Origin of the sequence: Enterobacter cloacae complex sp. 370H10, assembly GCF_050031535.1 — a bacterium.
Classification (GTDB): domain Bacteria; phylum Pseudomonadota; class Gammaproteobacteria; order Enterobacterales; family Enterobacteriaceae; genus Enterobacter; species Enterobacter intestinihominis.
Window position 1 is genome coordinate 1,765,540 of sequence record NZ_JBLGWG010000001.1, and the last position, 55,969, is coordinate 1,821,508.

The 55,969-nt window shown below is 55.7% G+C and carries 54 protein-coding genes, 2 tRNA genes and 1 riboswitch (2 of these 57 running past the window's edge); of the genes, 25 read left to right on the forward strand and 31 right to left on the reverse strand.

Features of this window, described 5'->3' with window-relative positions:
* A protein-coding gene (zapC, locus tag ACQG2Q_RS08595) for a cell division protein ZapC (protein ID WP_023299740.1) crosses the window boundary here: on the forward strand, positions 1–233 show its 3' end. It extends 310 nt beyond the left edge of the window; the window shows 233 of its 543 coding nt (coding positions 311–543); the start codon falls outside the window, past its left edge; its stop codon occupies positions 231–233.
* Here zapC and ACQG2Q_RS08600 read toward each other — a convergent pair.
* Entirely contained in the window at positions 230–1,339 is a 1,110-nt protein-coding gene (locus tag ACQG2Q_RS08600; RefSeq protein WP_063849361.1) for a YcbX family protein, read from the reverse strand. The genes zapC and ACQG2Q_RS08600 overlap by 4 nt on opposite strands.
* A gap of 98 nt (positions 1,340–1,437) precedes the next feature.
* Here ACQG2Q_RS08600 and rlmKL point away from each other — a divergent pair, with 98 nt between their 5' ends.
* The 6 genes from rlmKL to rmf all read left to right on the forward strand — a co-directional run bounded on the left by rlmKL (position 1,438) and on the right by rmf (position 9,363).
* Positions 1,438–3,546, forward strand: coding sequence for a bifunctional 23S rRNA (guanine(2069)-N(7))-methyltransferase RlmK/23S rRNA (guanine(2445)-N(2))-methyltransferase RlmL (rlmKL, locus tag ACQG2Q_RS08605; protein WP_032622253.1), 2,109 nt, complete (start codon positions 1,438–1,440; stop codon positions 3,544–3,546).
* Positions 3,547–3,558: 12 nt separating this feature from the next.
* Positions 3,559–5,466, forward strand: a complete 1,908-nt coding sequence (locus ACQG2Q_RS08610) for an ABC transporter ATP-binding protein (protein ID WP_063849360.1) — start codon at positions 3,559–3,561, stop codon at positions 5,464–5,466.
* 13 nt (positions 5,467–5,479) lie between these two features.
* Positions 5,480–6,733, forward strand: coding sequence for a membrane integrity-associated transporter subunit PqiA (gene pqiA, locus ACQG2Q_RS08615; protein ID WP_022647652.1), 1,254 nt, complete (start codon positions 5,480–5,482; stop codon positions 6,731–6,733).
* 4 nt (positions 6,734–6,737) lie between these two features.
* Entirely contained in the window at positions 6,738–8,378 is a 1,641-nt protein-coding gene (gene pqiB / locus ACQG2Q_RS08620) for an intermembrane transport protein PqiB (RefSeq protein WP_022647653.1), read from the forward strand.
* Complete coding sequence (pqiC, locus tag ACQG2Q_RS08625; protein ID WP_022647654.1) at positions 8,375–8,941, forward strand: membrane integrity-associated transporter subunit PqiC; 567 nt, start codon at positions 8,375–8,377, stop codon at positions 8,939–8,941. Before pqiB ends, pqiC begins: the two co-directional genes overlap by 4 nt.
* A 254-nt stretch (positions 8,942–9,195) precedes the next feature.
* Complete coding sequence (gene rmf / locus ACQG2Q_RS08630) at positions 9,196–9,363, forward strand: ribosome modulation factor (protein WP_003858162.1); 168 nt, start codon at positions 9,196–9,198, stop codon at positions 9,361–9,363.
* A gap of 71 nt (positions 9,364–9,434) precedes the next feature.
* On the opposite strand, the gene fabA is transcribed toward rmf, so the two are convergent.
* Positions 9,435–9,953: a bifunctional 3-hydroxydecanoyl-ACP dehydratase/trans-2-decenoyl-ACP isomerase gene (gene fabA / locus ACQG2Q_RS08635; RefSeq protein ID WP_000227926.1), complete on the reverse strand. Its 519-nt coding sequence runs from the start codon at positions 9,951–9,953 to the stop codon at positions 9,435–9,437.
* 68 nt (positions 9,954–10,021) lie between these two features.
* On the reverse strand, positions 10,022–11,782 hold the full coding sequence (locus tag ACQG2Q_RS08640) for an AAA family ATPase (protein WP_096216935.1): 1,761 nt from the start codon (positions 11,780–11,782) through the stop codon (positions 10,022–10,024).
* A gap of 186 nt (positions 11,783–11,968) precedes the next feature.
* Between ACQG2Q_RS08640 and matP the strand changes: the two genes are divergently transcribed.
* Positions 11,969–12,421, forward strand: coding sequence for a macrodomain Ter protein MatP (gene matP / locus ACQG2Q_RS08645; RefSeq protein WP_006809347.1), 453 nt, complete (start codon positions 11,969–11,971; stop codon positions 12,419–12,421).
* A gap of 65 nt (positions 12,422–12,486) precedes the next feature.
* Here the strand turns inward: matP and ompA are convergent, their stop codons facing one another.
* Positions 12,487–13,539 (reverse strand): porin OmpA, encoded by a 1,053-nt coding sequence (ompA, locus tag ACQG2Q_RS08650; protein WP_017694761.1) that lies wholly within the window; start codon positions 13,537–13,539, stop codon positions 12,487–12,489.
* A gap of 356 nt (positions 13,540–13,895) precedes the next feature.
* Positions 13,896–14,405 (reverse strand): SOS-induced cell division inhibitor SulA, encoded by a 510-nt coding sequence (gene sulA / locus ACQG2Q_RS08655; protein WP_032610196.1) that lies wholly within the window; start codon positions 14,403–14,405, stop codon positions 13,896–13,898.
* Between the two features lie 217 nt (positions 14,406–14,622).
* Between sulA and ACQG2Q_RS08660 the strand changes: the two genes are divergently transcribed.
* Positions 14,623–15,249 (forward strand): TfoX/Sxy family DNA transformation protein, encoded by a 627-nt coding sequence (locus ACQG2Q_RS08660; RefSeq protein ID WP_023299743.1) that lies wholly within the window; start codon positions 14,623–14,625, stop codon positions 15,247–15,249.
* Here ACQG2Q_RS08660 and yccS read toward each other — a convergent pair.
* Both yccS and ACQG2Q_RS08670 read right to left on the reverse strand, forming a co-directional pair.
* On the reverse strand, positions 15,206–17,368 hold the full coding sequence (gene yccS / locus ACQG2Q_RS08665; protein WP_096216997.1) for a YccS family putative transporter: 2,163 nt from the start codon (positions 17,366–17,368) through the stop codon (positions 15,206–15,208). The two genes, ACQG2Q_RS08660 and yccS, sit on opposite strands and share 44 nt — an antisense overlap.
* 18 nt (positions 17,369–17,386) lie before the next feature.
* Complete coding sequence (locus tag ACQG2Q_RS08670; RefSeq protein ID WP_032624518.1) at positions 17,387–17,833, reverse strand: YccF domain-containing protein; 447 nt, start codon at positions 17,831–17,833, stop codon at positions 17,387–17,389.
* Between the two features lie 122 nt (positions 17,834–17,955).
* Here ACQG2Q_RS08670 and helD point away from each other — a divergent pair, with 122 nt between their 5' ends.
* On the forward strand, positions 17,956–20,010 hold the full coding sequence (gene helD, locus ACQG2Q_RS08675) for a DNA helicase IV (protein WP_063849358.1): 2,055 nt from the start codon (positions 17,956–17,958) through the stop codon (positions 20,008–20,010).
* A 53-nt stretch (positions 20,011–20,063) separates the two neighbouring features.
* Here the strand turns inward: helD and mgsA are convergent, their stop codons facing one another.
* On the reverse strand, positions 20,064–20,522 hold the full coding sequence (gene mgsA, locus ACQG2Q_RS08680) for a methylglyoxal synthase (protein WP_003858146.1): 459 nt from the start codon (positions 20,520–20,522) through the stop codon (positions 20,064–20,066).
* Between the two features lie 80 nt (positions 20,523–20,602).
* The gene (gene csgI / locus ACQG2Q_RS08685; protein ID WP_023305822.1) at positions 20,603–21,265 is read right to left on the reverse strand and encodes a curli synthesis inhibitor; all 663 of its coding nucleotides are present in this window, start codon (positions 21,263–21,265) and stop codon (positions 20,603–20,605) included.
* A 171-nt stretch (positions 21,266–21,436) separates the two neighbouring features.
* Between csgI and ACQG2Q_RS08690 the strand changes: the two genes are divergently transcribed.
* Positions 21,437–21,850, forward strand: coding sequence for a CoA-binding protein (locus tag ACQG2Q_RS08690; RefSeq protein WP_006809337.1), 414 nt, complete (start codon positions 21,437–21,439; stop codon positions 21,848–21,850).
* A 32-nt stretch (positions 21,851–21,882) separates the two neighbouring features.
* Here ACQG2Q_RS08690 and hspQ read toward each other — a convergent pair whose 3' ends face one another.
* Together hspQ and rlmI are read right to left on the reverse strand one after the other, a co-directional pair.
* Positions 21,883–22,200, reverse strand: a complete 318-nt coding sequence (gene hspQ, locus ACQG2Q_RS08695; protein WP_003858136.1) for a heat shock protein HspQ — start codon at positions 22,198–22,200, stop codon at positions 21,883–21,885.
* A 60-nt stretch (positions 22,201–22,260) separates the two neighbouring features.
* The gene (gene rlmI / locus ACQG2Q_RS08700) at positions 22,261–23,451 is read right to left on the reverse strand and encodes a 23S rRNA (cytosine(1962)-C(5))-methyltransferase RlmI (RefSeq protein ID WP_023299749.1); all 1,191 of its coding nucleotides are present in this window, start codon (positions 23,449–23,451) and stop codon (positions 22,261–22,263) included.
* Between the two features lie 93 nt (positions 23,452–23,544).
* Here rlmI and yccX point away from each other — a divergent pair, with 93 nt between their 5' ends.
* Positions 23,545–23,826 (forward strand): acylphosphatase, encoded by a 282-nt coding sequence (gene yccX / locus ACQG2Q_RS08705; RefSeq protein WP_003858131.1) that lies wholly within the window; start codon positions 23,545–23,547, stop codon positions 23,824–23,826.
* On the opposite strand, the gene tusE is transcribed toward yccX, so the two are convergent.
* Positions 23,823–24,152 (reverse strand): sulfurtransferase TusE, encoded by a 330-nt coding sequence (gene tusE, locus ACQG2Q_RS08710; protein ID WP_003858129.1) that lies wholly within the window; start codon positions 24,150–24,152, stop codon positions 23,823–23,825. The genes yccX and tusE overlap by 4 nt on opposite strands.
* Positions 24,153–24,240: 88 nt before the next feature.
* Positions 24,241–24,900, reverse strand: coding sequence for an FtsH protease modulator YccA (yccA, locus tag ACQG2Q_RS08715; RefSeq protein WP_003858127.1), 660 nt, complete (start codon positions 24,898–24,900; stop codon positions 24,241–24,243).
* A gap of 270 nt (positions 24,901–25,170) precedes the next feature.
* Here yccA and ACQG2Q_RS08720 point away from each other — a divergent pair, with 270 nt between their 5' ends.
* Both ACQG2Q_RS08720 and ACQG2Q_RS08725 read left to right on the forward strand, forming a co-directional pair.
* Positions 25,171–26,799 (forward strand): ABC transporter substrate-binding protein, encoded by a 1,629-nt coding sequence (locus ACQG2Q_RS08720; protein WP_063152038.1) that lies wholly within the window; start codon positions 25,171–25,173, stop codon positions 26,797–26,799.
* 144 nt (positions 26,800–26,943) lie between these two features.
* Positions 26,944–27,031: transfer RNA gene (locus tag ACQG2Q_RS08725), tRNA-Ser, on the forward strand.
* On the opposite strand, the gene ACQG2Q_RS08730 is transcribed toward ACQG2Q_RS08725, so the two are convergent.
* Genes ACQG2Q_RS08730 through ACQG2Q_RS08740 form a run of 3 tightly spaced genes read right to left on the reverse strand, consistent with a single transcriptional unit; the run spans position 27,018 to position 29,886 of the window.
* Entirely contained in the window at positions 27,018–27,854 is an 837-nt protein-coding gene (locus tag ACQG2Q_RS08730) for an ABC transporter ATP-binding protein (RefSeq protein WP_227022515.1), read from the reverse strand. The two genes, ACQG2Q_RS08725 and ACQG2Q_RS08730, sit on opposite strands and share 14 nt — an antisense overlap.
* On the reverse strand, positions 27,851–28,882 hold the full coding sequence (locus tag ACQG2Q_RS08735) for a FecCD family ABC transporter permease (protein WP_063849357.1): 1,032 nt from the start codon (positions 28,880–28,882) through the stop codon (positions 27,851–27,853). Before ACQG2Q_RS08735 ends, ACQG2Q_RS08730 begins: the two co-directional genes overlap by 4 nt.
* Positions 28,879–29,886, reverse strand: a complete 1,008-nt coding sequence (locus ACQG2Q_RS08740) for an ABC transporter substrate-binding protein (protein ID WP_063849356.1) — start codon at positions 29,884–29,886, stop codon at positions 28,879–28,881. The genes ACQG2Q_RS08735 and ACQG2Q_RS08740 overlap by 4 nt, the downstream gene beginning before the upstream one ends.
* A 173-nt stretch (positions 29,887–30,059) precedes the next feature.
* Here ACQG2Q_RS08740 and ACQG2Q_RS08745 point away from each other — a divergent pair, with 173 nt between their 5' ends.
* Complete coding sequence (locus ACQG2Q_RS08745) at positions 30,060–31,673, forward strand: mechanosensitive ion channel family protein (protein WP_063849355.1); 1,614 nt, start codon at positions 30,060–30,062, stop codon at positions 31,671–31,673.
* A 31-nt stretch (positions 31,674–31,704) separates the two neighbouring features.
* Here ACQG2Q_RS08745 and ACQG2Q_RS08750 read toward each other — a convergent pair whose 3' ends face one another.
* Positions 31,705–32,232: a helix-turn-helix domain-containing protein gene (locus tag ACQG2Q_RS08750; RefSeq protein ID WP_023305829.1), complete on the reverse strand. Its 528-nt coding sequence runs from the start codon at positions 32,230–32,232 to the stop codon at positions 31,705–31,707.
* 17 nt (positions 32,233–32,249) lie between these two features.
* Entirely contained in the window at positions 32,250–33,101 is an 852-nt protein-coding gene (locus tag ACQG2Q_RS08755) for a hypothetical protein (protein WP_080470149.1), read from the reverse strand.
* 277 nt (positions 33,102–33,378) lie between these two features.
* Between ACQG2Q_RS08755 and ACQG2Q_RS08760 the strand changes: the two genes are divergently transcribed.
* Positions 33,379–33,466, forward strand: a tRNA-Ser gene (locus ACQG2Q_RS08760).
* A 42-nt stretch (positions 33,467–33,508) separates the two neighbouring features.
* Here the strand turns inward: ACQG2Q_RS08760 and ACQG2Q_RS08765 are convergent.
* Positions 33,509–34,510, reverse strand: coding sequence for a magnesium transporter (locus ACQG2Q_RS08765; protein WP_003858115.1), 1,002 nt, complete (start codon positions 34,508–34,510; stop codon positions 33,509–33,511).
* A gap of 60 nt (positions 34,511–34,570) precedes the next feature.
* Positions 34,571–34,740, reverse strand: a riboswitch (M-box (ykoK) riboswitch).
* Positions 34,741–34,898: 158 nt separating this feature from the next.
* On the opposite strand from ACQG2Q_RS08765, the gene ACQG2Q_RS08770 reads away from it, so the two are divergent.
* Positions 34,899–35,399 carry a DedA family protein gene (locus ACQG2Q_RS08770; protein ID WP_023299758.1) on the forward strand — a complete coding sequence of 167 codons (501 nt, stop codon included), beginning with the start codon at positions 34,899–34,901 and terminating at the stop codon, positions 35,397–35,399.
* Positions 35,400–35,503: 104 nt separating this feature from the next.
* A complete protein-coding gene (gene agp, locus ACQG2Q_RS08775) occupies positions 35,504–36,745 on the forward strand; it encodes a bifunctional glucose-1-phosphatase/inositol phosphatase (protein WP_063849354.1) in 1,242 nt (413 codons plus the stop codon).
* A 32-nt stretch (positions 36,746–36,777) separates the two neighbouring features.
* On the opposite strand, the gene ACQG2Q_RS08780 is transcribed toward agp, so the two are convergent.
* Together ACQG2Q_RS08780 and wrbA are read right to left on the reverse strand one after the other, a co-directional pair.
* Positions 36,778–37,005 (reverse strand): YccJ family protein, encoded by a 228-nt coding sequence (locus ACQG2Q_RS08780; protein WP_022647674.1) that lies wholly within the window; start codon positions 37,003–37,005, stop codon positions 36,778–36,780.
* Between the two features lie 18 nt (positions 37,006–37,023).
* Positions 37,024–37,620, reverse strand: a complete 597-nt coding sequence (wrbA, locus tag ACQG2Q_RS08785; RefSeq protein ID WP_063849353.1) for an NAD(P)H:quinone oxidoreductase — start codon at positions 37,618–37,620, stop codon at positions 37,024–37,026.
* A gap of 391 nt (positions 37,621–38,011) precedes the next feature.
* Here wrbA and ACQG2Q_RS08790 point away from each other — a divergent pair, with 391 nt between their 5' ends.
* Positions 38,012–38,182 (forward strand): general stress protein, encoded by a 171-nt coding sequence (locus tag ACQG2Q_RS08790; RefSeq protein ID WP_001273664.1) that lies wholly within the window; start codon positions 38,012–38,014, stop codon positions 38,180–38,182.
* 116 nt (positions 38,183–38,298) lie between these two features.
* Positions 38,299–39,219: a DMT family transporter gene (locus ACQG2Q_RS08795; RefSeq protein ID WP_045622222.1), complete on the forward strand. Its 921-nt coding sequence runs from the start codon at positions 38,299–38,301 to the stop codon at positions 39,217–39,219.
* Between the two features lie 102 nt (positions 39,220–39,321).
* On the opposite strand, the gene rutG is transcribed toward ACQG2Q_RS08795, so the two are convergent.
* Genes rutG through rutA form a run of 7 tightly spaced genes read right to left on the reverse strand, consistent with a single transcriptional unit; the run spans position 39,322 to position 44,750 of the window.
* Positions 39,322–40,638, reverse strand: coding sequence for a pyrimidine utilization transport protein G (gene rutG, locus ACQG2Q_RS08800; RefSeq protein WP_063849352.1), 1,317 nt, complete (start codon positions 40,636–40,638; stop codon positions 39,322–39,324).
* A gap of 21 nt (positions 40,639–40,659) precedes the next feature.
* Positions 40,660–41,154 carry an NADH-dependent FMN reductase RutF gene (gene rutF / locus ACQG2Q_RS08805; RefSeq protein WP_045308877.1) on the reverse strand — a complete coding sequence of 165 codons (495 nt, stop codon included), beginning with the start codon at positions 41,152–41,154 and terminating at the stop codon, positions 40,660–40,662.
* 9 nt (positions 41,155–41,163) lie between these two features.
* Positions 41,164–41,754 carry a malonic semialdehyde reductase gene (locus ACQG2Q_RS08810; protein ID WP_022647679.1) on the reverse strand — a complete coding sequence of 197 codons (591 nt, stop codon included), beginning with the start codon at positions 41,752–41,754 and terminating at the stop codon, positions 41,164–41,166.
* A 9-nt stretch (positions 41,755–41,763) separates the two neighbouring features.
* A complete protein-coding gene (gene rutD / locus ACQG2Q_RS08815; protein ID WP_022647680.1) occupies positions 41,764–42,564 on the reverse strand; it encodes a pyrimidine utilization protein D in 801 nt (266 codons plus the stop codon).
* 7 nt (positions 42,565–42,571) lie between these two features.
* Positions 42,572–42,958 (reverse strand): pyrimidine utilization protein C, encoded by a 387-nt coding sequence (rutC, locus tag ACQG2Q_RS08820; RefSeq protein WP_015570870.1) that lies wholly within the window; start codon positions 42,956–42,958, stop codon positions 42,572–42,574.
* An 11-nt stretch (positions 42,959–42,969) separates the two neighbouring features.
* Positions 42,970–43,659 (reverse strand): pyrimidine utilization protein B, encoded by a 690-nt coding sequence (gene rutB, locus ACQG2Q_RS08825; RefSeq protein ID WP_063849351.1) that lies wholly within the window; start codon positions 43,657–43,659, stop codon positions 42,970–42,972.
* Positions 43,659–44,750, reverse strand: coding sequence for a pyrimidine utilization protein A (gene rutA, locus ACQG2Q_RS08830; protein ID WP_063849350.1), 1,092 nt, complete (start codon positions 44,748–44,750; stop codon positions 43,659–43,661). Before rutA ends, rutB begins: the two co-directional genes overlap by 1 nt.
* 245 nt (positions 44,751–44,995) lie before the next feature.
* On the opposite strand from rutA, the gene rutR reads away from it, so the two are divergent.
* Positions 44,996–45,634 carry an HTH-type transcriptional regulator RutR gene (gene rutR, locus ACQG2Q_RS08835; RefSeq protein WP_046618398.1) on the forward strand — a complete coding sequence of 213 codons (639 nt, stop codon included), beginning with the start codon at positions 44,996–44,998 and terminating at the stop codon, positions 45,632–45,634.
* Between the two features lie 53 nt (positions 45,635–45,687).
* Here rutR and ACQG2Q_RS08840 read toward each other — a convergent pair whose 3' ends face one another.
* Entirely contained in the window at positions 45,688–46,080 is a 393-nt protein-coding gene (locus ACQG2Q_RS08840; protein ID WP_038415806.1) for a lysozyme inhibitor LprI family protein, read from the reverse strand.
* A gap of 101 nt (positions 46,081–46,181) precedes the next feature.
* A complete protein-coding gene (putA, locus tag ACQG2Q_RS08845; RefSeq protein WP_063849349.1) occupies positions 46,182–50,144 on the reverse strand; it encodes a trifunctional transcriptional regulator/proline dehydrogenase/L-glutamate gamma-semialdehyde dehydrogenase in 3,963 nt (1,320 codons plus the stop codon).
* A gap of 422 nt (positions 50,145–50,566) precedes the next feature.
* Between putA and putP the strand changes: the two genes are divergently transcribed.
* Both putP and ACQG2Q_RS08855 read left to right on the forward strand, forming a co-directional pair.
* Entirely contained in the window at positions 50,567–52,075 is a 1,509-nt protein-coding gene (putP, locus tag ACQG2Q_RS08850; protein ID WP_022647686.1) for a sodium/proline symporter PutP, read from the forward strand.
* 75 nt (positions 52,076–52,150) lie between these two features.
* Positions 52,151–52,570 (forward strand): DUF3574 domain-containing protein, encoded by a 420-nt coding sequence (locus tag ACQG2Q_RS08855; RefSeq protein WP_063849348.1) that lies wholly within the window; start codon positions 52,151–52,153, stop codon positions 52,568–52,570.
* A gap of 70 nt (positions 52,571–52,640) precedes the next feature.
* Here the strand turns inward: ACQG2Q_RS08855 and ACQG2Q_RS08860 are convergent, their stop codons facing one another.
* Positions 52,641–53,825: a NupC/NupG family nucleoside CNT transporter gene (locus tag ACQG2Q_RS08860; RefSeq protein WP_063163652.1), complete on the reverse strand. Its 1,185-nt coding sequence runs from the start codon at positions 53,823–53,825 to the stop codon at positions 52,641–52,643.
* A 251-nt stretch (positions 53,826–54,076) separates the two neighbouring features.
* Here ACQG2Q_RS08860 and efeU point away from each other — a divergent pair, with 251 nt between their 5' ends.
* Both efeU and efeO read left to right on the forward strand, forming a co-directional pair.
* Positions 54,077–54,910 (forward strand): iron uptake transporter permease EfeU, encoded by an 834-nt coding sequence (efeU, locus tag ACQG2Q_RS08865; RefSeq protein ID WP_063849347.1) that lies wholly within the window; start codon positions 54,077–54,079, stop codon positions 54,908–54,910.
* 41 nt (positions 54,911–54,951) lie between these two features.
* Positions 54,952–55,969 carry the 5' portion of an iron uptake system protein EfeO gene (efeO, locus tag ACQG2Q_RS08870; protein WP_063849346.1) on the forward strand. The gene runs 110 nt beyond the window's last position, so the window shows 1,018 of its 1,128 coding nt (coding positions 1–1,018); it begins with the start codon at positions 54,952–54,954; its stop codon lies beyond the right edge, outside the window.

Here is a 55,969-nt window from a genome sequence, read left to right on the forward strand (position 1 = left end):
GCTGGACCCCGGCTATCGGCGATGCGGCCAGCGTCAATCTGAGCGATACCGAAGAAGAGGTGAATTTGCTGGTGGTTGAACCCGGTGAAAACGCTGCGCTCTGTTTGCTGGCCCAACCCGGCGTGACCATTGCCGGGCGAGTCATGCAGTTAGGTGATGCCATCAAAGTGATGAATGACAGGCTGAAGCCTCAGCTGCGCGTCGATTCCTTCAGCCTCGAACAGGCGGTTTAAGCTTCCAGCTGTACGGATGTTTTCGGTACACAGCTACAGCACAGGATCGTGCCGTCACTGCCAATCGCAGATTTCTTCAGGGCACTCACTTCACCATCGACCAGTTTAATGCGACAGCATCCGCAAATCCCCGCGCGACAGGAATAAGGTACGCGGATACCCGCCTGCTCCAGCTGTTCCAGTAGCACCTGCTGATTGTTACCACGAATAACTTTGCCTTCCCAGTGAATATCCACTGCGGAAGCGACGTTGGTGACAACGTCAACCATTTCTTCTTCCTGGCCTGCGCCGTACACTCTTGCAGGGCCGCGGGTAAGAATTTCGACCTCGTCGCCCACGCGGATTACGCCGCTGGAGCGGGGGATCAGGTTCTGGCCGAAGTCGACATCACCGTTATCCTGCGCGGTACGAAATGATTGCAAGGTTTTCAGCGGTTCGCCGGAAGGGTGTTTTTGGCCTTTCTCCGGGCTGACGGTGGTAAAAATACAGCGGCTGCACGGCTTCACGACATCAAAGATAACGCTGCCGATGCGGATCATTTTCCAGGTATCTTCATCCCAGGCATCCGCTCCGGTCACCACCAGATTCGGGCGAAACTGCTCCATCTGCACGCTGGCTTTGCAACGGGTTTGTAAATCACGCAGCGAGGCCTCGCTGGTCAGCAGGAAGGGAAAACCATCCGCAAAGGAGAGGGGAACCGCGTCGTGGCGTTTCACGCGACGAGTCAGCGCAGGCCCAACCCAGCGCAGCTGAACGTCACGTGAGAAAAAGCCGCTCAGCCACTGGTTAATGTTATCCGGCGCGATACGCGCGGTAAAATGATTGCCCCACACTTCCGTTGGCGCTTCAACCGGCGCAAAATCAGCAAAGCGGATCAAGACGCTTGAACCGTCTGGCGCGGTCAAATGCAATCCGTCATGAAGCGGGGAAGGCGTAAAGCGAACCATCTGCGGGAACTGACGTGCGGTGATGAACGTACCGTCAGGCTCGGTGATCATAAAAATACGATCGAAGGCGAATCCGCTCATATCGGCCAGCGCGTGCGTCACGCCGATACCACGCATGGATTTCACCGGATGAATAAAAAGCCTGGATAACGTCGCCACTGCACACTCCCGCTAAATAAAATAAGCCTTCAACTTTATGACATACACGCCATATTAGCTATAATGCGCGACAATTTTCTATGAGTAAAAGTGACGATATGAATTCTCTGTTTGCCAGTACGGCCCGTGGGCTGGAAGAGCTGTTAAAAACTGAACTGGAAACCCTGGGCGCGAAAGAGTGCCAGGTGGTTCAGGGTGGTGTCCATTTTGAGGGCGACACGCGGCTTATTTACCAGAGCCTGATGTGGAGCCGTCTGGCGTCGCGCATCATGCTGCCGATGAAAGAGTGCAAGGTCTACAGCGATCTTGATCTCTACACCGGTGTACAGATGATCGACTGGACAGAGATCTTCACCCCGGACGCTACCTTTGCGGTGCATTTCAACGGAGTCAACGATGAGATCCGCAACAGCCAGTACGGTGCCCTGCGCGTCAAAGACGCCATTGTGGACTGCTTCACGCGTCGTAATAGAGAACGTCCGAACGTTGATCGTGAAAACCCGGATCTGCGTATCAACGTCTGGCTGAACGGCGACACTGCCAGTATTTCCCTGGATCTGAGCGGCGCAGGCCTGCATCTGCGCGGCTATCGCGATCGCACCGGCATGGCCCCAATCAAAGAGACACTGGCCGCCGCTATCGTGATGCGCTCCGGCTGGCAGCCGGGTACGCCGCTGCTCGATCCAATGTGCGGTTCCGGTACGCTGCTGATTGAAGCCGCGATGCTGGCCACCGACCGCGCGCCAGGGCTGCATCGTGGACAGTGGGGCTTCAAAGGCTGGGCGCAGCACGATGAAGCCCTCTGGAAAGAGGTCAAAGACGACGCGCAGACCCGTGCCCGTAAAGGGCTGGCGGAGTACACCTCTCACTTTTACGGTTCGGACAACGACCCACGGGTGATTGAACGCGCGCGCAGCAACGCCCGTCGTGCCGGTATCGGTGAGCTGGTGACCTTCGACGTCAAAGATGTGGCGAACCTGACCAATCCGCTGCCAAAAGGCCCGTACGGTACGGTGATCAGCAACCCGCCGTATGGTGAGCGTCTTGGCAGCGAGCCAGCGCTGATTGCGCTACACAGCCTGCTGGGCCGCAACATGAAAGCGCATTTCGGCGGCTGGAACCTCTCCCTGTTTAGCGCCTCGCCGGAGCTGCTGAGCTGCCTGCAATTACGTGCCGATCGCCAGTTCAAGGCGAAAAACGGCCCGCTGGACTGCGTGCAGAAAAACTACCATCTGGCAGAGATAGCAGCGGACAGCAAACCGTCTGGCGTGGCGGAAGATTATGCCAACCGCCTGCGCAAAAACCTGAAGAAATTTGAGAAGTGGGCGAAGCAGGAAGGCATCGAATGTTATCGCCTTTACGACGCTGATCTGCCGGAATACAACGTGGCGGTTGACCGCTATGCAGACTGGGTGGTGGTTCAGGAATACGCCCCGCCGAAAACCATTGATGCGCAAAAAGCGCGTCAGCGTATGCTGGATGTGATTGCGGCCACCATCGCCGTACTCGGCATTTCGCCAAACAAGCTGGTGCTGAAAACCCGTGAGCGTCAGAAAGGCAAAAACCAGTATCAGAAGATGGGCGAGAAGGGCGACTTCATCGAAGTGGGCGAATATAACGCGCGCCTGTGGGTTAACCTGACCGATTACCTTGATACCGGTTTGTTCCTCGATCACCGCATCGCCCGCCGCATGCTGGGACAGATGAGTAAGGGCAAAGACTTCCTGAACCTGTTCTCCTATACCGGCAGCGCCAGCGTTCATGCAGGGCTTGGCGGGGCGCGTAGCACCACCACGGTCGATATGTCCCGTACTTATCTGGAGTGGGCAGAGCGCAACCTGCGTCTTAACGGCTTAACCGGTCGTCAGCATCGCCTGTTACAGGCCGACGTGCTGGGCTGGCTGCGCGATACCGACGAGCAGTTTGATCTGATCTTTATCGATCCGCCGACCTTCTCTAACTCCAAGCGTATGGAGGATAGCTTTGACGTTCAACGCGATCACCTGCGCCTGATGACCGACCTGAAGCGTCTGCTGCGTAAAGGCGGCACCATTATGTTCTCGAATAACAAGCGCGGATTCCGCATGGATCACGACGGCCTGGCCGAACTGGGACTTAAAGCACAAGAAATCAGCCAAAAAACGCTGTCTCAGGACTTTGCCCGTAACCGTCAAATCCACAACTGCTGGCTGATCTCCGCGGTCTGAAAGGAAAAATAAATGTCTTTAATTAGTATGCACGGCGCGTGGCTCTCTTTCAGCGACTCACCGCTTCTCGATAATGCAGAGCTGCATATCGAAGATAACGAGCGCGTCTGTCTGGTCGGCCGTAACGGCGCAGGTAAATCGACGCTGATGAAAATCCTCAACCGTGAGCAGGGGCTGGACGACGGCCGTATTGTTTACGAGCAGGATCTGGTCGTCTCTCGTCTGCAACAGGATCCGCCGCGTAACGTTACCGGCAGCGTGTACGATTTTGTGGCCGAAGGGATTTCAGAGCAGGCGGAATACCTCAAGCGCTACCACGAGATTTCGCATCTGGTCATGACCGACCCGAGCGACAAAAATCTCAACGAACTGGCAAAAGTGCAGGAGATGCTCGATCACCACGGCCTGTGGCAGCTGGAAAACCGCATTAACGAAGTGCTGGCTCAGCTTGGCCTGGAAGCGGATATGGAGCTGTCGGCGCTCTCCGGCGGCTGGCTGCGTAAAGCCGCGCTGGGCCGTGCCCTGGTGAGCGGGCCCAGGGTACTGCTGCTGGACGAACCAACGAACCACCTGGATATCGAAGCGATTGACTGGCTGGAAGGGTTCCTGAAAACTTTCAATGGCACCATTATCTTCATCTCCCACGACCGTTCGTTCATCCGCAACATGGCCACGCGCATTGTCGACCTCGACCGCGGCAAGCTGGTGACCTATCCGGGCGATTACGATACCTATCTGCTGGAGAAAGAAGAGAACCTGCGCGTGGAAGAGCTGCAAAACGCCGAGTTCGACCGCAAGCTGGCGCAGGAAGAGGTATGGATCCGTCAGGGCATCAAGGCGCGTCGTACCCGTAATGAAGGCCGCGTTCGCGCCCTGAAGGCGATGCGCCGCGAACGTAGCGAACGCCGTGAAGTCATGGGTAGCGCCAAAATGCAGGTGGAAGAGGCGTCCCGCTCGGGCAAGATTGTCTTCGAAATGGAGAACGTGAATTATTCGGTTGACGGCAAAGTGCTGGTGAACGATTTCTCCGCACAGGTTCAGCGCGGCGACAAAATTGCGCTTATTGGTCCAAACGGCTGCGGCAAAACCACGCTGTTGAAACTGATGCTGGGCCAGTTGCAGGCCGACAGCGGTCGTATTCACTGTGGTACCAAGCTGGAAGTAGCGTACTTTGACCAGCATCGCGCAGAGCTGGATCCGGACCGTACGGTGATGGACAACCTCGCTGAGGGCAAACAGGAGGTAATGGTTAACGGCAAGCCGCGTCACGTGCTGGGCTACCTTCAGGACTTCCTGTTCCACCCAAAACGCGCCCTGACGCCTGTGCGCGCGCTGTCCGGCGGTGAGCGTAACCGTCTTTTACTGGCGCGCCTGTTCCTGAAACCCAGTAACTTACTGATTCTCGATGAACCGACGAACGATCTGGATGTCGAAACGCTGGAACTGCTGGAAGAGTTGATTGATGGCTATCAGGGAACCGTGATGCTGGTCAGCCACGATCGTCAATTTGTCGATAACACCGTGACCGAGTGCTGGATCTTCGAAGGCGAAGGACGCATCGGTCAATATGTGGGCGGCTATCATGACGCGCGTGGACAGCAATCGCAGTCGCTGGCGCAAAAACAGGCGAAAACCAAAAATGTCGCTGAACCTGTTGTTGCGAAAGCAGAAACTGTCAAAAAGTCTCCTGCTAAAATGAGCTATAACTTGCAGCGCGAGCTGGAAGGACTGCCGCAGCGTCTGGAAGAGCTGGAAGCGGCACTGGAAGCACTGCAAATTCAGGTCGCTGATGCGTCATTCTTTACGCAGCCTCACGACTATACTCAGAAAGTATTGGCTGAACTCTCCCAGGCCGAGCAGGCGCTGGAAGAGGCATTTGAGCGCTGGGAGTACCTTGAGTCTCTGAAAAACGGCGCATAAACAGGGATAATCTATGTGTGACCAGCACCATGCCGATCGGCATATTTTATGCTCGCAATGCGATATGCTCGTGGCGTTGCCAGAGCTTGGTCACGGACATAAGGCTGCCTGCCCGCGCTGCGGAGCTACGCTGACGACCGAGTGGGACGCGCCAAGGCAGCGTCCTACGGCTTACGCGCTGGCAGCCCTGTTCATGTTACTGCTCTCCAATCTCTTCCCTTTCATCTCTATGAAAGTGGGTGGGATGGTAAGCCAGGTGGAGTTACTTGAAATTCCAGGCGTGATGTTCTCGGAAGATTACGCCAGCCTTGGCACCTTCTTTCTTCTGTTCGTGCAGATAGTCCCGGCTTTTTGCCTGGTCGTCATTCTGCTATTGGTCAATCGCGTCAGGATGCCCACCGCCCTTAAAATCAAACTCGCGCGGATCCTGTTCCAGCTGAAAAGCTGGGGGATGGCGGAAATTTTTCTGGCGGGTATCCTGGTCAGCTTCGTGAAGCTGATGGCCTACGGCGATGTGGGGATTGGCAGCAGCTTTATTCCGTGGTGTCTGTATTGCGTGCTGCAACTGCGCGCTTTCCAGTGCGTGGACCGACGCTGGACCTGGGACGATATTGCCCCGGCACCGACGCTCTCGCAGACGGTAAAGGTGGGCGTACCGGGTATCCGTCAGGGGCTGCGCTCCTGCTCCTGCTGCACCGCCGTGCTGCCCGCGGATGTCGAGGTGTGTCCCCGCTGTGAAACTAAAGGTCACGTCCGACGCAAAAATAGCCTGCAATGGACCATGGCGCTGCTGGTGACCTCTGTCATGCTCTATCTGCCCGCCAATATTTTGCCGATCATGATCACCGATCTGCTCGGCGACAGAATGCCCTCGACCATCCTTGCCGGGGTGATTTTGCTGTGGAGCGAAGGGTCATACCCTGTTGCAGGCGTCATATTTCTCGCCAGCATTATGGTTCCGACCTTAAAGATGATTGCCATTGCCTGGCTTTGCTGGGATGCAAAAGGGCACGGTAAGCGTGACAGTGAGCGCATGCATCTGATTTATGAGGTCGTGGAATTTGTTGGCCGCTGGTCGATGATTGACGTGTTCGTGATTGCGGTTCTCTCAGCGCTGGTGCGTATGGGTGGGCTGATGAGTATTTATCCCGCTATGGGAGCGCTGATGTTTGCTTTGGTCGTCATTATGACCATGTTTGCGGCCATGACCTTCGACCCTCGTTTATCGTGGGATCGTGAGCCCGATTCAAGCCATGAGGAAGAGTAAGAGCATGGAAAATAAGAGTGGAGAGGCTAAAGTGCAGAAGGTCAGAAACTGGTCGCCGGTGTGGATTTTCCCCATCGTGACCGCGCTGATCGGTGCATGGATCCTGTTTTATCATTACAGCCATCAGGGACCGGAAGTCACGCTAATTACCACCAATGCAGAGGGAATTGAGGGCGGAAAAACCACCATCAAGAGCCGCAGCGTGGATGTGGGTGTCGTGGAAAGCGCGACCCTGACGGATGATTTAACCCATGTTGAAATTAAGGCCCGCCTGAATGCTGGCATGGAAAAACTGCTCCATGAAGATTCCGTTTTTTGGGTGGTGAAACCGCAGGTCGGAAGAGAAGGGATCAGCGGCTTAGGGACGCTATTGTCAGGGGCTTACATTGAACTCCAGCCCGGCAATAAAGGCGCCCAGCCAGCAAACTATCAGTTGCTGGATTCACCGCCGCTTGCGCCACCGGATGCAAAAGGGATCCGCGTCATTCTGGACAGCAAAAAAGCGGGCCAGCTCTCGCCGGGCGATCCGGTGCTGTTCCGTGGGTATCGTGTCGGTTCGGTTGAAACGAGCACCTTCGATCCGCAAAAACGGACCATCAGCTATCAGCTATTTATCAATGCGCCTAATGACCGACTGGTGACCAGTAACGTTCGTTTCTGGAAAGACAGTGGGATCGCTGTGGATCTCACCTCTGCGGGGATGCGCGTTGAGATGGGTTCACTCACCACGCTGTTTGGTGGGGGCGTCAGTTTTGACGTGCCGGAAGGTATAGATCTGGGACAACCGGTGGCGGAAAAAACCGCCTTCAGACTGTTTGACGATCAAAAAAGCATTCAGGATGCGCTCTATACCGATCACATCGATTATCTGATGTTCTTTAAGGACTCTGTACGCGGCTTGCAGCCAGGAGCGCCAGTTGAGTTCCGCGGTATCCGTCTGGGTACAGTGGGGCAAGTGCCTTACTTTGTTCCGGGACTCAAGCAAATGCTTGATGATGATTATCGTATTCCGGTGCTGATACGCATTGAGCCTGAGCGTTTAATTAACCAGATAGGTGAAGATCAGGATATTGGGGAGCATATCAGCGACCTGATGAATCGCGGTCTGCGTGGCTCGCTGAAAACCGGCAACCTGGTGACAGGGGCGTTGTATGTCGATATGGACTTCTATCCAAAAGCGCCACCTATGACGGGAGTCCGTGAATTTGGCGGCTACAAAATCATTCCTACCGTCAGCAGTGGCCTGGCGCAGATCCAACAGCGTCTGATGGAAACGCTGGATAAGATCAACAATCTGCCGCTGAATCCAATGCTTGAGGCTGCGACGGGATCACTGCATCAGAGCCAGGCGACGATGCAACGTCTTCAAACCACCCTGGATAATATCAACAAGATCACGGCCAACCAGTCCATGCAGCAACTGCCGCAGGATATGCAGAAAACGTTGCGTGAACTGAATCGCAGTATGCAGGGCTTCCAGCCGGGCTCAGCGGCCTACAACAAGATGGTGGCGGATATGCAACGTCTTGATCAGGTTTTACGCGAGCTACAGCCCGTTCTGAAAACGCTCAATGAAAAGAGCAACGCGCTGGTGTTTGAAGCGAAAGATAAAAAGGATCCTGAGCCTAAGAGGGCGAAACAATGAAAAAATGGCTAATCATCGCAGGCGCACTGGTATTAACGGCCTGTAGCTCTGGAAGCGATAACAAAAGCTACTACCAGCTGCCGTTAAGCGCGCAGTCGGGGGCGCAGAGCAGCGCCTCGCAGGGCAGCCGTCTGCTGTGGGTTGAGCAGGTTGCCGTGCCAGATTACCTGGCGGGCAACGGGGTGGTCTACCAGACCAGCGATGTGCAGTACGTAATCGCCAACAACAACCTGTGGGCCAGCCCGCTGGATCAGCAGCTACGCAATACGCTGGTGGCGAATCTGAGCAGCCAGCTCCCCGGTTGGGTCGTTGCCTCGCAGCCTCTGGGAAGCGATCAGGACACTCTGAATGTTAACGTGACGGGATTCCATGGCCGCTATGATGGTGCCGTTGTTATCAGCGGGGAGTGGCTGCTGAATCACCAGGGTCAGCTGATTAAGCGTCCTTTCCATCTTGAACTCAAGCAGCAGAAAGATGGCTATGACGAAATGGTGAAAGTACTTGCGCAGGGATGGGCACAGGAGTCGGCTACTATAGCAAGAGAGATTTCCCGCCTGCCATAAGTAAAATTCATCGACGAAAGCCGCACTCAGCTTCTTGCTGATTGCGGCTTTTTTTTCGTTTTACGTTCAGGTTGTTACTTGTCCCGCATCACACTTTTTGTACAAACGATCTTCCATGTAGCTCACAAATATGACACCCGTATGAATTTTGAACGTTGACGCTGACGCAGATTCGGGGTATTCGTTAACTGTGCTTGCACATATTGCAACCACTGTTTTCTTTCCACCAGACAAAAGAATGAGGGAAACGAGGCATGAAGAGACAGAAACGAGATCGCCTGGAAAGGGCTCATCAACGTGGTTATCAGGCTGGCATCGCCGGACGTTCTAAAGAAATGTGTCCCTATCAGGCCCTGAATCAAAGGTCCCAATGGCTAGGGGGCTGGCGAGAAGCCATCGGAGACAGGGCAGTACTTGCTTGATACCGTCTCTTTAAAAAGAAACCTCCGCAATGCGGAGGTTTCGCCTTTCTGGAAGGGGCTAAAAGCTGTTATCAGAAAGCGGAGGTATCCTGGAACAGACCCACTTTCAGGTCGTTCGCGGTATAGATCAGACGACCATCAACCAACACTTCACCGTCCGCCAGGCCCATAATCAGACGGCGGTTAACGATGCGTTTGAAATGGATACGGTAGGTGACTTTCTTCGCGGTAGGCAGAACCTGACCGGTGAATTTCACTTCGCCTACGCCCAGCGCACGGCCTTTGCCTTCACCGCCAAGCCAGCCCAGATAGAAGCCAACGAGCTGCCACATGGCATCGAGGCCCAGGCAGCCAGGCATTACCGGATCGCCAATAAAGTGGCAACCGAAGAACCACAGGTCCGGGTTGATATCGAGTTCTGCTTCTACGTAACCCTTATCAAAGTTGCCGCCGGTTTCGGTCATTTTCACGACACGGTCCATCATCAGCATATTTGGGGCTGGTAACTGCGGGCCTTTCGCGCCAAACAGTTCACCGCGACCAGAGGCAAGAAGGTCTTCTTTAGTATAGGATTCGCGTTTATCTACCATGTTCTCAGTAAGCCTTATTTTAGTGAAGGACGCAGGATAGCTAACACGTGTACGCTGAACAAGTCCGATCAGTTCGCACTAAACCAACTTAACCAGCGTAACGGCCACGGATAACGATGACGAGCATCCTGCTGTGTCGCCTGAGCTATACGTTCCTGAATGGTCTGCATCAGGGTTGTCTGGCCTTCGCCGTCCCAGACCAGGTTTGTCAGTAAGGGTAGTGCATCCTCAACCCCTTCGATGGCCCAGACAGTGAATTGTTCCTGCTCTACCGCATCCAGAATCGCCTGGCTCAGGCTCAAATGGCGAGCGTTAGGTGCCGGAATTATCACGCCCTGTTTGCCGTTTAAACCGCGCTGCTGGCAGATTGCGAAGAAGCCTTCGATTTTCTCATTCAGTCCGCCCACCGGTTGGGCACGGCCAAACTGATCCACGGACCCGGTAATCGCAATATTCTGGTTAATCGGCACGTCTGCAAGCGCGCTGATCACGGCGCACAGCTCTGCCATTGAGGCGCTGTCACCGTCGACTTCACTGTAGGACTGCTCAAAGGTCAACGAGGCAGAGAAGGGGATCTGCTGCTCGAGCTGAAGTTCAGACATCAGGAATGCCTGCATGATCATCATGCCTTTGGCATGAATGTTTCCGCCCAGTTCGGCCTTGCGTTCGATATCGGTAAATTCGCCGTCACCAATGTGTACGACACAGCTGATACGGGAAGGCTCACCAAAGGCGCGTGGGTGCCCGGGGAACTCGATGACGGACAAGGCATTGATTTGCCCGATACGTTCGCCTTCGGTCTCCACCAGAATCTGTTCAAGCAGAATTTCATCCTGCATACGGTCAGCCAGATAGCCTTCGCGCCATTCACGCTGGGCCAGCATCTGGCTCAGTTGCTCACCGTTGAACGTACCGTTGCCGCTGATAACGCCCACTTCACGCAGCTGTTTGCCGATCCAGAGCGGACAGAGCGGCAGGGTTTCCTGATCGCCGGTGTAGCGTACGGCCTCTCGGATTAAGCCCGGCCACGCATCCTCGGCAGGTGAGGGCAGCGCGAAACGTTCCGCCACGGCCATAACCCACTGACACCACTGCGCCATGTCATCGGCATCTGCAATCTGAATATTGTCTTCAAATTCGCTGTAAACCGCCTGCTCCGCGAGTTCTAGCTCCATTTCCTGGAAGTCAGCCAGGGATTCACGGTCACCCGTCAGCACGACGGTCAGCGACAGTGGCATAGACGGAATGGAAACAGGCAGAGGACGTGACTCGTCGAAGCCTACCCAGTCAAAACGTTGCTGCGTCACCACCGTTTTCAGGCGCATCCACAGCAGCGGCTGCGCAAGCAGTGTGCGAAGGGAGATGAGCAATACGCCGCCATTCGCGCGGTGTACCAGCCCGGGTTGCAGTGAAACATCGCCATTGAACTGACGAAGGCAGCCGAACAACTGTTCTGCTTCCACCCAGTTGGCGGTGATCACCTCGCCTTTTGCAGCGAACAATCCATCTGCCTGCGTGGCAGGTTCGAATGTCACGTCGCGACCGGCAATATGATACTGACCACCAAAAACGGCATTCGTTTGTGGCTGCAACTGGCGCATGGCATCACCGAGAAGCGTCAGATACTCGGCTTCTTCCGGGGCTTTGAGCAGCATGAAAGGAGATGTAGCCCATGGGGATGACATCTGCTCCAGCGCGTAATGCAAACGCGGTTGTGTCTCGCTAAGTATGAATTTGTGTTCTTTTGTGAGGTCTGGCTGTGCAAACAGCTCCTGATAGCTCTCGGTATCCGGAACCAGGTCACGCCATGCAAGTTTCGTAATGGTCAAAGTTGATGTTTTTTAGTCAGAAGTAAAACCGTGGAGTATACCGTAAGCGGCGCACTCTGCCCAATCAGGATTCGGGTTTTCGTCATGCGGATCGCCTGCGACGTTTCACAGGATATGATTTCTTTTCAGCAGATTGCCAAAAAACTGATATTCTGAACAGAGTTACACGGTAACACTGAGATCGCAATGAAATATCAACAACTGGAAAACCTCGAAAGCGGCTGGAAATGGAAGTACCTGGTCAAAAAGCACCGTGAAGGGGAGCTGATCACCTGCTACATCGAAGCCAGCGCGGCACAAGAAGCTGTGGATATGTTGCTGACCCTCGAAAACGAACCGGTACAGGTCAACGGCTGGATTGAGAAACACATTAATCCGGCCTTGTTAAACCGGATGAAGCAAACTATCCGTGCTCGTCGTAAACGGCATTTCAATGCCGAGCATCAGCACACCCGTAAGAAATCCATCGACCTGGAATTCATGGTCTGGCAGCGTCTGGCCGGGCTTGCGCAACGGCGCGGGAAAACACTGTCGGAAACGGTGGTGCAGCTGATTGAAGATGCCGAGCACAAAGAGAAGTATGCCAGCCAGATGTCGACGTTGAAAAACGATCTACAGGCACTGTTAGGTAAAAAATAAGCTTTTTACTTTTCTTCAGATAATAAAAAACCCCGCATGGCGGGGTTTTTTTATAAGACGATAACTTATGCCGCAGGCTGAGTTACAACGTCTTTGATACCTTTAACTTCGATCTCTACGCGACGATCTGGTGCCAGGCAGTCGATCAGTGCAGCGCGTGGTTTCACGTTGTCACAGGTAGAACCGGTAACTGGGTTAGATTCGCCCATACCACGTGGGGAGATCTTGTTAGCTGGGATACCTTTAGATACCAGGTAATCAACTACAGACTGAGCACGTTTCTCAGACAGACCCTGGTTGTAAGCGTCAGAACCGATACGGTCGGTGAAGCCCAGAACCACTACAGAACCGTCTTTAGGATCCAGGTTGCTCAGCTGGGTGTACAGCTGATCCAGTGCCTGCTGACCTTCTGGTTTCAGGGTAGCTTTGTTGAAGTTGAACAGAACGTCAGACTTCAGAGTGAAGTGCTTGGTCTGTACTTCTGGCGCTGGAGCCGGAGCTGGAGCTACGACTGGCGCATCTTCCTGCTGACCGAAACGGTAAGAAACACCAACGCTCAGCATGCCGTTGTCTGGACGAACGCCAACGGTAGCACCGTCACCGATGTTGTTAACCCACTGGTATTCCAGACGGGTAGCGATGTCACGGGTCATTGCCCACTCAACGCCACCAGCGAATACTGGGGAAACACCAGTGTCGTGGTCGTCACCAGCGATGCTGTTGCTGGAGTCTGCACGCCATACCATGCCGCCCAGACGGGTGTACACGTCCAGATCGTCAGTTACTGGGTAACCCAGTTTAGCGGTCAGCTGTACGCCTTGAGCTTTGAAAGCGCCATTTACGTTGTCGCCTTTGTAAGGCATACGACCTAACCAGTCGTAACCCATTTCAAAGCCAACATACGGGTTAACCTGATAGCCACCGAACGCACCTGCACCCAGCTGGCTCTCGTGAGTAGGGCCATCGTTGTTCAGGCTGCTGTTGTACCAACCGGTGTCATGGAACTGAGACCAGCCCAGTTTACCACCTGCATACCAGGTATTATCTTTCGGAGCGGCCTGCGCTACGGTAGCGAAGCCAGCCAGTGCCACTGCAATCGCGATAGCTGTCTTTTTCATTTTTTGCGCCTCGTTATCATCCAAAATTTGCCATGAATATCTCCATCGGAGGAATCACGGTTAAATCCTTCACCGGGGGGCGTGGTCAAATATAAACCTACCGATATCTTCGGCTTAGGCCGAGCACCCCTGGCGATGTAAAGTCTACAACGTAGCTGAAAACTTACAAGTGTGAAGTCCGTCAGGCATATGAAAAAAAAAGTTCCGTATACCTAATATTTAACAATTTTTGAACGAATTTTGTGCAGTAAAATTAACGAGAACCGCGTCAGACAAGCCTTGCCGCAGTTTTGGCGCGTTGAACTTTTTTTGCATACTGCGGTCGAAAAAAATTCCAGGAAAACTCTTAAAATGACTCAATGGTACACATTTGAGTGAATTTTTAGCCCGGGATGTTGTCCTCTGCGATAGGAATCTCCACGAACTGGCCGCATGATGAAACCCATCGCGTTACCTTCTTCAGCCGCTTCAGTCAGACGCAAATGTTCCTCTTGCGACAGATCCTCAGGCAACCACCCAATCACGACGCTATAGTTCCCGGTACGTAATGCCCGGACCATCGACTCGACCGTATCGCAAGGGGAGAGTTGATTAATCTGCATCACCTTCGCTAACGGCAGCCCAGCCGACTGAACCCATTCGCGACTTAATTTTTGCTGTGGCGTCAGCCAGAGCTGCCAGCGAGACTGTTGCCCGAGCTGCTGCAAAAGCGGCAGGAGTAAGAGTTGTGTCAACAGCGGCTGGTCTTCACGGTAAACCACTTCACTGATAAGCCCTGTCGATTCACGCCCGATAGAATTCTGCGCAGCATTGCCTGCGGCAGAAGTAGAAGGTGTTAAGTGATTTGCATAGCCTGAAGTGTACATATTCATTCCAGCCCTGTAGTTACTGTATGGATATACAGTAACCCCTGTATGCATAAAGATCAACCTCATTTTCGGAAAGCGACTCGCAAATTTCATCCATTCCTGGTGAACCTGAAAAAATCATCTTGCCCAACGGCAATAAGTTGCCTATTTTCCTGCTAACGGATCCGTTAGTAAGAAATATCGTGGTTACTGTATGATTTTTAATGGAATTATCATGAAAAAGATATCTTATGATCGGATTTATCAATCTCAAGAATACCTCTCTCCGCTGGGCGAAATTCATCATCGCGCCCTGTTTGGCGGTTATACCCTGGCCGTGGATGAAGCGGTGTTCGCGATGGTGTCTGACGGTGAGCTTTACCTTCGCGCCTGTGAGCAAAGTGCAAAATACTGTGTAAAAAACGCGTCCTCTTTTCTGACCCTGATGAAACGAGGACGTCCTGTGCTGCTTAATTACTACCGTGTGGATGAAGGTCTGTGGCAAAACAGGGAAAAACTGCTTCAGCTCTCCTCGTTTGCGCTCGATGCCGCCAGGAAAGAGCGCTACCAGCGCCATCAGCGTAACCGGCTTAAAGATCTGCCGAACCTGACCTTTCAGATTGAGGTCCTGCTTATGGAGGCGGGCATTACTAATGAAGAGACGCTACGACAGTTGGGGGCGAAGACGAGCTGGCTGAAAATGCGCTCTAAGAATAAAGCGCTGAGTATCCGGGTATTGTTCGCGCTTGAAGGCGCGATTGAAGGGTTACATGAAGCGGCACTCCCGGCGGATATTCGCCGGGAGCTTACGGAGTGGTTTAATGCGCTGCCTGAGTCGCAGGGCCATCATTCCGCCAGGTAGCGATCTGCTGTCGCAGCCGACAAATTTCCGGCAGCAAAGCGATAAGCAGGCCAATTTGCTGAAGGACCAGCGGAGCTTTGTTGTCGGTGCCTGGATCAAGGTGTGCGATACGTTGCACCAGTTCATCCAGTGCCTGGTGAACCCGTGGCTCATCCGCAGGTTGATGATGAAGCGCATCATCAACGTAGCAAACGGCATCGTCCAGCAGTGCCAGGATGCCCGGATTCGTCAGTTTCTCTCGGTGGGCGCCAAGGGTAGAGATATAGCTGGTGAACGTGTGGTTCAGACACAGCAGGCGGAAGGCTGTCTCCCTGATTTCTGCCGTGGCGCGCGGCTCAGTTGACATATTCGAGACAACGGAAGCCAGCTCTGCGTCAGTGTTATGCGCATCGCGACGGGCAATCCGATAGGCCAGACGGTTATCGCGACCTTGATGGTACTGCTCAAGAATAGCGTCCAGATAGCGGCAGTTGGCGTTCATTGCTCTGTCGGACACGCGCGGTATATTTCGGAAACGCCAGTCCGGCCAGATAAAGCTCACCGCCGCCCAGGCGATGGCGCAGCCGATAAGCGTGTCGATCACGCGGGGGAGGGCCACTTCAAAGCCTTCACCCAGCAGATTGAAGCAGAGCAGAACCAGCAGCGTGATGAACATTGTGGCGTGAGCGTACTGCACATTGCGGAAGGCGAAGAACAGTACCCCGGTAATCACAATCAGGATCAGTTGCCCTTCTACTGAGGGCACAAAATAGAGCACCGGCAGCCCGATGGCGACCCCGACTAATGTCCCGACAATACGCAGCGCGAGTCGATGGCGGGTAGCGTTATAGTTCGGCTGGCAGACGAACAGGCTGGTCAGCAGGATCCAGTAGCCGTGGTGCAATCCTGTTATCTGGATAAACGCGTAGCCGACGCACAGTACCAACGACATCCTTACCGCATGGCGAAAGAGGGCGGATTCCGGCGTAAAATGACGGCTCAGGCGCAGCCATATATCGCTGAAACCGTTGAGACTGTCGTCGGCAAGCTGGTTGTCAGCGTCATTGCCCGGCATCGCCATCGCCTGTTCAGACTCAATGGTGGCGAGCTGAGCATCGATGGCTCTCAGGTTGTTGAGCAGGAATCCCAGGGCTTTGAACTGTTCCGGCGAAGTTCCACTGGCCTGAACGCGATCGAGCGCCGCATCCAGGTGGCTGAATGCGCGTTCAAAGCGAGGATCGTGCTGATAGGGCGTGCGCAGCAGTATTGAGCGCGCAAGTTGCTGGCAGGCCTGAGACTGCATCGACAGCAGACGCTGGAAACGGAACATCACGTCGCTGTAGCGGAATTTCTCGCGCAGGTCAGCGTACTGTACATGCGAGGAGCTGGCGCGCTCGTGAATATCCTGGGCAACAAAGTAGTAGTGCAGGGTGCGCCGGGTACCGCGCTGACCGCGATCGCCGCGCAGACGGGTGAGCAGAGACGCTTTGGTCTGATTCAGCGTGGCGACCAGTTGGCCATTTGCCAGCGCCAGATCGTACAGGGGCGCCTGGCTGTCCTCTTCGATATCCGGATCGAACAGCCGGGATTTCAGCTCAAGATAGTGGGCCAGCCGTTCGTAACTGCGGGCAATGTTGTCCTGTAAGGCACGAACCGGAAAAATAAGATGCCCGGTTAAGGTCAGCAGGTTATACCAGATAGCGCCCAATAGCAGCAGGACCGGTTGCTGATACCACTGATCGTAAAGAGAGACGCCCAGCATGGTGTAAATGGCAATCAGCAGGGCGCCAAACGCGATAGTGGCGTAGCGTTGCCCGAGGCCGCCGAGCAAAATGAAGCCGCTGGTGGACACCGTCAGCCCTAAGGCAAACAGCCAGGGCCACGGGAAAAGCAGCTCAACGGAGGCGGAAGCAATAAAGAAGCAGACCAGCGTGATGACCAGATTACGCAAACGACCGGCCAGGCGGTCGTCGAGATCTGCCAGCGCGCCGGCCACCACCCCAAGCGTGAGGGGGATGGTGAGCTTCACATCATTCAGCCACCACGGCAGAGCGACGGTGCCGCAGAGGGCGATAAATATCCTGACGTTATACAGCCAGTTACTGTTCCATGTATAGCGACGAAGCAGGGGGCTTAGCATGAGAGCGGCCAGTCCTTATTACTGAAAACGACGACGGGCATTAGCTTCACGCGCGGCTTGCGCCACTTCGACCGGAACCACTCGGCGTCCTACCGGCCACAGGGCGATGGTGGCAATTTTGAAATTTGCGAGGCCAACCGGAATGCCAATAATCGTAATGCACTGGGCGATACCGGCGAAGATATGCATCAGACACAGCCACCAGCCAAAGAAGATTAGCCATAAAATATTCAGCAGCGTGCCGCCGGTATTCATCAGGGCATTTTTTCTTTCCGGCTCCAGTTCATCCACGTGCACGGCTTCATTTCCATAAGGAACGAGGGACAGTTTGGTGATTTCCCAGCAGGAGCGCGTCAGCGGAAGGGTGAAGATAAGCACGATGCTCACCAGGGTGGCAAAAAGCCAGGAAAAGGTGGTGGCAAAACCGCCAAGGACAAAATTCAACACATTCAGAACGGTACGCATAAACCCTCATTTCCTTCGATATGATTAACGCCCGGTAATTGTAACGTTTTTTTGGGCTGGAGCACCTTAAAACTGGCAGTTAAACTGTCTGACAAATTATGACCTCGTGGATCCGGCAGGATATGGAACTGAAAGCAACTTCAATGGGCAAACGCCTGGCGCAGCACCCTTACGACAAGGTTGTGCTTCTTAATGCGGGAGTGAAAGTCTCCGGTGAACGCCACGAATACCTTATTCCGTTTAATCAGCTACTGGCCATTCACTGTAAACGAGGGCTGGTATGGGGGGAGCTGGAGTTCGTTCTGCCGGCAGAGAAAGTGGTGCGACTCCACGGGACCGAGTGGGCGGAAACCCAACGCTTCCACCATCATCTGAACATGCGCTGGCACCAGTGGAGCCAGGAGATGAGCGTGATTGCCGCACAGGTGCTGCATCAGGTGCTGGACGATATCGCGCTAAGCAATACGCAGCAGAAGTGGCTGACGCGCCAGCAAACCGCCGGGCTTCAGCAAAAAATCACCCAGGCGCTGACGGCATTGCCTTTACCGGTGGCGCGGCTTGAGGAATTTGATAACTGTCGCGATGCGTGGCGGAAGTGTCAGGCCTGGCTTAGCGATATCGAGAAAAGCCGTCTGGCGCATAACCAGGCCTGGACTGAGGCGATGCTTACGCAATATGCCGATTTCTTCAGTACGGTGGAATCATCGCCTCTCAATCCTGCCCAGGCGCGCGCAGTAGTGAATGGCGAGCACTCTTTACTGGTGCTGGCAGGCGCAGGGAGCGGCAAAACGTCGGTGCTGGTGGCGCGCGCGGGCTGGCTTCTGACAACGGGCGAGGCAGTTGCCGACCAGATTTTGCTGCTGGCTTTTGGTCGCAAGGCGGCGCAGGAGATGGATGAGCGCATTCAGGCGCGTTTGCATACCCAGGATATCTCGGCGCGCACGTTCCACTCCCTCGCTTTACACATCATTCAACAGGGCAGCAAAAAAGTCCCTGTTGTCAGCAAGCTGGAGAATGATGCTCAGGCTCGCCAGGCGCTGTTTATCAAGGCATGGCGTCAGCAGTGCAGTGAAAAAAAGGCGCAGGCGAAAGGTTGGCGTCAGTGGCTTGAAGAGGAACTCAACTGGGAGGTGCCGGAGGGCAGCTTCTGGCAGGATGAAAAGCTGGCGCGCCGGCTGGGCTCTCGTCTCGACCGGTGGGTAAGCCTGATGCGCATGCACGGCGGCTCTCAGGCGGAGATGATAGAAAGCGCACCGGAAGCGATCCGCGCCGTGTTTTCTAAGCGGGTTAAACTGATGGCGCCGATGCTGAAAGCGTGGAAAACCGCGCTGAAAGACGAAAACGCGGTCGATTTTTCCGGGCTAATCCATCAGGCCATTATCATTCTGGAGAAAGGGCGCTTCGTCAGCCCGTGGAAACACATTCTGGTGGATGAGTTTCAGGATATTTCGCCGCAGCGCGCTGCGCTGCTTTCGGCGCTGCGGGCGCAGAATAAACACACGTCGCTGTTTGCCGTGGGCGATGACTGGCAGGCTATCTACCGCTTCAGCGGGGCGCAACTTTCCCTCACGACGGCCTTCCATCACTATTTTGGGGAAGGCGATCGCAGCGATCTGGACACCACCTACCGCTTCAACTCGCGGATTGGTGAAATTGCCAACCGTTTTATTCAGCAGAACCCACATCAGCTGTCGAAGCCGCTTAACAGCCTGACGTCGGGGGATAAAAAGGCCGTCACGCTGCTGGCAGACGATCAGCTGGAACCGCTGGTGGATAAACTGAGCGGCTATGCGAAACCGGATGAACGGATTCTGGTCCTGGCGCGTTATCACCACCTCAAGCCGACGGCGCTGGAAAAAGCGGCAACGCGCTGGCCAAAACTACAGCTCGATTTTATGACCATTCACGCCAGTAAAGGGCAGCAGGCCGACTACGTAATTGTGGTGGGGCTGAAAGAGGGGAGCGACGGTTTCCCGGCACCGGCGCGGGAATCCGTGATGGAAGAGGCGTTATTGCCTGTTCCGGAAGATTTCCCGGATGCAGAGGAGCGGCGCTTACTGTACGTGGCGATAACCCGCGCGCGCCATCGCGTGTGGCTCTTGTTCAACAAAGAGGAGCCGTCGGTGTTTGTCGATATTTTGAAAAGTATTGACGTGCCGGTGGCGAGAAAGCCGTAACGCGCCGGGCAAATTCTGTAGGCCCGGTAAGCGCAGCGCCACCGGGCAAAAAACTACTTCAGTCTCTCCGCAAGATAACGCTGATAATCCGGGATCAAAATCTCCACCGGATCGTTAAACTGCGGCGATTCAATGATGAAATCTGCCGTTGAAAGATTGGTGGCTACCGGAATGTTCCATACCGTCGCCAGACGCAGCAGCGCTTTAACGTCCGGATCATGCGGAACCGCGTTCAGCGGATCCCAGAAGAATATCAGAACGTCAATTTTACCTTCCGAAATCTGAGCGCCGACCTGCTGGTCACCCCCCATCGGGCCGCTCAGCATGGCATTCACTTCCAGACCGGTTTCGCGGTGGATCAGGTTGCCGGTTGTTCCCGTGGCAGAAAGGGCATGATGCTGTAAAAGAGGCTGATGGCGACGAACCCAGTTAAGCAGCATTTGTTTACAGTGATCGTGCGCAACCAGAGCAATGTGCTTGCGCGCCGGAAGTGTGCGTGTTGTCAGTTCCATAATCTTATCCGTGAGGTTACCTCGCTACACGATGACGGGAACTGACTGATGCTGCAAGAGAAAGGACGAAAAAATGTGGCTTACGACGAAGGTTGTCGTTTCGCCCATTGCAGAAAACGGGCGCGCGTGTCCGGATCGGCATTCTGGAACCAGAATTTGAGGCGTTGCTCAGTAAGGGTCTGCGACTGAGGAGGGAGTACATCCAGCTCCGATACGCCCGAAAGCAGGGTACTGTCATCCGCCATCATGGTGGCGAACTGGGGCAGGGAGGCGCGCCTGCTGGCTCTGTTATAGATCTCCGTGTCCGCTTCGTAATCTGTTCCTTTTGGCCTTTTTGTCAGCGCCAGGATATCCAGCTTTACCGGGATGGGCATAGAATCCCCGTCCACCAGCTCAATGCGCGGTGAGGCATCAAATGCCAGTGACTCTTTTTCTGTCTCAAGGTGCGGGAGACGAAAATTGACCTGGCTGATGCGTTGGGTATTAAAGCTGACCACCAGCGGAGGCGAAATGTACACCTGCTGTTCGTTGTCGGCGAGGCGAATCGTCTTTTCAACCCGAAAAACCACCTGATGCGGGCCATTATCAAGCTCGATGCTGTCTGCGCCCCGCAGCAGGGAGCTGGAGACTTTTTTTCCGTCCAGCACCAGCAGGTCAATGTCGGTTGAGAGTCTGAGGGTGGTTGCGAAAACACAAACCGGCATGATTAATGCAACCACAGCCCAGGCAATGCCGGTTTTCATAGCAGACTCCTGTAGACAAACTACCTGGTAAGAATGTATCAAAATTTTTCGATAAACACGTTTACTAACATATAGACATATTTTGCCGTTTTGCCCTCATACTTCTGTATGGGATGCGTGGTTGAGATGTCCGCTTTGACGTACACTTTGAGAAAAACCAGGAGGAACAGCATGAAAGAGAACGACATTGTCGAGATTCTGACGTCCACGCGCACTATCGCGCTGGTCGGCGCCAGCGATAAACCGGATCGCCCAAGCTATCGGGTCATGAAATACCTTCTGGACCAGGGATATCACGTGATCCCGGTCTCGCCGAAGGTGGCGGGGAAAACGCTGCTGGGTCAGCAGGGCTATGCGACGCTCGCGGACGTGCCGGAAAAGGTGGATATGGTGGACGTTTTCCGTAATTCAGAGGCGGCCTGGGGCGTGGCGCAGGAAGCGATCGCCATTGGCGCGAAAACGCTGTGGATGCAGCTGGGCGTGATTAATGAGCAGGCGGCCGTGCTGGCACGCGATGCCGGGCTGAAGGTGGTGATGGATCGCTGTCCGGCAATCGACATCCCCCGTCTGGGGCTGGCAAAATAAAAAAAGCCCGCTTGACGGGCTTTTTTACACCTTTAGTTACGCAGTCTTGGCGCCTGTAACTGTTTGCGGATGGTCTGAGCAAGCTCGTCCATAGTGGGTTGTTCCGGATGCTCATCCTGTAGTTCACCACTCAGCTGCGCTTCGGCAAGATAGGTATGGACAGGCTGACCATCGTCGCCCTCCATAACCACATGATACCAGGGCGCGGCGCGAAGCTCTGCGTCAACGGCCAGATCGTCTGCTGACGGTTCATCAAGGGAATACTCCGGGTCGATATCCACGACCACACCCAAATATCCAAGCAAGGTGTGGCGGACCTGCTGGCCGATACCGAATTTGCTGGCAATCATAGTCACCTCCCGGGAAACATTACATACACACTATGTGCGGGCAATATTTCTCTTTTCAAGTTACATGACGCGACAGGCAAACCCTTTCAGATACAGCCCTTCCGGGTAGGTAGCGATCACCGGGTGATCGGCGGCCTGACGGAACTGCTCTATAAATTGTACATCACGACCCGCATCTATTGCGGCATCGGCGATGATTTTTTGGAATAAATCTGTCGTCATCAGGCCAGAGCAGGAGAACGTCAGCAGCACGCCACCCGGGTTCAGCAGCTGGATCGCCAGCATGTTGATGTCTTTATAGCCACGGCAGGCGCCCATCAGCTGGCTTTTATTTTCTACGAACTTCGGCGGGTCCATCACGATAACGTCAAATTTCTCGCCCTGGTCGCGGTATTTACGCAGCAGTTTGAACACGTCGTCGCGCACAAACTCCGCTTTGCTCAGATCCAGCTTGTTCAGCTCAACGTTCTGTTTCGCCACATCCAGCGCTTCCTGTGAGGTGTCGACGCTCACAACCTGGGCACAGCCGCCCATCAGGGCAGAGACCGCAAAGCCGCCGGTATAGGAGAAGCAGTTCAGCACGCGCTTATCGGCAACGTACTGGCGCGTTGCCAGACGGCTGTCACGCTGGTCGAGATAATAACCGGTCTTATGGCCGCCCTGGATGTCCACCAGCAGCTTCATGCCGTGCTCCTCGATAGGCAGCAGGGCAGGCGGCAGTTCGCCGGTGACCGGGCCCTGCGTCAGCTCCATGCCCTCTTTTTTACGTACCGCCACGTCGCTGCGGTCGTAAATGGCACATTCCGGGAACAGGGTTTGCAGGGCGCTAATTAGCGCGGCACGCTGGTATTCCGCCCCGGCGCTCAGCAGCTGCAACACCAGGAAATTGCCGAAGCGGTCAATGGTCACGCCCGGCAGCCCGTCGGATTCACCGGCAATCAGACGATAGCTGTCCAGCCCGTCACGCTTTGCCAGCCACTCGCGCCACTGCTGCGCCTGTTGCAGACGACGGACAAAGAAGTCGATATCGATGGCTTCTTCTTTATCGAACGTCCAGACGCGCGCGCGGATCTGAGATGCAGGCGAGTATGCGCCGCGTGCTAACCATTTCCCCTGATGGTCAACAATATCGATGGTTTCACCGAGGCTGGCTTTACCTTCCATGCGGGCAACCGCGCCGGAAAAGACCCAGGGATGGCGGCGCAGTAATGACTTCTCGCGCCCTTTGGCTAACACTAAACGTACACTCATAATTTGCTATTCTGTCGATTCCAATGAAATGACCGCCATTTTCCCGACTTCAGCGAGGAAATGCAACGCGCCAGTCGGATAAGGAGAAGGATGATGTCAAATGTATGCACCATTGCCTGGGTCCATGGCCTTGTACAGGGCGTCGGATTCCGCTACAGCACCCAGCGCGAAGCCCTTCAGCTCGGACTGACGGGGTATGCGCGTAACATGGATGATGGCAGCGTGGAGGTTGTGGCCTGCGGTGAGGCGGATCGGGTAGAGAAGCTGGTGGCGTGGCTGAAAGCGGGCGGACCGCGCAGCGCGCGGGTTGATAAGGTGCTAACGGAACCGCATCAACCCGGCCGGGAATACGCTGACTTCAGTATTCGCTATTAAATGCATTTTACCGGCTTTGGCAGGCCGGCAATTTTTGTCGCCTGTTTAGCCGGGCCTTTCGGAAACAGGCGATACAGATAACGGCTGTTGCCTTTCTCTTCGCCAAATTTATTCGCCATGGCTTTGACCAGCATGCGGATAGCCGGAGAGGTGTTGAATTCGAGGTAGAATTCGCGCACAAAGCGCACCACTTCCCAGTGTTCCGGGGAGAGGGTAATTCCTTCGTTTTCCGCAATTTTCTCCGCCAGCGCTTCGCTCCACTGGCTGCTCTCTTTCAGATAACCATCGTTATCGGTTTCGATCTCTTTGCCTTCAAAACTCAACATATTCATTCACGCGTTAGTCAAAAACCGCCTCAGTCTACCAAAAAAACAAAGCCCCGCATAAGCGGGGCTTTGTTCACAGCACGGTGAGTTAATCGCGGCTGGCGAAGCCCAGGATACTCAGCAGGCTGACAAAAATATTGTACAGCGACACATACAGGCTCACGGTGGCGCGGATATAGTTCGTCTCACCGCCGTGAATGATGTTGCTGGTTTCATACAGGATTGCGCCGGATGAAATCAGGATAAACACCGCGCTGATTGCCAGATGCAGAGCAGGCAGTTGCAGGAAGATGTTCGCCAGCATACCGACCAGCACAATCACGATACCCGCCATCAGCATACCGCCGAGGAAGGACATGTCCTTACGGGTGGTCAGCACGTAGGCCGAGCAGCAGAAGAACACCAGCGCGGTACCGCCCAGCGCCATACCAATCACGTCGCCCATTCCGGCAGACAGATAGGCGTTCAGGATTGGCCCCAGGATGTAGCCCAGGAAGCCGGTGAAGGCGAAAGCGGAGAGAATACCCACCGGTTTATCCGCGGTTTTATAGGTCAGGAACATCAGACCATACATACCCACCAGCGTCAGGATCAGGCCCGGAGAAGGCAGCATCAGTACGGTGCTGGCCGTCGCGGTGATCGCCGAAAACGCCAGCGTCAGGCTGAGCATGAAATAGGTATTGCGCAGCACCTTATGGGTGCTGAGTAGCGATGTGCGGTCGCGTGAAGAAGTAATTATACGATCCATGAGTCACTCTCTTATGACAGATGTAATTAGCGCAAAGAATAGGAAACGGCGCGGCAGACGCAAAGTGGTTTTACCCATCTTTACTCAGCCCCTTAGGGATTATGCTGGTTTTTTATTCTGGTAAAGCCTTTGTACTCAGAATGAAGTGCGGTATGCAAGGCGTATTCAGATCAACCTCTTATAGGTCACTGAAAAATATTGCGTTATTTCCCTAAGGCCGCTAAGAGTTATTTCCGGATCGTCATAAAAACAGACAATAAGGCGAAGGAAATGAAACCACAAACACGCATGCACTTTACGCTCTCTTTGTTAACCGCAGGGGTCCTGTGCGCCAGCACGGCAACCTGGGCGGCTAACGTGCCAGCAGGAACCCAGCTGGCAGATAAGCAGGAACTGGTCAGGAACAACGGCAGTGAACCCGCCTCGCTCGACCCGCATAAAGTCGAAAGCGATGTCGAATTCAATATTATCAGCGATTTATTCGACGGGCTGGTCAGCGTCTCTCCGGCAGGTGAAATTCAGCCGCGCCTGGCGGAGAAATGGGAAAATAAAGATAACACCGTCTGGACTTTCCATCTGCGCCCGGGCATAACCTGGAGCGATGGCACCCCCATCACCGCGGAAGATGTCGTCTGGAGCTGGCAGCGACTGGTCGACCCGAAAACCGTCTCTCCGTATGCCAGCTATCCCGGCAGTATGCGTATCGTCAACGGCACTGATATCGCAGAAGGCAAAAAAGCACCCGAGTCGCTGGGCGTGAAAGCCATCAATGACACCACGCTGGAAGTTACGCTCACCCAGCCAAATGCTGCTTTCCTGGCGATGCTGGCTCACCCGTCTCTGGTGCCGATAGATAAAGTCCTGGTAGGTCGTTTCGGTGATAAATGGACCAAACCGGAGCACTTCGTCAGCAGCGGGGCCTATAAACTGTCACAGTGGGTGGTGAACGAACGCATTGTGGCGGTGCGAAACCCGAAATACTGGGATAACGCACATACTGTCATCAACAAGGTGACCTATCTGCCCATTTCCTCTGAAGCCGCTGATGTCAACCGTTACAAAGCGGGCGAAATCGACATCGCCTACACGGTGCCGATCAACCAGTTTGCTCAGCTGAAGAAAACGCTGGGGAGCGAGCTGGATGTATCGCCGCAGCTTGCCACCTATTATTACGAATTCAACACCACCCGGCCGCCGTTCAGCGACGCCCGCGTGCGTAAGGCGCTGAATCTGGCGCTGGATAAAGATATTATCGCCGGGAAAGTTTTAGGGCAGGGGCAACGCCCGGCATGGCTCATCAGCCAGCCGGATATTGGCGGCGTCAAGTTACAGAACCCTGATTACGCCAGCTGGCCGATGGATAAACGCATTGCCGAGGCGAAAAAACTGCTGGCCGAAGCCGGATTTAACGACAGCCATCCGCTCAGCTTTAATCTCCTTTATAACACCTCGGAATCGCACCAGCGTATTGCGATTGCCGCCAGCTCGATGTGGAAGAAGAACCTCGGCGTAGAGGCGAAGCTGCAAAACCAGGAGTGGAAAACCATGCTTGATACCATGCACACCCATAACTTTGACGCGGTGCGCTACGCCTGGATTGCTGATTACGATGACGCCGCAACCTTCCTGAATAACTTCCGTACCGGTGACAGCCAAAACACCACTCAGTACAGCAATCCGGAATACGATCTGGCTCTGGTGAATGCGGCGAAGGCGAAAACGGCGGAGGAGCGCGGAAAGTTCTACCAGCAGGCAGAAGATCTGCTGGGGCGCGATGTGCCGGCGATCCCTGTCTATCACTACGTGCGCACGCACCTGGTGAAACCGTGGGTAGGGGGCTTCACGCCGGATAAGCTTGGCTACTACTACACCAAAGATATGTACATCAAAAAGCACTAACGATCCGCGGTGGATATTATGCTGGTAAAACGGCCAATCTGTTGTCTATTCAACCGATTAAACGCATTTTGGCTATTTTTAAAGCGAACGAATGCGCGCACCCTTTACAGCGCGCGGTGAGGTGTTTATAGTTCGCCTCACTTAGGAAGCGTGGCCGAGCGGTTGAAGGCACCGGTCTTGAAAACCGGCGACCCGAAAGGGTTCTAGAGTTCGAATCTCTACGCTTCCGCCAAATTCAAAACCCCTGCGATAGCAATATCGCAGGGGTTTTTGCTTTTGTTCTGGCTCTCCGCCATGTTACCCATGTTATAGCTTATCGTGATCCCGGCGTCGGCCTTACAGACCTGAGCTTTTACGCACCAGGTATCCGCGATGTTCGAGGGCGTCAGCACCGCTTCGGGCGCACCCGTGGCTGCGATCTGCCCGGCTTTCAGGAGGATCAGACGCTGGCAATAATTGGCCGCAAGATTGAGATCGTGCAGTGCAACCACCACCGTAAGCGGCAGCTGTGAAACGAGCCGCATCAGCTCCAGCTGGTGCTGAATGTCCAGGTGGTTTGTCGGTTCATCGAGCAACAGCACCTGCGGCTGCTGGGCCAGCGCGCGGGCTATCTGGCTTCGCTGGCGCTCTCCGCCAGACAAAGAGTGCCATCGCCGCTGGCGTAAGCTGCATAACTGCATCAGGCCAATCGCCTGTTCAACCGCAGCCTCATCGTCGCGCGTGGTTCTCTGGAATGTTTTCCGGTAGGGCGTACGCCCCAGCCTGACAATATCCTCAACGGTCAGTTCCCCGTCGACCTCAGCATGTTGCGGGACAAACGCCATGTGCTGCGCCCGTATTTTCAGCGGCATCAAGCCAAGCGTTGTGCCATTAAGCGCAACACGTTCGCTGTGTCGTGGAAACAGCCCGGCGAGGCAGCGCAGCAGCGTCGACTTGCCTGAGCCGTTTGGCCCTAACAGGCCGACAATCTGCCCGGATGGCAGGTCGAGATCGATATCCTTAAGCACCGTCTGCGCCTGTCGGGTTACGGTTAACCCGGCCACTGTAATATTCATGGATGCTCCTTTCGATTTTGATAAAGCAACGCCACAAAGACGGGGGCGCCCACCAGCGCAGTCACCACCCCGATGGGCAGAACCTGGTGCACGATCAGCGTGCGTGAGACGATATCGGCAAGGATCATAAAGTGGGCGCCGATGAGAAACGTCAGCGGGATCGAGCGGCGATGGCCCGGCCCGCATAGCATGCGCGTCACATGGGGAATGACCAGCCCGACAAAACCCACTGCGCCTGTGGTGCTCACCAACGTGGCGGTGACAACGGCACAGGTCAGCAATAAGACAATACGCACGGCGGTAACCGGGATCCCCAGCGTGGTGGAGACCTCATCCCCGAAGGTGAAGGTGTCCAGCGCCCGGGAAAAGAGCAATACCACCAGTAAACCCGCAAGCGTAACGGCCAGCGCCAGCAGCGCGTCAGGCCAGCGCACGCCGCTCAGACTCCCCATCAGCCAGAACATGACGCTACGGGACTGCTCGGCATTGGCGGACGTGCTGACGACGTACGCGGTCATGGCGTTGAAGAGCTGGGTGCCCGCAATACCGGCCAGCAAAATGCGCGACGGGCTTTCACTCATCCCGTTTGTAATCACCATGATGAGCGCAAAGGCGGCGCAGGAGCCGACAAACGCACCGCTGCTCACGCCAATCACGCTTCCCCCCATGCCGAGAAGCATCACGCAGACGGCCCCCAGCGAGGCGCCCGCGGAAATCCCCAACAGATAAGGCTCAGCCAGAGGGTTACGCAGGATCGACTGTAACACCAGCCCGCACAGCGCCAGGCCACCGCCGCTGCACGCGGCCATCACTGCCCGGCTCATGCGATATTGCCAGACGATACCCTCCTCCGTTTGTGGCAACGCATAAGAGGTCAAACCCAGTCCGTTGAGGATCGCTTTCCCGGTACTGGCATACGACACCGGCATATCACCGATACTGGCGGCAAAAACCAGCATTAGCGGCAGCGCCATGACGCCTGCTGCCAGTAAACCTTGCTGGCGGCGGTCAAAAGCGAAATGACTCATTGTTCATCCCGGAAAGAAGCCAGCCGCTCGCTGATAAGCTCAACCGCATCGACGTTACGTAATGAAGGGTTTAACGACATCGCCGGCACCACAATAATGTGGTTGTTCCTGACCGCAGGCATGTTCTTCGTCACCGGGTCATTACGCAAGAATGCTTTTTTTACCTCAACGTCATCGGCAGGGTAAAGCCTGCGGGACATCCCGGCGATAACAATCACGTCCGGCTGCGACTGGGCAATATGTTCCCAGGTTACAGCCGGCCATTCGTCATGAGAGTCAATAATGTTCTTCAACCCCAGAGTGCGGCTGATCCAGCCAGGCGCGCCGTAATTCCCCGCCACCCAGGGATCGCCATTCAGACGGCTACTTGAGAACCAGAATACGACGCGAAGCGGTTTCGCTGAGACGCGCGCCTGGGCCTTTTTGATACGTTCCGTCAGCGTATGATTAAGCTGCTCACCTCGCGCGGAAACATCAAATATCGTCGCCAGCTCTGTCACTTCCCGTGTGATTTCGGCCAGCGAAAACGGCGCGCTGCGTGCTCCGTCTGCGTTTGACTTTTCCGTCACCGCTTTATCCGTGCAGTCGGCAGGAGAGATCCACGTATTAATCCCCAGCGAGGCAAACTGCTCACGGTTTCCCACTTCTCCCTGCGGACCAATGTGCCAGTGATACTGCGCGAGAACGAGCTCAGGTTTCTGTCCCACCACGGCTTCAAAGGAGGGGGAATTATCTGCAAGCCGGGGGATATTTTTCCCGGCATCTGCCAGCGGATCCGGGAGCTTGCCGAACCAGACCGACGTTGCGGCGATCTTTTTCTCCAGCCCCAGTGCGAGCAGTAATTCTGTTTCATGCTGTCCCACGGTCACGACGCGCTGAGGAGCCTGCGCAAAGGTCTGCTTTACGCCGCAATTTTCAATCGTGAGGGGCCAGGAGGTTGCTGAGAAAGCGGCAGGCGCCGTGGAGAGCAATAAAGCCAGAAATAACCCTTTTTTAAGTAACATAGAACATAATCCCAAATTGTTATGTTATAACATAATACATATATTGTGATTGAGAGCAACACGCTCACCGTCGCTTGTTGCAGAAACGAAAGGCTGGACTATTCTCAACATACCCACCTGGCATTCGCGGGTTGCCTGAAAAACAACAAGATTTCTGATCTGGGGTAGTGAGGATGAAAAAGATCCTGCTCGCGTTTGCGTTCTGTTTTGCCTCCCTGAGCGCCTTCTCATCGTATGCCGCTGAGCCCCGCCAGGCGCCTTCTGAGCAGGAGCGCGCCCGGACGGTCTATATCTTTCATCAGCCGATCGTCATGCTTCAGGCGAAATTTGGCCTGACCACGCCGGAGGAGCGCGTTTTACGCATCCGCAACACCCTGCGCAATTTTACCGAGGCGGACGTGCGTGAGCCGCTCACTATCGTCCCCGTGACCCGCTATAACCAGCAGGGGCGGCTGATCGTGATGAACGGTAAGCCCGTGATGCTGCTGACGGAAGGGGATTTGGACGAAGGGGACGATCTCACCCTCGATCAGGCCGCGCAGCACGTGCTGGCGCGCATGGAAGCGCAGAGAATGGCGCTGCGCGATCAATACGATACCGGCTGGCTGGCGCTGTCGACGGTAAAAGCTGCCGCTGGCCTGCTGGCGCTTTTGCTGCTCTGCTATGGCGCCTGGCGATCCTGGCGCTGGTTTCGACGCGTCTACCGTCTGCGTATTGTGGAGAATCGCAGCCGGGTGCCGCAAAGCTGGCGGCGGTACATTGGCGCCATTGAGATTCGGCTTTACGCCTTGCTGATGTTCCTGCTGGGTTTGATTGGCTTTTACGTCTGGCTGAGCTGGGCATTTAGTCTGTTTCCGTGGACGCGGGTGTGGGGCACGTCGCTGGGAGACTGGTCGCTTCGCGTGGTGCAGCAAATTGCCCTGGCGATTGTCTCGGCTTTGCCGGGGCTGACGATTGTTCTGATCATTTTCCTCATTACCGCTTTTATTCTGAAGCTGCTGAGGATGGTGCTGAATCAGGTGGAGGCTGGTCGTCTGCAACTTCCCGGCGTACATCCGGAAACCGTGGGGGCAACCCGTAAGCTCATTTCCGTCGCCGTCTGGCTATTTGCTCTCTCCGCTGCCTGGCCGTTTCTCCCCGGCGCAAACTCACTGGCGTTTAAAGGTATTAGCGTCTTCTTCGGCCTGATGTTAACGCTGGGTTCGGCAGGGGTGATGAACCATGCCATGAGCGGTCTGGTCCTGATTTACTCCCGCGCACTGCGTAAAGGCGATGTCATTCGGGTGGCGGATAACGAAGGTAAGGTCAGTGAAATAGGCATGCTGGCGACCAAAATTATTACCCGGGAAAATTATGTCGTTACCGTGCCCAATGCGGTGGTGGTGAGCGGTAAGATCACCAACCTTAGCGCGCTACAGCCTGATGGCAGCCTCAATCTGACGGTCAGCGTCACTATCGGTTATGACACCCCATGGCGTCAGGTGCATGCCATGCTGGAGCTGGCCGCGAAACGGGCAAAAGGGATTGATCTTTCCGAGCCGCCGCTGGTGCGCCAGTTAGGGTTGATGGACTGGTATATCGCCTACGAGTTGCAGGTTCGTCTGCTGCCCGACCAGTCCCTCGCGGTTGCCCGCAATGAGCTGCATAGCCAGATACAGGATGTATTTAACGAATTTAACGTGCAGATCATGTCTCCGAATTTTGTTATGCAGCCAGAGGGCAGCGTAATGGTTGCCAAAGAGAACTGGTATACCGCGCCCGCCAAACCCCCTCAGGGCGAAACCTGAGGCCCCGGTTTTCCCAAGGTAAGCCAAAAGATCACAGTTTCTGATCGACAATCGCCGATTTTATACGGGTCATCGCCAGAATGTTTTTTGAACGCATATTCAATTTCTCGAGGATCCTCACGCGGTAGGTGCTGGTCGTTTTTTGTGACAGTTGCAGCTTTTTCGCGATTTCATGATTTTCCATATGGAAAAGCTTTAGCACGTCATATTCGCGTCGGGTAAAGGAGTGTGTCCTGAGCGCCCGATAAAAACGCATCAGCTGCTGAAAAGGGTGAGCAGTAAAATGCATCGACGAATAGATAATATTATCAATTCTCACCGCGCTGTTGGCTTCTATCTCATGCATCAGGACTATGTAATCACGCTTGACTTTTTTGACCTGCTGAATGGTTTTATTGCGTAACTTATCCTGTTCAATCGCAATGATAAAATCCAGCTCGGGATCGACCTCATAAAGATGGTGAATATCCTCCTCATCGCGAATCAAATGGGTAGATGTCAGTGAGCTTGAGACACCGTGGCAAAGGTAATAGTTATCGCTGATAAAAATAAAATTCATAATTAATAGGCAGGGTTTTAGATAAAATTCATTAAAAATCTAAGAGGCTTAATCTGTAGTATTTTCTGCCATACAGCGGCGAGGTCGACGACCCCGGCCATCGACAGCAGAACCAGAATAATCAGCAGCGTAGATAGCGTTATCGCAAACATAAAACGCGTAATTTTTTTCTGCATTTTTTGCTGATGCGTTACCCGCTGGTCCTCTTTTTCATACTCGACCATGGTGGTAATAGCCTGGCCCTGCACGTAGTACACCTTACCCTCTTCGCTGAGATCGCCCGTGATCACGAGCGACTCAAGTAAGAGCGCGATTTTTCTGCTAAACGACTCATTTTTGATATGTTTATACCAAAGTGTGCCGTAAAGCATGGCGATCACTTCCCGCTGGGTGAAACCAGACGAAACGCGCGAAGGGCGCTGGTTGACGTAGTCGGTCACCAGCAGCCTGAGCAAGTTGTAACGGTCCCGGCTGATGGTTTCTGAATCAGATTTCAGGCCAGAAATACAGCGCCCTTTCAGACGAGCAAGGGCCGTTTTTAAGGTGATGATTTTCGTATAATGGTCAAAGGCAAACGGGATAATGCCTTTGTAAGCCTGAAACCCATTGCGCTTATAGTGAATGATTTCAGCCTGCATTTCGCTGATATCTTCCACGCTCATACTGACATCTTCGCTTTTATGCATCGGGCAGAGCACAACGTTGCTGCTTTCGTGCTTCTTCAGAATATAACGCGTATTGTCGACATCTTTTAAGTACACCAGAAAATAGTCATGCGGGTTGTTTTTTTGCGCACCGTTCTGGATCATCCACGGCAGAAATTTACGCCAGAGAATAAGTCTGTAGTTATCGGTATCGAATAATTTCATGGAAAATCTCTTATCGCAGTGACCTGCGTGAATAGGGTCTTACAAGGGCATATTGAGGTGGCAATGTTGCACGGATAAGCTGCGGTGTATGAAAAAGAGTCTAGATCACAAACTTTCATTCTAATAAGTTTATGTGATGTAAAAATAAATGTTTACATTTTAGCCAGCCGATGACGAAGAAGTGATCGGAGCGGAAGGGAATGAGGCAAGAAGCTCAACGTAATGCAATTTCCTGCTTTACATCATGCTCAGAGATGTTTATAGTGCGCCTCACTTTGGAAGCGTGGCCGAGCGGTTGAAGGCACCGGTCTTGAAAACCGGCGACCCGAAAGGGTTCTAGAGTTCGAATCTCTACGCTTCCGCCAAATTCGAAAACCCTGCGATAGCAATATCGCAGGGTTTTTTCGTTATTCCAGCCCAAGCGTATACTGTGCGATTTTGAAGTAGATAATGAGCCCGGTACCGTCGATCAGCGTGGCGATAAACGGCGCGGAAACGACCGCCGGGTCGATTTTGCAGCGTTTCAATACCATCGGGATCACCGATGAGACAATGGCGCTCCACAGCGTAATGCAGACAAGCGTCAGGCTGACGATAAGCGTGATTTCCATCCCAATGCCCATCATCCAGGCACGAACGCAGCCCGCCAGGCCCAGCGTGGCGGCAATCATTAACGAGGTGCTCATCTCTTTGCGCAGCACGCGACCCACGTCGCGAAGGTGGACTTCACCCAGCGCCATGGCGCGCACCAGCGTCGAGGTAATCTGCGTCCCGCTGTTTCCGCCGGTGCCAATCAGCAGCGGAATAAAGAACGCCAGCGCAATGGCGGATTCCAGCGCCTCTTCAAAATGCTGGATCACCGAGCTGGTATACGCTTCCGCGACAAACAGCAGCAGCAGCCAGACGGAGCGTTTCTTCCACAGGCTAAAGGCGCTGGTTTCCAGATAGGGCTTCTCCAGCGGCAGCGTTGCCCCCTGAAGCTGGGCATCTTCAGTAACGTCATCTTCCAGCAGATGGGCGATTTCACGCTCGGTAAGGCAGCCCACCAGCTTGCCGTGGGTCACCACCGGTACGACATCCGCACCTGCGTGCGCCAGCAACCCGGCGACATCAGCCCGCTCATCTTCCGGTTTAAGCTGGATAAAATCCGATATCATCAGACCTTTAACGGGCTGTACGGTATCCGTGGCCTGCAATAATTTACGTACGGCAATCAAACCCGCGAGGCGACCGTTGTCTTCGATAAAAATATGTGACGGAATATCATCATCTTTTAATTTTTCAAAGAACTGCTCGCGTGCCAGAGCCACGCATAATGAAATATCAATAACGATAAAATCGGTATTCATATATTGCGCGATGGCGCTGTCGTTAAAAGCCAGATTTTGGTTGTGAATAGCGTAAGACATTGTAACTTCCCTTTGAATAATAAAATCTCTCAGGGGCGAGCAAGACAGGGCATGTCGGAAAGGAGATCCCCACGTCCTGGGTTCAGCACTGTACACCGTATCCCGTAAGGGAAGTTATACTGGCAAAGCCTTGATTCGACAGTGCCTGTTTTACCCTGTGCCGGTTCTCTCGAACCCACCAGAGCGATAACGTGTATTTGTACAGGAGCCTCGCCATAACGAGATCGTTGTAAAACGTGAGGGATAATACGCTTATTTAAAATGGCTGCTGAGGAATTTAAATAATGTTTAAGTATGGTTTAAATGAATATTATTGAATGAATGTTGACGTTTTATTTAACTATTTTCACTTCTAATGGGGAATTCTGATGTTACCGGGGAGAGTAAAATGGCATGGCTGGACACGCTGCTGGATCATTTTGCGCATTATCCAACGCATCTCTTCGCGTTGCTCGTTGTTATGGCACTGAGTAAATCAACGGTACTGATCTCTTCCGTGCTCCCGCCCGCATCGGTCATGCTGCTGGCGGGGATTGCCGTCAGCCAGTCGAGTATGCATCCGGCGCTGACGTGGCTGGCGGTGGTGATGGGCGCTACGGCAGGATCGGTGCTGAATTACCATATCGGCCAGCTGATGGGGCATACCCGGCGAGTGTCACGCTTCACGGCAAAACATGCCGGGAAGTTTTTGCGGGTACAGCACCAGCTGCATAAAAATGGCCTGCTGGTGTTGTTCACCTCGCGTTTCCTGGCGGTACTGCGCTATATCGTGCCGCTGGCGGCGGGCATGCTCAGGCTGAGCGCGATAAAGGTTTACGCCATCAGCCTGCTTTCAGCCTGCGCATGGGCGGCGCTGTATGTCGGCATCGTCACCAGCATCAGCCTCTGAATCAGCGAGTCACGTATTCATCAGTTTGAGAAATGCTTCCCGAAAAACCTGTCACGAATCTGTCACACTCAATGCGACATTAAAAAACGTGTGAGGAATTAGGGATGAGAAAAGCACTACTTGCAGTTGCCGTGGCAGGTACCCTTGCCGTGACCTTTGGCGCACAGGCGCAGGACAAACCGGACGGCTATCAGCTGGAACAGGTACTCATCATGAGCCGCCACAACCTGCGTGCGCCGCTCGCCAATAACGGCAGCGTGCTGGAGCAGTCCACGCCGAAGCAGTGGCCGGAGTGGGACGTCCCGGGTGGACAGCTCACCACCAAAGGGGGCGTACTGGAAGTGTATATGGGTCACTATATACGCGAGTGGCTGGCAGAGCAGGGGATGGTGAAGACGGGTGAATGCCCGCAAGCGGATACCGTCTATGCCTACGCCAACAGCCTCCAGCGCACCGTGGCGACCGCGCAGTTCTTTATCACCGGCGCGTTCCCGGGGTGCGATGTGCCTGTGCATCATCAGGAAAAAATGGGCACCATGGACCCCACCTTCAATCCGGTCATTACCGATAATTCCCCTGAGTTTCGTGAGAAAGCGCTGAAAGCGATGGAGACAGAACGGCAGAAAATGCAGCTGGATGAAAGCTACAAACTGCTGGAGCAGCTGACAAACTATAGCGACTCGCCGTCCTGCAAGGAGAAAAAAGTCTGTTCCCTGACGGAGGCGAAAGATACGTTCAGCGCCGATTATGAAAAAGAGCCGGGCGTCTCCGGGCCGCTGAAAGTGGGTAACTCGCTGGTGGATGCGTTCACCCTACAGTATTACGAAGGATTCCCGGCAGACCAAGTGGCATGGGGGGAAATCAAAACCGATCAGCAGTGGCGCGTGCTGTCGAAGCTGAAAAACGGCTACCAGGACTCGCTGTTTACCTCGACGGACGTGGCGCAGAACGTGGCTAAACCGTTGGTGAAGTACATTGATAAAGCGCTGGTGACCGAACAGGCCAAAGCGCCAAAAATTACCCTGCTGGTGGGGCACGACTCCAACATTGCCTCGCTGCTGACCGCGCTGGATTTCAGGCCGTATCAGCTGCACGACCAGCAGGAACGAACCCCGATTGGCGGTAAAATTGTCTTCCAGCGCTGGCATGACAAAAACACTAACCAGGAGCTGATGAAAATTGAGTATGTCTACCAGAGTTCTGAGCAGTTGCGTAATGCCAGCGTGCTGTCGCTGCAATCTCCTGCGCAGCGCGTGACGCTGGAGCTGAAGGGCTGTCCGGTAGATGGCAACGGCTTCTGTCCGATCGATAAATTCAATGCGGTGATGAACAACGCGGCGAAATAGAAGAAACCCCCCCGCGCGGGCGGGGGGAACATTCAGACGTTTTTACGTTCGATGGTTTGCTCGCCCCAGAACAGCGAGTCTTTGTCGGTTTTTTCGAAAGCGCGAACCAGCACTTCATCGTTGCCTTCTTCCCAAATCTGCTCAGCCAGCTTTTCGTCATACCTGGCGACTTCAAAGATGGCTTCTGCAATCTCCGGAGAGGTATTGCGTAAACTTGCCCATTCGCCCACGTGGTGAGCTTTGGATTCTTGAGTTGGCATACTTGTCCTCCTGTTGGGTTAGCCGTTCAGTTTTTTGGCAAGACCCGCGACGTATTCACCCTGATAGCGGGCGATCGAAAGTTCTTCATTGCTTGGCTGACGTGAACCATCCCCACCGGCAATGGTTGTCGCGCCATACGGTGTCCCGCCACGAACCTGGGAAACATCAAACAGTTCCTGCGCGCCGTAGCCAATCGGCACAATCACCATCCCATGATGTGCAAGGGTAGTCCAGGTTGAGGTGATCGTCTGCTCCTGGCCGCCGCCTGTGCCGGTAGAGCTGAACACGCTGGCCAGCTTGCCGTATAACGCGCCGGAGGCCCAGAGCCCGCCCGTCTGGTCGAGGAAGGTGCGCATCTGGCCGGACATATTGCCGAAGCGGGTCGGGGTGCCGAAGATAATGGCATCATAGTCCGCGAGCTCCTGCGGGGTGGCGACCTGGGCGTTTTGTGTTTTTCCCCCGGCTTTGGCGAAGGCTTCCGCCTGCATGGTTTCCGGTACGCGTTTAACCACAACCTCAACGCCGTCTACTCTGTCTGCGCCTTCTGCAACTGCGTGAGCCATGGTTTCAATGTGTCCATACATGGAATAATAGAGCACCAGAACTTTTGCCATTTTGCATCACTCCTCGTTGGTTTTTCTTACAGCGGATCGCTGCGTTACTTTAAAGATATGACATCACGGCCAGACTGCAAAAATGAACGGCATTTATTTGATATATAACAATATCTTTTCGTTACGTGCTTTGTAGCAAAATGAAACAACTTTAGCGGCGCTGATTTTTCAAAATATAAGAATGGCTTATGGATAACCTCCTCAATATTTCATACGAAAGGCTGAGATCATGTTGCAGAATATTACCTCTCGCTTGCCGGATAGCCGCATTACACTAAGCTTAGTTTCACGCGGCATAGATAAAGGCACTGTCCTTGAGCCGCGAGGTGAAAGAATCCTCTTTTACTGAATGCAATATGATGTCTAATGTTTCACACTCTGGAGGTTAGAGATGGCAAACCATCGTGGTGGTTCAGGTAATTTCGCTGAAGACCGTGAAAGAGCATCAGAAGCAGGTCGTAAAGGTGGCCAGTCTAGCGGGGGCAATTTTAAAAACGACCCTCAGCGCGCATCAGAGGCTGGCAAAAAAGGGGGTAAAAATAGCCACGGCAGCAACAAGTAGTACGCCGGGTTAACTCTCTGCCGCCGGGTTTCCCGGCGGTTTTTTTATGTCTGCTACATTGAACTGTAATCAAAGGCATCGCACACTACAGGATTGATTCTTCGTGCTGGTGTCCCATGTCCGTTTCCCGTTTTACTTTCTCCATTAAGCCTCAGGAAGCCATCCTGATTTTGATCACCATGTTCTGGGGCGGAACCTTTCTTGCCGTTCAGTACGCGGTCACGATGAGCGATCCGTTTTTCTTTGTAGGGCTGCGTTTTGCAACCGCGGCGGTTGCCGTGGCGCTTATTTCGCTGAAAACCCTGCGCGGGTTGACCCTGAGAGAGCTTAAAGCGGGTGTCGCTATTGGCGTGGCGATTGCCATGGGCTATAGCCTGCAAACGTGGGGGCTCCAGTCTATCTCCAGCAGTAAATCCGCCTTCATCACCGCCATGTACGTACCGCTGGTGCCGCTGTTGCAGTGGCTGTGCCTGGGCAGAATACCGGGCCTGATGTCGTGCATTGGTATCGTGCTGGCGTTCATCGGCCTCATTTTATTAGCCGGGCCGGGAAATAATCTGCTGGCGCTGGGGCCGGGAGAGATCATCACGCTGGTGGGGGCCGTTGCCATTGCGGCAGAAATTATTTTGATTAGCGCCTGGGCAGGAAAAGTGGACGTCAAGCGGGTGACGGTCGTGCAGCTTGCCACCGCGTCGCTGGTGGCGTTCGCGACGATGGTGCCGGCAGGGGAGTCCGTCCCGCCGATGTCTACCGGGCTTATCGTCGTGGCGCTGGGGCTGGGCGTTTTTAGCGCCATTATTCAGGTCACCATGAACTGGGCGCAGCGCAGCGTATCTCCGACACGGGCGACGGTCATCTATACCGGTGAACCGGTGTGGGCGGGTATTTTCGGGCGACTCGCCGGTGAGCGTCTGCCGCTGCTGGCGCTGGTGGGCGCGGCGTTTATTGTCGCCGGGGTGCTGGTGAGCGAGTTAAAGTTAAAAAAACGACGTAAGGCGACTGCCGGGTTGGGCACTGAACAAGGGGCAGATAGCTAACAACGCGCACGCTGTCCGTTTTGCCCGGCGGCGCTTCGCTTGCACGGGCCTACAATTGGCATGTAGGCCGGGTAAGCGTAGCGTCACCCGGCTATTTCAGGTTCAGGGGGTGATGGGTTCCGCTTGCGCTTCATCCCCTTTGCGGCGGCTAAGCAGGGCGTTGAGCAGGATCGCGCCGAAGGTCGCCGTGCCAATCCCGCCCACCGTAAACCCGCCCAGCGTCAGGGCGAAGTCGCCTGCGCCCAGCACCAGCGTGACCGCCACCATGATCAGGTTACCGTTCTGGCTCAGATCAATATGATTCTGCACCCAGATGCGTGCCCCCGCGACGGCAATCAGACCAAATACAACAATCGAGGCGCCGCCAATCACGGGTGCCGGGATGGTGTGGATCAATGCGCCGAATTTTGGGGAAAAGCCGAGCAGTATCGCCATCACCGCCGCCGCCACGAAGACCAGCGTCGAGTAGACTTTGGTCACTGCCATCACGCCGATGTTTTCCGCGTAGGTCGTCACGCCGCTGCCGCCGACCGAGCCGGAGAGCATGGTCGCCAGACCGTCTCCCACAAACGCCCGCCCCATATACGGGTCCATATTGCGCCCGGTCATTCCCGCTACGGCTTTCAGGTGGCCCAGGTTTTCAGCCACCAGAATCACCGCGACAGGCGCGATGAGCATCATCGCCTGAGCGTTAAAGGTGGGTGAGGTCACCTGCGGCATGCCGAACCAGGCGGCCTGGTGAATCAGTGTGAAATCAACTGGCTTGCCAAGACCAAACACGTTCGCCAGCAGCGCGTAGATCAGACAGGCCGCAATCAGCCCGACCAGGATCAGCAGTCGCTGGATCATCCCGCGCGTAAAGACCGCCACCACGCCGATGCACAGCACCGTAATCACCGCCATCCAGCTTTCAAACGGCGAGCCGGATACGCTCTTCACCGCAATCGGCGCGAGGTTCAGGCCTATCGCCATCACCACCGCCCCGGTGACGACGGGGGGCATCATCCGCTCGATCCAGCGCGTGCCGACTTTCATCACCACCAGACCGGTAAGGGTGTAGACCAGCCCACAGGCGATAATGCCGCCGAGGGCCACGCTCAGGTTGGGGTTAATGCCCTGACCGTTAAACCCGGTCGCTGCAATAACGACTCCCACAAAGGCGGCGCTGGAGCCCAGATAGCTGGGCACGCGCCCGCCGGTGACAAAAAAGAACAGCAGGGTACCCATACCCGACATCAAAATGGCGAGGTTAGGATCCAGCCCCATCAGCATGGGCATTAGCACCGTCGCACCAAACATCGCGACCGCATGCTGCACGCCCATCACCATTGTCTGCCCGAGCGGGAGCCTTTCATCCGGCGCGACCACGCCTGCTTCTGTGGAGGTCGATTTCAACTGCCAGTGAGGAAGTCCGAACATGTTCTGTCTCCTGAATGCGGATTAACAGGCGGGTCGCATAAGTGCGTGATAGCCGCGGTCGAACCACACCAGCCCTTGCGGTGCCGGGTGGCGAACGATGGATACGATGTCGCAAAACAGAATGTCGTGGGTGCCGACGCTAACCACCTGGCTGATGCGGCAGTCGAAAGAGGCCAGGGCATTTTCCAGACGCGGACAGCCCGTGTCGCCTGTCTGCCAGCGGGCAGCGGCAAAGCGGTCCTCCATCGGCGTTTTACCGCCAAACAGGTTGGATAATGGCTCCTGTCCGGCACTCAGCGTGTTAACGCACAGGGTGCGGTTCTCGCTGAAAATCGGCCAGACGGACGCGCCACGGTTGAGGCAAACCAGCAGAGTGGGCGGGGAATCGGTCACGCTGCATACCGCGCTGGCGGTAAAGCCCGCCATTCCCGCAGGGCCGTCGGTGGTGATGATATTGACCGCCGCACCGACGCAGGCCATGGCATCACGGAAGGTTTGTTGATCGGGTGTCGTCATGATGGCTCCTTATGCCAGCCCGCAGGCGTCTTCGAAGGTCAGACGCGGTAAGCGCCCATAGACTTTGCTCATATCGCCATAACCGATGTTAATCAGCAGATTGCTTTTAAGCAGCGTGCCCGTGAAAAAGGCCGCGTCCACTTTTTCCCGGTCAAAGCCGGACATCGGCCCGGTGTCGAGCCCGAGCGCGCGGCAGGCGAAGATCAGGTACGCGGCCTGCATCGAACTGTTGCGAAAGGCGGTCTCTTCCGCCAGTGCGGGGCTGGAGGTAAACCAGCTTCTGGCATCGCCGTGCGGGAACAGTACAGGCAGGCGCTCATAAAACTCGCTGTCCCAGGCGACAATTGCCGTGACCGGGGCGGTGAGCGTTTTCTCAAGGTTGCCGCTGGAGAGCGCCGGGCGCAGCTTCTCTTTTCCTTCCGGGCTTCGCACAAAGACAATGCGCGCCGGGGAACAGTTGGCGGACGTCGGCCCCCATTTCATCAGGTCATAAATCTCGCGCAGCGTCTCGTCACTGACCGGTATATCCAGCCAGCCGTTATGGGTACGTGCGCCGGTAAACAGCGTTTCCAGCGCGGCGGGCGTGATGGCTTCGCTCATTCAGGCTCCTTACAAAGCGGGTTCAGGGCTGTGCAGCAGGCTGGCAAGCCCGTTCAGCAGCAGCGTGTTAAAGATGTCCGGCGCGGTCACGTTGCAGGCATGCCCGCCCTGGCGCATGACCGTTTTGCGGGCGTGCGGGAGGGCGGCGTGCAGTTCCGCGGAGCAGACGGACGGCACCAGCAGATCGTCGGTGGAACAAATAATCTGCACGGGGCAGCGAACGCGTGCAGCGTGGCGGCTGAAATCGGCCTGTTTCAGCGCATGCAGCCTGCGCAGCAGATTGGCTTTGCCCTGGAAATGGGCCAGCGCCAGCGCTTCCTCGGCCTCCAGCCGCGGAGCGCGGGCAGCCATCCAGTCTGCCGGGTAAAGAAACAGCGGCTGTGCCTCTACCCACGCCTGAGCCCCGCCCGCATGCAGCAGACGTTCGCGAACGTCAAAACAGCGTCGGGTATGGGCATTGAGGGTCAGCCAGCCGTTGACACAAACCAGCGCGGTGAGGGCGTCAGGCTTATCGATAGCCAGCCGCAGGCCGACCAGCGCCCCCAGCGCGTGGCCGACCACGCAGTAACGGGCGATCCCGGCCCCGGCTAACGCCAGTGCGAGCTCGTCAGCCATGTGTGCGAGGGTGTAGTCTTCCGGCAGGGTATCCGGGTTATTCCCCGTGCCCCGCTGGTCGTAGCACACCACCTGATACTCCTGCCCCAGCACGGCGAGCTGAGGCAGCCAGTAGCTCCCGCTGCCGCCGAGCCCGGCAATCAGCACCACCACGGGCGCGCCCGCAAAGGGGGGCGGGGAAATGGACAGTTTCATGGCGGCCTCACTTCGCGATGTGCGCAACGGTGGCAATTTCAACCAGCGCTTCAGGCTTTACCAGCCCGCACTGGATGCAAAATCGCGCCGGTTTATCGCCGGGGAAAAACTCCGCGTAGATCTCGTTAATCGCGGCGTAGTTTTTCCAGTCGGTGATAAAGATGCTGTTGAAGGTCACGTCCTCCATCGTGCCACCCGCCGTTTCGATCACGGTTTTGATCGTCTCCAGCACGTGGCGGGTTTGCGCCTTTGGGTCATCGATAAACACCACGTTGTTGTCTTTATCAAACGGCAGCGTGCCTGAGACATACACCACGCCGTCGGCGAGGGTTCCGGGGACAAACGGGGCTATCGGGGTGCTGGTGCCCGGCGGAATAATCACGGATTTCGGCATAGCGGTTCTCCTCAGGCGATGCGGGCGAGCGGGGGATCCAGCGCGTCGCAGAAATCGGCGACGTTACTGACCCAGCCAAAAAAGGTTTCGATATTGAACAGGGCGGCTTTCTGGGCAAAATCCGGCCCGGCCTGATGGGTAGCGTCTTCCAGCACCACGCCAAAATACTCGAGGAAGAAGCCGTCGCGCAGGGTGGACTCCACGCAGACGTTGGTGGCAATGCCCGTAAAGACCAGATGACGAATGCCCCGGCTGCGCAGCAGGCTGTCGAGCGGGGTATTGAAAAAGCCGCTGTAGCGCGGTTTCGGCAGTACGATATCGCCAGCTTCCGGTACCAGCTCATCCACCAGCTGATAATCCCAGCCGCCTTTCGCCAGCAGCGTGCCCTGGAGTTCAGGCCGTTGGCGCATGGTTTTCAGGGCGTTGGATTTGTGAAAGTTGGGTGAGCCGGGACCGCCAGCTTCGACGTACTGGTCGTCCCAGCCATTCTGGAACCAGACGATCAGCATGCCCGCAGCACGCGCGGCGCTCACGGCGGTTTTGATATTCTCAATCACCAGCTGCGTGGCCGAGACGTCGAACCCGGCCAGATCCAGATACCCGCCTTTACTGGCATAGGCGTTTTGCATATCCACCACGATCAGCGCGCTCTGCTGCGCGTCAAAGGTGATGGCCTCCGGGCGAGCGTTGAGGGTCGTCATTACGCCACCTCCTTCGTCACGGCAGGGATGTGGGCGCGGCACTGCATCAGCGGCTGAATACGCTCGCCGAAGGTTTCCACGCCGGTGAGAAAATCATCGAAGGTCAGCAGCACGCCTTCGGCGCCGGGCACGGCAGCCACTTCGTCGAGCATTCTGGCGACGCTGGCATACGAGCCAACCAGGGTGCCCATGTTGATATTGACGGCAGACGTCGGGTCGGCCATCTGGCGAACGTTGGTGTCCGCGCCGGAGCGGGTATCCTTCTGGCTCTGCTCGGTCAGCCAGCTCAGGGCTTCCTCGTCGGCGCCGTCCTTGTATCGTTCCCATTTGGCGCGCGCGGCGTCGTCGGTTTCGTCGGCAATCACCATAAACAGCACGTAGGAGCCCACGTCGCGCCCGATTTTGTCGGCGGCCGCTTTCATGCGTGCCGCAGTGGGCGCGAAGGCGGCAGGGGTGTTAACGCCTTTGCCGAAGCAGAAGTTGAAGTCGGCGTATTTGGCGGAGAATTCCATCCCCGCGTCGCTCTGCCCGGCGCAAATCACCTTCATCGGCACCGACGGCTGGGGGCTGACGCGGCAGTCGTTCATGGTGAAGAAGTCGCCTTTGAAATCGCTTTTGCCGGTGCCCCACAGATCGCGCAGCACCTGCACGTATTCAGTCAGGTAGTCGTAGCGACGGGAGAAGTAATCGTCACCCGGCCAGATCCCCATCTGCTCGTACTCCGGCTTTTGCCAGCCGGTGACAAGGTTGACGCCAAAGCGCCCGCCGGAGATGGAGTCGATGGTGGAGGCCATCCGCGCCACGATTGCCGGGGGAAGGGTAAGGGTGGCGGCGGTGGCGTAAATCTGGATGCGCGAGGTTACCGCCGCCAGGCCCGACATCAGGGTAAAGGACTCCAGGTTGTGGTCCCAGAATTCGGTCTTACCGCCGAAACCGCGCAGCTTGATCATCGAGAGCGCAAAGTCGAAGTGGTAATGCTCCGCTTTCTGCACGATGGCTTTATTCAGCTCAAAGGTCGGCATGTATTGCGGGGCCGTGGTCGAGATAAGCCAGCCGTTGTTGCCGATCGGTACAAATACGCCAATTTTCATCACGAACCTCTCTTCATTACGTCGCAGGTGTCACGACGTTTTTGCAAAGGGAGTGCCAGTTTTGAAAAATACTTTGTTATTACGGTGTTAACTGGTGGCTGTTAAATTTAACAGCGAAAATGTGGACTAAGTGGTCAAAATCATTGCACAGAAAACAGGCACTCATGCGCGCTGAGGGTGCAGAAGGTCGTGGCGAGACGGGGGTTTTGCTATGCTGAGCGCAGGACAGAAAATGGAGAGCGAAAATGACACAAGGCGCAGTGAAAACACCCGGTAAACGTTCGCAGGCGGTGAGCGCCAAGAAACAGGCGATCCTCAGCGCCGCGCTGGAGACATTTTCGCAGTTTGGTATTCACGGTACACGCCTTGAGCAGGTGGCGGAGCAGGCCGGGGTGTCCAAGACCAATCTGCTGTACTACTACCCGTCGAAAGAGGCGCTATATGTGGCGGTGATGCAGCAGATCCTGGATATCTGGCTCGCACCGCTTAAAGCATTTCGCGAAGAGCTGGCCCCGCTGGTGGCGATAGAGGAGTACATACGCCTGAAGCTGGAGGTATCGCGTGATTACCCGCAGGCATCAAGGCTGTTCTGCCTGGAGATGTTGCAGGGCGCGCCGCTGTTGCAGGCGGAGCTGACGGGAGATCTAAAGCAGCTGGTGGACGATAAATCAGCCATTATTGCCGGATGGGTCGCCAGCGGAAAACTGGCGCCCGTCGATCCGCAGCATCTGATTTTCATGATTTGGGCCTCAACCCAGCACTACGCTGACTTCGCGGCCCAGGTCGAGGCGGTAACCGGTAAAACGCTCCAGGACGAGGCGTTTTTCCAGAGCACCCTGGAAAACGTGCAGCGGATGATTATCGAAGGGATCCGTGTGCGCTAATTTCCCTCACCCTAACCCTCTCCCAAGGGGAGAGGGAATAGTTCAGTGCCGCGTCAGCCCGGCGGGAGGGGACAGCTTAAGTCGCCCTCTTCACACTGCATCAGCGTGGCCAGAAACGCTTCGCGCTCCACGGTTTTTTCCGCCAGACACTGGTTCACAATCATTGGCTGAACGCTCCCGCCTTCCGTACCCGAACCGATAAACGCACAGTCCGCGTCGCGCAGGCTGATCCACGCCTGCTGCGCCTTTTTCAGCAGATCGCGCTGAGGTGCAGCCGCACGTTTGATGGCGGCCTGATAGGTCTCGTTGAGCTTTTTATCGGCGGCCTGGTACTGCTGCGCGCTACAGGTGTTCAGTTCAAGCTGGGTGGTCGCGTTGTTGCACTCGTCGGCAAGCGCGCTGGCGCTCATGAGCAGGGCTGCACCTGCGAGAAATACTCTTTTCATCATCCCCTCCATGTAAAAAAGCCGGATGCGCTGTGCTTATCCGGCCTGCGGCTGTTTTATAGCCCCGGTAAGCGTAGCGTCACCGGGGAGAGTTTACACGATTAACCGATGGTCATCAGGCTGGCGTTACCGCCCGCCGCCGCGGTGTTAACGCTGAGCGAGCGCTCAACGTACAGGCGCTCCAGCAGCAGGTTGGTTTCCCCGCGGGCGAAGCCCTGCACCGAGACAATCGCGCCGCTGCGGGCCGCCACCTGCTCGCACAGTTCGCGCAGCTGGTCGGAATCACCGTGGTAGATCACCGCGTCAAACGGCTGGGTCAGCAGGGCATCGGCCTTCGCAAAGCGAATGCGAGCCGAGACCGCTTTTGGCAACTGTTTGGCGAGGTCGCGATGCAGGGCATCTTCCGGCCACAGCACCTCACAGCCCGTTGCCGTTGCGGCTGCCAGCTGCACCAGCGCATCCTCCTCGTTATCCGCCACGCACAGCACACGCTCGCGCGGCATCAGCGTCCAGGTGTTGCGCTCACCGGTTGGACCCGGCAGCAGACGCTGTGTTCCCGCCTGCGCCAGCTCGCCGTACTGCTGTGCAATCGCATGCAGCTCGGGACGATTTTCAGCCCACTTAATCAGCGCCTCCAGCGGCTGGGTCAGCACGGCTTTCACCTGCGCATCCACCGGATATTCCGCGTCCTGACGCGCCAGCGTCACGCCCAGCGCATTTTCCGGACGGTTTGCCAGCAGGCGGTACAGATAGAGCGGACCGCCCGCTTTCGGGCCGGTGCCGGAGAGACCTTCACCGCCGAACGGCTGCACGCCCACGACCGCGCCAACCATGTTGCGGTTGACGTACAGGTTGCCGACTTTAGCATTGCCGGTCACCTGGGCAATGGTTTCGTCGATACGGGTATGTACACCGAGCGTCAGGCCGTAACCCGAGGCGTTGATCTGATCGATCAGCTCGTTGAGGTTGTTACGGTTGTAGCGCACAACGTGCAGTACCGGGCCGAAGACCTCTTTTTTCAGCTCGTCGAAGCTTGCCAGCTCAATCAGCGTTGGCGGCACGAAGGTGCCGGTCTGCCACTCGCGGGCATCTTCGCTGTTCTCACGCACCGCCTGGAACACCGGACGGCCTTTGGCACGCATGGTCTGAATGTGGTTTTCGATGTTGGCTTTGGCTTCCGCGTCGATCACCGGCCCGATATCGGTGGTGAGACGGCCCGGGTTGCCCATGCGGCATTCCGCCATCGCACCGCGCAGCATCTTCAGCGTGTGGTCAGCCACGTCATCCTGTAAGCACAGCACGCGCAGGGCGGAACAGCGTTGACCCGCGCTGTCGAAGGCAGAGGCCAGCACGTCAACGACGACCTGCTCAGTGAGCGCGGAGGAGTCCACGATCATGGCGTTCATGCCGCCGGTTTCAGCGATCAGCGGCGTTGGACGGCCCTGCGCATCCAGACGGGTGGCGATGTTGCGTTGCAGCAGGGAGGCTACTTCGGTCGAACCGGTAAACATCACGCCGCGCACGCGGTGATCGGAGGTCAGTTTGGCACCCACCGTTTCACCGCGCCCCGGCAACAGCTGCACCACGCCCGCCGGTACGCCCGCTTCCAGCAGAATGTTGATGCCCTGAGCGGCAATCAGCGGAGTCTGCTCTGCCGGTTTTGACAGCACGCTGTTGCCTGCGGCAAGGGCCGCGGCAATCTGGCCGGTGAAGATTGCCAGCGGGAAGTTCCACGGGCTGATACAGACCACCGGGCCGAGCGGACGGTGCGTTTCGTTGTCGAAATCATCGCGCACCTGACCGGCGTAGTAGTGCAGGAAGTCGACCGCCTCGCGCACTTCGGCGATGGCGTTGCTGAAGGTTTTACCCGCTTCACGCACCAGAATGCCGATAAGCTGCTGCATCTGATCTTCCATCAGCACCGCCGCGCGTTCCAGAATGGCGGCACGCTCCTGCGGCGGGGTGGCAAACCAGATTGGCGCGTTGTTCACCGCGCTCTCCAAAGCCTGATCCACTTCCGCTTCTGTGGCTTCGCGCACGTAGCCGACGATATCCTTCGGCTCTGCCGGGTTGATCACCGGCTGCATTTCACCGTCTTCAACGGACTGCTCAAGGATCGGTTTGGCCTGCCACTTCTGCAATGCGCTGTTAAGCAGGGCAGAAGAGAGCGACGCCAGACGGTGTTCGTTGGCGAGATCCAGACCCGCCGAGTTGACGCGACCTGCACCATACAGCTCGCGCGGCAGGGCAATCTTCGGATGCGGCAGACCAATCTGGCCTTCCTGCGCCGCCATCTTCTCTACGGCCTGTACCGGATCGGCCACCAGTTCGTCCAGCGGCAGGGTGGTATCGGCGATGCGGTTAACGAAGGAGGTGTTCGCCCCGTTCTCCAGCAGACGACGCACCAGGTAGGCCAGCAGGGTTTCGTGAGTACCTACCGGGGCATAAATACGGCACGGACGGTTCAGCTTGCCGTCGGCCACTTTACCGGTCACCTGTTCGTACAGCGGTTCACCCATGCCATGCAGACACTGGAACTCGTACTGGCCCGGATAGTAGTTCTGACCCGCCAGGCTGTAGATCGCCGCCAGGGTGTGGGCGTTGTGGGTGGCGAACTGCGGATAAATCAGGTTCGGCACGCCGAGCAGTTTTTTCGCGCAGGCGAGGTAAGAGACGTCGGTGTAGACCTTGCGGGTATAGACCGGATAGCCTTCCAGTCCTTCCATTTGGGCGCGTTTGATTTCGCTGTCCCAGTAGGCACCCTTCACCAGACGGATCATCAGGCGGCGACGGCTACGGCTGGCCAGGTCGATCAGGTAGTCAATGACGAACGGGCAGCGTTTCTGGTAGGCCTGGATAACGAAACCAATCCCGTTCCAGCCCGCCAGCTCCGGCTCGAAGCACAGTTTTTCCAGCAGATCGAGGGAGATCTCCAGACGATCCGCCTCTTCGGCGTCGATGTTGATGCCGATGTCATACTGGCGCGCCAGCAGGGTCAGGGACTTCAGGCGCGGGTAGAGTTCTTCCATCACCCGGTCGTACTGCGCGCGGCTGTAGCGCGGGTTCAGGGCGGAAAGCTTGATAGAGATGCCTGGCCCTTCATAAATACCGCGACCGTTGGACGCTTTACCGATGGCGTGGATCGCCTGCTGGTAAGAGACCATGTAGGCCTGCGCGTCGGCGGCGGTCAGCGCCGCTTCGCCCAGCATGTCGTAGGAGTAGCGGAAGCCTTTGTCTTCCAGCTTGCGGGCGTTCGCCAGCGCTTCGGCAATGGTTTCCCCGGTGACGAACTGCTCGCCCATCAGGCGCATCGCCATGTCCACACCCTTGCGGATCAGCGGCTCGCCGCTCTTGCCGATAATACGGTTCAGGGAGCGCGACAGGTTGGCTTCGTTATGGGTGGAGACCAGCTTGCCGGTAAACAGCAGGCCCCAGGTGGCGGCGTTCACAAACAGGGACGGGCTGCGGCCAATGTGGGAGTGCCAGTTGCCGTTGCTGATTTTGTCGCGGATCAGGGCATCGCGGGTGGCTTTATCTGGGATACGCAGCAGCGCTTCCGCCAGACACATCAGCGCCACGCCTTCCTGCGAGGAGAGGGAGAACTCCTGCAACAGACCCTGCACCATACCGGCGCGTCCGCTGGCGGTTTTCTGATTACGCAGCTTGTCGGCGAGCTGATACGCCAGGCTGTGCGCCTGAGCGGCAACGGCTTCCGGCAGGCGCGCCTGCTCCAGCAGCATCGGCACGGCGTCGGTTTCGGCACGGCGATAGGCGCCGGTAATGGCGGCGCGGCTGACGGACTGCGGCAGGATCTGCTCGGCAAATTCCAGGAACGGCTGGTGGTTCTCATCAGCGGCCGTCGCGGCCTCTTCGCCTTCGTTCGCAGCGCCCGCCAGCAGGGCAGGCAGCTCCGGCAGACCTTCTTCACTCTCCAGTCTTTCCAGATAGTTAAAAATCGCCTGCTTGATTAACCAGTGCGGCGTGCGGTCGATACGGGTCGCAGCGGTTTTAATCCGTTCGCGGGTAGCGTCATCCAGCTTAACCCCCATGGTGGTCATCCCCATGCCAAAACTCCTGTTGTTCTGTAATAGCGTTCTGTTGATAGCGTGAAATATCCACCATGTTGCAACTTTGTGCAACCGTGTTAAATGTGACCTGGTCTGCAAGCTGGAAAATGAATGGATTGTTAACGATTAGTTAGCTGTGAAAAAGAACGCGCGGCGGTTTCTGAGCCCAGTTTTTATGCGGTGCTTAACACTTTTTAAAGGTGCAACCCATAAAAGCGTGAGCGAGTGCAACCTATAGGAAAGACGTATAAAACCAGGGATGAAATTCATGTAAATGCAGTGTTAAATCGTTTGTCAGTGGGATGCGTATACGGCAGGATAGCGCGCCCAACGGAAACACATACACACATCACTACGTTCCGGTGATGACATAACAAGGCAGCCCGGACGGCTGTCGCTCGACATTTTGGAGAATTTGAATGGCTATTAGCACACCGATGCTGGTGACATTTCTCGTTTATATTTTTGGCATGATCCTGATAGGGTTTTTGGCATGGCGTTCCACTAAAAACTTTGACGACTACATCCTCGGCGGGCGCAGCTTAGGCCCGATGGTCACCGCGCTCTCAGCGGGCGCTTCCGACATGAGTGGCTGGCTGCTGATGGGGCTGCCGGGCGCGATTTTCATCTCCGGTATCTCCGAAAGCTGGATCGCCATCGGCCTGACCGTTGGCGCGTGGATTAACTGGAAGCTGGTAGCAGGCCGTCTGCGTGTGCATACCGAAGCCAACAACAACGCCCTGACGCTGCCGGATTACTTCACCGGACGCTTTGAAGATAACAGCCGCATATTGCGTATTATCTCTGCGGTGGTGATCCTGCTGTTCTTCACCATCTACTGTGCCTCCGGCATTGTGGCGGGCGCGCGTCTGTTCGAAAGCACCTTCGGCATGAGCTATGAAACGGCGCTGTGGGCCGGTGCGGCCGCGACCATCCTCTATACCTTCGTGGGCGGATTCCTGGCGGTAAGCTGGACCGATACCGTGCAGGCGAGTCTGATGATTTTCGCCCTGATCCTGACCCCGATAATTGTGATTTTTACCGTCGGCGGCTTTGGCGAATCGCTGGAAGTGATCAAGCAGAAGAGCATCGAAAACGTCGATATGCTGAAAGGGCTGAACTTCGTGGCCATCGTCTCCCTGATGGGCTGGGGCCTGGGCTACTTCGGTCAGCCGCACATTCTGGCGCGCTTTATGGCGGCGGATTCTCACCACACCATCGTTCACGCGCGTCGCATCAGCATGACGTGGATGATCCTGTGTCTGGCGGGGGCGTGCGCGGTCGGTTTCTTCGGTATCGCCTACTTCAACAACAACCCGGCGCAGGCGGGCGCGGTGAACCAGAACGCCGAGCGCGTGTTCATCGAGCTGGCGCAGATCCTGTTCAACCCGTGGATTGCCGGTATCCTGCTCTCCGCGATCCTGGCGGCAGTCATGTCCACCCTGAGCTGTCAGCTGCTGGTGTGCTCCAGTGCCATCACCGAAGACCTCTACAAAGCGTTCCTGCGTAAGGGCGCGAGCCAGAAAGAGCTGGTGTGGGTAGGGCGTTTTATGGTGCTGCTGGTGGCGCTGGTGGCGATTGCGCTGGCGGCTAACCCGGAAAACCGCGTGCTGGGGCTGGTGAGCTACGCGTGGGCGGGCTTTGGCGCCGCATTTGGTCCGGTGGTGCTGTTCTCCGTTCTGTGGTCACGCATGACCCGCAACGGCGCGCTGGCGGGGATGATCATCGGTGCGGTTACCGTTATCGTCTGGAAACAGTTCGCGTGGCTGGGCCTGTACGAAATCATCCCGGGCTTCATCTTCGGCAGCCTCGGTATTGTGGTGTTTAGCCTGCTGGGTAAAGCGCCGTCTGCATCTATGCAGAAGCGCTTTGCGGAAGCGGATGCGCATTACCACTCAGCGCCGCCGTCTAAGCTCCAGGCTGAGTAATTTCCCCCTCACCCTAACCCTAACCCTCTCCCCAAAGGGGAGAGGGGACAGACCGTTCACCCGTTCGAGATGAGAATGATGATTAAAACAGGGTTGATGATGTCAGCATTACTGCTGCTGGCGGGGTGTAACGCTCCCACGCAGCATGCGGCGGTGGAGACTTGCAAAGCGGATAACCAGATGCAGCAGACTACGCTCTATTTTGGCTTGAATCGCCCGGCAGGGGCGCAGATTACCGGCAGCGAGTGGCAGCAGTTTGTCGACCAGGACGTGACGCCGCGTTTTCGCGATGGCTTAACGGTGGTTGATGCCCGCGGGCAGTGGCTGGGGAACGACGGAAAAGTGGCGCGTGAACCCAGCAAAGCGTTAATGCTCATCCATGGTAAAGACGCGCAGAGCGAGAAGAACATCGAAGCGTTGCGCGGGATCTATAAGTCTCGTTTCGCGCAGGAATCGGTGATGCGGGTCGACCAGCCGGTGTGCGTGCAGTTTTAATGAGAACGGCGGGAATTCCCGCCGTTGTTGTTTTGTAGGCCGGGTAAGCGAAGCGCCACCCGGCATTGCATCAGAGCACCAACCCCGCAAAGCTCGCCGACAGCAGGCTCACCAGCGTCGCACCGTATACCAGGCGCAGACCAAACCGCGACACCACGTTACCCTGTTGCTCGTTCAGGCCTTTTATTGCCCCCGCCACAATACCAATGGAGGCAAAGTTAGCGAACGACACCAGGAACACTGACAAAATCCCCAGTCCGCGCGGTGACATTTGGTGGGCTATTTTTTGCAGCTCGATCATCGCCACAAATTCATTCGCCACCAGTTTGGTTGCCATAATACTGCCCGCGCTTAAGGCATCGCTCAGCGGAATACCAATAAGCCACGCCAGCGGATAAAACACGTAACCCAGAATCTGCTGGAAGCTCAGGCCAAATACGCTGGCGAAGAGGGCATTAACGGCGCTAATAAGGGCGATAAAGCCAATCAGCATCGCCAGAATAATCATCGCCACCTTAAAACCGGCCAGAATATATTCGCCCAGCATTTCAAAGAAGCTCTGGGATTCATGCAGCTTTTCCAGTTTGATATCGGGTTCGGCTTCCGGGCGGGCCGGGTTAATGACCGAAAGGATAATAAAGGTGCTGAACATGTTCAGGATCAGTGCCGCGACGACAAATCTGGCGTCGAGCATGGTCATATAGGCACCGACAATCGACAGCGAAACCGTCGACATCGCCGTTGCAGCCATCGTAAACAGGCGGCGTGAGGAGAGATCGCCCAACACGCCCTTGTAGGCAATGAAGTTTTCAGACTGACCGAGTATCAGTGAGCTCACCGCGTTAAAGGATTCCAGCTTGCCCATGCCGTTCAGTTTTGACAGCAGCGTCCCGATAACCCGAATAAAGATCGGCAGAATACGCCAGTGCTGCAGAATACCAATCAGCGCCGAGATAAAAATAATGGGGCAGAGCACGCCAAGGAAAATGAACGCCAGCCCTTTTTCACCCATCCCGCCAAAGACAAAATTCGTCCCTTCGGCAGCGAATTTAAGCAGTGACTCAAAGAAACCGGAGACATGTTTAATAATGAACAGGCCGCTTTCTGCATGCAGAAAAAAGAATGCCAGCGCGATTTCAATCACGATCAGCTGTAAAACGAAACGAATGCGAATTTTTCGGCGGTCGAAACTCACCAGCCAGGCAAGCGCAAGAATAATCACCAGCGCCAGCAGGAAATGGACAATTTTAAACATGGTTTATTTTCAGTTGGTTTTCGAGGCGGACATTTAGCCACAGCCCCGGTTAACCGTAAATGGGCATTTTCGTTATACCTTATAAACGCAACGGTTACTCAGGCAATTATTATTCCGCAATGCGTTTACATCTGGTCATCAAAACTCCACATATTTCGCTTGTTTTTCTTGTAGCCGTAATGATAATCACTATCACAAGAATTTACCTTTCTTTGCATCAGTTGACCGCGATAAACATTTAAGGTGTCTGCATGTTTGTTCCTTTTCTCATTATGTTACGTGAAGGCCTTGAAGCGGCCCTGATTGTTAGCCTTATCGCCAGTTATCTGAAGCGCACCCAGCGTGGACGCTGGATCGGCGTGATGTGGGTTGGCGTCTTCCTGGCCGCGGCGCTCTGCCTGGGGCTGGGTATTCTTATCAACGAAACCACCGGTGAATTTCCTCAGAAAGAGCAAGAGCTTTTTGAAGGCATTGTTGCCGTAATAGCGGTGGTGATCCTCACCTGGATGGTGTTCTGGATGCGCAAGGTCTCCCGTAACGTGAAGGTACAGCTGGAGCAGGCGGTGGATAACGCCCTGCAAAAAGGCAACCAACACGGCTGGGCGCTGATCATGATGGTTTTTTTCGCCGTGGCGCGTGAAGGCCTGGAGTCAGTGTTCTTCCTGCTCGCGGCTTTTCAGCAGGACGTGGGCATCTGGCCGCCGCTGGGCGCGATGCTTGGGCTGGCCACGGCGGTTGTGCTTGGCTTCCTGCTCTACTGGGGCGGAATTCGTCTTAACCTGGGCGCGTTCTTCAAGTGGACCAGCCTGTTTATTTTGCTGGTGGCCGCGGGGCTGGCGGCAGGGGCGATCCGCGCCTTCCATGAAGCGGGCCTGTGGAACCACTTCCAGAACGTGGCGTTTGATCTTAGTAACGTTCTCTCCACCCACTCACTGACCGGCACGCTCCTTGAAGGTATCTTCGGTTATCAGGAAACGCCGAGCGTCAGCGAGGTGGCGATGTACTTTATCTATCTTATTCCGGCGCTGGTGCTGTTCTTCATGCCATCGCGCCCCAGCGCTCAGCCGTCGCGTACTGCGCCGTGAAGCGCTTTGTTTAGTTACAACATACTTTAAAGGGAAGAGACATGGCTATTCAATTCCGTCGTAGCGCGTTACAGGTTGGTGTGGCAGCGCTGTTCGCGTCTGCCTTCGCCGCTCAGGCAGCAGATATTCCGCAGGTAAAAGTCACCGTCAACGATAAACAGTGCGAGCCGATGACCATCACGGTTAACAGCGGTAAAACCCAGTTTATTATTCAGAACCACAGCCAGAAGGCGCTGGAGTGGGAGATCCTGAAAGGCGTGATGGTGGTAGAAGAGCGTGAAAATATCGCGCCTGGCTTCAGCCAGAAAATGACCGCTAATCTTCAGCCGGGGGAATATGACATGACCTGCGGCCTGCTGACTAACCCGAAAGGTAAGCTGATCGTCAAAGGCGCAGCGACGGCGGACGCGGCCAAAGGCACCGCGCTGCTGAGCCTCGGCGACGCCATTACCGCCTATAAAGCCTACGTCACCAAAGAGACGGCTGACCTGGTGGTAGGCACCAAAGCCTTTACCGACGCGGTGAAAGCGGGCGATATCGAAAAAGCGAAATCCCTGTATGCGCCTACACGTCAGCACTACGAGCGCATCGAGCCGATTGCCGAGCTGTTCTCTGACCTCGATGGCAGCATTGACGCCCGCGAAGATGACTACGAGCAGAAGGCCGCCGATCCGAAATTCACCGGCTTCCACCGCCTGGAAAAAGCCCTGTTTGGCGATAGCTCCACCAAAGGGATGGAGAAATACGCCGATCAGCTCAACAGCGACGTGCTGGAGCTGCAAAAACGCATCAGCGAGCTGGCCTTCCCGCCGTCGAAAGTGGTGGGTGGTGCTGCGGGTCTGATTGAAGAAGTGGCCGCGAGCAAAATCAGCGGCGAAGAAGATCGCTACAGCCACACCGACCTGTGGGACTTCCAGGCAAACGTCGACGGCGCACAGAAAATTGTCGATCTGCTGCGGTCCCAGCTGCAAAAAGAGAACGGCGAACTGCTGGCGAAAGTGGATGCCAACTTTAAGAAAGTTGACGCCATCCTGGCGAAATACCGTACCAAAGACGGGT

Excerpts from the sequence above, each read along its gene's own strand:
- rlmKL (WP_032622253.1), top strand. The coding sequence starts at position 1,438 with ATGAATTCTCTGTTTGCCAGTACGGCCCGTGGGCTGGAAGAGCTGTTA.
- ACQG2Q_RS08610 (WP_063849360.1), top strand. The coding sequence starts at position 3,559 with ATGTCTTTAATTAGTATGCACGGCGCGTGGCTCTCTTTCAGCGACTCA.
- pqiA (WP_022647652.1), top strand. The coding sequence starts at position 5,480 with ATGTGTGACCAGCACCATGCCGATCGGCATATTTTATGCTCGCAATGC.
- pqiB (WP_022647653.1), top strand. The coding sequence starts at position 6,738 with ATGGAAAATAAGAGTGGAGAGGCTAAAGTGCAGAAGGTCAGAAACTGG.
- pqiC (WP_022647654.1), top strand. The coding sequence starts at position 8,375 with ATGAAAAAATGGCTAATCATCGCAGGCGCACTGGTATTAACGGCCTGT.
- rmf (WP_003858162.1), top strand. The coding sequence starts at position 9,196 with ATGAAGAGACAGAAACGAGATCGCCTGGAAAGGGCTCATCAACGTGGT.
- fabA (WP_000227926.1), bottom strand. The coding sequence starts at position 9,953 with ATGGTAGATAAACGCGAATCCTATACTAAAGAAGACCTTCTTGCCTCT.
- matP (WP_006809347.1), top strand. The coding sequence starts at position 11,969 with ATGAAATATCAACAACTGGAAAACCTCGAAAGCGGCTGGAAATGGAAG.
- ompA (WP_017694761.1), bottom strand. The coding sequence starts at position 13,539 with ATGAAAAAGACAGCTATCGCGATTGCAGTGGCACTGGCTGGCTTCGCT.
- sulA (WP_032610196.1), bottom strand. The coding sequence starts at position 14,405 with ATGTACACTTCAGGCTATGCAAATCACTTAACACCTTCTACTTCTGCC.
- ACQG2Q_RS08660 (WP_023299743.1), top strand. The coding sequence starts at position 14,623 with ATGAAAAAGATATCTTATGATCGGATTTATCAATCTCAAGAATACCTC.
- yccS (WP_096216997.1), bottom strand. The coding sequence starts at position 17,368 with ATGCTAAGCCCCCTGCTTCGTCGCTATACATGGAACAGTAACTGGCTG.
- ACQG2Q_RS08670 (WP_032624518.1), bottom strand. The coding sequence starts at position 17,833 with ATGCGTACCGTTCTGAATGTGTTGAATTTTGTCCTTGGCGGTTTTGCC.
- helD (WP_063849358.1), top strand. The coding sequence starts at position 17,956 with ATGGAACTGAAAGCAACTTCAATGGGCAAACGCCTGGCGCAGCACCCT.
- mgsA (WP_003858146.1), bottom strand. The coding sequence starts at position 20,522 with ATGGAACTGACAACACGCACACTTCCGGCGCGCAAGCACATTGCTCTG.
- csgI (WP_023305822.1), bottom strand. The coding sequence starts at position 21,265 with ATGAAAACCGGCATTGCCTGGGCTGTGGTTGCATTAATCATGCCGGTT.
- ACQG2Q_RS08690 (WP_006809337.1), top strand. The coding sequence starts at position 21,437 with ATGAAAGAGAACGACATTGTCGAGATTCTGACGTCCACGCGCACTATC.
- hspQ (WP_003858136.1), bottom strand. The coding sequence starts at position 22,200 with ATGATTGCCAGCAAATTCGGTATCGGCCAGCAGGTCCGCCACACCTTG.
- rlmI (WP_023299749.1), bottom strand. The coding sequence starts at position 23,451 with ATGAGTGTACGTTTAGTGTTAGCCAAAGGGCGCGAGAAGTCATTACTG.
- yccX (WP_003858131.1), top strand. The coding sequence starts at position 23,545 with ATGTCAAATGTATGCACCATTGCCTGGGTCCATGGCCTTGTACAGGGC.
- tusE (WP_003858129.1), bottom strand. The coding sequence starts at position 24,152 with ATGTTGAGTTTTGAAGGCAAAGAGATCGAAACCGATAACGATGGTTAT.
- yccA (WP_003858127.1), bottom strand. The coding sequence starts at position 24,900 with ATGGATCGTATAATTACTTCTTCACGCGACCGCACATCGCTACTCAGC.
- ACQG2Q_RS08720 (WP_063152038.1), top strand. The coding sequence starts at position 25,171 with ATGAAACCACAAACACGCATGCACTTTACGCTCTCTTTGTTAACCGCA.
- ACQG2Q_RS08730 (WP_227022515.1), bottom strand. The coding sequence starts at position 27,854 with ATGAATATTACAGTGGCCGGGTTAACCGTAACCCGACAGGCGCAGACG.
- ACQG2Q_RS08735 (WP_063849357.1), bottom strand. The coding sequence starts at position 28,882 with ATGAGTCATTTCGCTTTTGACCGCCGCCAGCAAGGTTTACTGGCAGCA.
- ACQG2Q_RS08740 (WP_063849356.1), bottom strand. The coding sequence starts at position 29,886 with ATGTTACTTAAAAAAGGGTTATTTCTGGCTTTATTGCTCTCCACGGCG.
- ACQG2Q_RS08745 (WP_063849355.1), top strand. The coding sequence starts at position 30,060 with ATGAAAAAGATCCTGCTCGCGTTTGCGTTCTGTTTTGCCTCCCTGAGC.
- ACQG2Q_RS08750 (WP_023305829.1), bottom strand. The coding sequence starts at position 32,232 with ATGAATTTTATTTTTATCAGCGATAACTATTACCTTTGCCACGGTGTC.
- ACQG2Q_RS08755 (WP_080470149.1), bottom strand. The coding sequence starts at position 33,101 with ATGAAATTATTCGATACCGATAACTACAGACTTATTCTCTGGCGTAAA.
- ACQG2Q_RS08765 (WP_003858115.1), bottom strand. The coding sequence starts at position 34,510 with ATGTCTTACGCTATTCACAACCAAAATCTGGCTTTTAACGACAGCGCC.
- ACQG2Q_RS08770 (WP_023299758.1), top strand. The coding sequence starts at position 34,899 with ATGGCATGGCTGGACACGCTGCTGGATCATTTTGCGCATTATCCAACG.
- agp (WP_063849354.1), top strand. The coding sequence starts at position 35,504 with ATGAGAAAAGCACTACTTGCAGTTGCCGTGGCAGGTACCCTTGCCGTG.
- ACQG2Q_RS08780 (WP_022647674.1), bottom strand. The coding sequence starts at position 37,005 with ATGCCAACTCAAGAATCCAAAGCTCACCACGTGGGCGAATGGGCAAGT.
- wrbA (WP_063849353.1), bottom strand. The coding sequence starts at position 37,620 with ATGGCAAAAGTTCTGGTGCTCTATTATTCCATGTATGGACACATTGAA.
- ACQG2Q_RS08790 (WP_001273664.1), top strand. The coding sequence starts at position 38,012 with ATGGCAAACCATCGTGGTGGTTCAGGTAATTTCGCTGAAGACCGTGAA.
- ACQG2Q_RS08795 (WP_045622222.1), top strand. The coding sequence starts at position 38,299 with ATGTCCGTTTCCCGTTTTACTTTCTCCATTAAGCCTCAGGAAGCCATC.
- rutG (WP_063849352.1), bottom strand. The coding sequence starts at position 40,638 with ATGTTCGGACTTCCTCACTGGCAGTTGAAATCGACCTCCACAGAAGCA.
- rutF (WP_045308877.1), bottom strand. The coding sequence starts at position 41,154 with ATGACGACACCCGATCAACAAACCTTCCGTGATGCCATGGCCTGCGTC.
- ACQG2Q_RS08810 (WP_022647679.1), bottom strand. The coding sequence starts at position 41,754 with ATGAGCGAAGCCATCACGCCCGCCGCGCTGGAAACGCTGTTTACCGGC.
- rutD (WP_022647680.1), bottom strand. The coding sequence starts at position 42,564 with ATGAAACTGTCCATTTCCCCGCCCCCCTTTGCGGGCGCGCCCGTGGTG.
- rutC (WP_015570870.1), bottom strand. The coding sequence starts at position 42,958 with ATGCCGAAATCCGTGATTATTCCGCCGGGCACCAGCACCCCGATAGCC.
- rutB (WP_063849351.1), bottom strand. The coding sequence starts at position 43,659 with ATGACGACCCTCAACGCTCGCCCGGAGGCCATCACCTTTGACGCGCAG.
- rutA (WP_063849350.1), bottom strand. The coding sequence starts at position 44,750 with ATGAAAATTGGCGTATTTGTACCGATCGGCAACAACGGCTGGCTTATC.
- rutR (WP_046618398.1), top strand. The coding sequence starts at position 44,996 with ATGACACAAGGCGCAGTGAAAACACCCGGTAAACGTTCGCAGGCGGTG.
- ACQG2Q_RS08840 (WP_038415806.1), bottom strand. The coding sequence starts at position 46,080 with ATGAAAAGAGTATTTCTCGCAGGTGCAGCCCTGCTCATGAGCGCCAGC.
- putA (WP_063849349.1), bottom strand. The coding sequence starts at position 50,144 with ATGGGGATGACCACCATGGGGGTTAAGCTGGATGACGCTACCCGCGAA.
- putP (WP_022647686.1), top strand. The coding sequence starts at position 50,567 with ATGGCTATTAGCACACCGATGCTGGTGACATTTCTCGTTTATATTTTT.
- ACQG2Q_RS08855 (WP_063849348.1), top strand. The coding sequence starts at position 52,151 with ATGATGATTAAAACAGGGTTGATGATGTCAGCATTACTGCTGCTGGCG.
- ACQG2Q_RS08860 (WP_063163652.1), bottom strand. The coding sequence starts at position 53,825 with ATGTTTAAAATTGTCCATTTCCTGCTGGCGCTGGTGATTATTCTTGCG.
- efeU (WP_063849347.1), top strand. The coding sequence starts at position 54,077 with ATGTTTGTTCCTTTTCTCATTATGTTACGTGAAGGCCTTGAAGCGGCC.